The organism is Thermostichus sp. OS-CIW-29 (assembly GCF_054058195.1).
Genome location: NZ_JBSSAB010000004.1, coordinates 55,464 through 112,373, shown reverse-complemented (window position 1 = coordinate 112,373; position 56,910 = coordinate 55,464). Strand labels below are relative to the sequence as shown.

Annotated in this window: 48 protein-coding genes and 2 tRNA genes (2 of these 50 running past the window's edge); 29 read left to right on the top strand and 21 right to left on the bottom strand. The window is 60.0% G+C overall.

The annotated features are described in order from the left end of the window. From ACVWZJ_RS02855 to queA, 3 genes are all read left to right on the top strand, one after another. Window positions 1-381 carry the 3' portion of a cob(I)yrinic acid a,c-diamide adenosyltransferase gene (locus ACVWZJ_RS02855; RefSeq protein ID WP_148202730.1) on the top strand. The gene continues 327 nt to the left of window position 1, outside the view, so only the last 381 of its 708 coding nucleotides appear in the window; the start codon falls outside the window, past its left edge; the stop codon is at window positions 379-381. Window positions 382-504: 123 nt separating this feature from the next. Next, window positions 505-1,086: a dCTP deaminase gene (dcd, locus tag ACVWZJ_RS02850; RefSeq protein WP_011433274.1), complete on the top strand. Its 582-nt coding sequence runs from the start codon at window positions 505-507 to the stop codon at window positions 1,084-1,086. An 83-nt stretch (window positions 1,087-1,169) separates the two neighbouring features. Beyond that, a complete protein-coding gene (gene queA / locus ACVWZJ_RS02845; RefSeq protein ID WP_457394468.1) occupies window positions 1,170-2,348 on the top strand; it encodes a tRNA preQ1(34) S-adenosylmethionine ribosyltransferase-isomerase QueA in 1,179 nt (392 codons plus the stop codon). Here the strand turns inward: queA and ACVWZJ_RS02840 are convergent. From ACVWZJ_RS02840 to ACVWZJ_RS02825, 4 genes are all read right to left on the bottom strand, one after another. Next, window positions 2,345-3,166 carry an HAD family hydrolase gene (locus tag ACVWZJ_RS02840; protein WP_457394465.1) on the bottom strand — a complete coding sequence of 274 codons (822 nt, stop codon included), beginning with the start codon at window positions 3,164-3,166 and terminating at the stop codon, window positions 2,345-2,347. The two genes, queA and ACVWZJ_RS02840, sit on opposite strands and share 4 nt — an antisense overlap. A 77-nt stretch (window positions 3,167-3,243) precedes the next feature. Beyond that, complete coding sequence (locus ACVWZJ_RS02835; protein WP_414343277.1) at window positions 3,244-3,513, bottom strand: hypothetical protein; 270 nt, start codon at window positions 3,511-3,513, stop codon at window positions 3,244-3,246. Window positions 3,514-3,525: 12 nt separating this feature from the next. Then, window positions 3,526-4,806, bottom strand: a complete 1,281-nt coding sequence (gene fabF / locus ACVWZJ_RS02830; RefSeq protein WP_457394462.1) for a beta-ketoacyl-ACP synthase II — start codon at window positions 4,804-4,806, stop codon at window positions 3,526-3,528. Window positions 4,807-4,839: 33 nt separating this feature from the next. Next, a complete protein-coding gene (locus ACVWZJ_RS02825; RefSeq protein ID WP_414343279.1) occupies window positions 4,840-5,085 on the bottom strand; it encodes an acyl carrier protein in 246 nt (81 codons plus the stop codon). Window positions 5,086-5,317: 232 nt separating this feature from the next. On the opposite strand from ACVWZJ_RS02825, the gene rpsF reads away from it, so the two are divergent. From rpsF to ACVWZJ_RS02805, 4 genes are all read left to right on the top strand, one after another. Next, entirely contained in the window at window positions 5,318-5,608 is a 291-nt protein-coding gene (rpsF, locus tag ACVWZJ_RS02820; protein ID WP_011433268.1) for a 30S ribosomal protein S6, read from the top strand. A 73-nt stretch (window positions 5,609-5,681) separates the two neighbouring features. Next, window positions 5,682-6,080, top strand: coding sequence for a single-stranded DNA-binding protein (locus ACVWZJ_RS02815; protein ID WP_457394459.1), 399 nt, complete (start codon window positions 5,682-5,684; stop codon window positions 6,078-6,080). A gap of 27 nt (window positions 6,081-6,107) precedes the next feature. Next, window positions 6,108-6,812: a M14 family zinc carboxypeptidase gene (locus ACVWZJ_RS02810; RefSeq protein WP_457394456.1), complete on the top strand. Its 705-nt coding sequence runs from the start codon at window positions 6,108-6,110 to the stop codon at window positions 6,810-6,812. 209 nt (window positions 6,813-7,021) lie between these two features. After that, window positions 7,022-7,555: a universal stress protein gene (locus ACVWZJ_RS02805; RefSeq protein ID WP_457394453.1), complete on the top strand. Its 534-nt coding sequence runs from the start codon at window positions 7,022-7,024 to the stop codon at window positions 7,553-7,555. 4 nt (window positions 7,556-7,559) lie between these two features. Here ACVWZJ_RS02805 and ACVWZJ_RS02800 read toward each other — a convergent pair whose 3' ends face one another. From ACVWZJ_RS02800 to purM, 5 genes are all read right to left on the bottom strand, one after another. Further along, entirely contained in the window at window positions 7,560-9,044 is a 1,485-nt protein-coding gene (locus ACVWZJ_RS02800; protein ID WP_457394451.1) for a DUF4340 domain-containing protein, read from the bottom strand. An 18-nt stretch (window positions 9,045-9,062) separates the two neighbouring features. Next, window positions 9,063-10,625 (bottom strand): GldG family protein, encoded by a 1,563-nt coding sequence (locus tag ACVWZJ_RS02795; RefSeq protein ID WP_457394448.1) that lies wholly within the window; start codon window positions 10,623-10,625, stop codon window positions 9,063-9,065. Between the two features lie 47 nt (window positions 10,626-10,672). Next, the gene (locus ACVWZJ_RS02790) at window positions 10,673-11,458 is read right to left on the bottom strand and encodes an ABC transporter permease (protein WP_011433262.1); all 786 of its coding nucleotides are present in this window, start codon (window positions 11,456-11,458) and stop codon (window positions 10,673-10,675) included. Further along, complete coding sequence (locus tag ACVWZJ_RS02785) at window positions 11,455-12,465, bottom strand: ABC transporter ATP-binding protein (RefSeq protein WP_011433261.1); 1,011 nt, start codon at window positions 12,463-12,465, stop codon at window positions 11,455-11,457. The genes ACVWZJ_RS02790 and ACVWZJ_RS02785 overlap by 4 nt, the downstream gene beginning before the upstream one ends. A gap of 215 nt (window positions 12,466-12,680) precedes the next feature. Further along, window positions 12,681-13,745, bottom strand: a complete 1,065-nt coding sequence (gene purM, locus ACVWZJ_RS02780; protein WP_011433260.1) for a phosphoribosylformylglycinamidine cyclo-ligase — start codon at window positions 13,743-13,745, stop codon at window positions 12,681-12,683. 144 nt (window positions 13,746-13,889) lie between these two features. Here purM and ACVWZJ_RS02775 point away from each other — a divergent pair, with 144 nt between their 5' ends. Further along, entirely contained in the window at window positions 13,890-15,056 is a 1,167-nt protein-coding gene (locus ACVWZJ_RS02775; RefSeq protein WP_011433259.1) for a septal ring lytic transglycosylase RlpA family protein, read from the top strand. Here ACVWZJ_RS02775 and ACVWZJ_RS02770 read toward each other — a convergent pair whose 3' ends face one another. The 3 genes from ACVWZJ_RS02770 to ACVWZJ_RS02760 all read right to left on the bottom strand — a co-directional run bounded on the left by ACVWZJ_RS02770 (window position 15,057) and on the right by ACVWZJ_RS02760 (window position 20,289). Then, the gene (locus ACVWZJ_RS02770) at window positions 15,057-16,067 is read right to left on the bottom strand and encodes a response regulator (protein ID WP_011433258.1); all 1,011 of its coding nucleotides are present in this window, start codon (window positions 16,065-16,067) and stop codon (window positions 15,057-15,059) included. Then, complete coding sequence (locus ACVWZJ_RS02765; RefSeq protein WP_457394442.1) at window positions 16,064-18,991, bottom strand: PAS domain S-box protein; 2,928 nt, start codon at window positions 18,989-18,991, stop codon at window positions 16,064-16,066. The genes ACVWZJ_RS02770 and ACVWZJ_RS02765 overlap by 4 nt, the downstream gene beginning before the upstream one ends. A 299-nt stretch (window positions 18,992-19,290) precedes the next feature. Continuing rightward, on the bottom strand, window positions 19,291-20,289 hold the full coding sequence (locus ACVWZJ_RS02760; protein WP_011433256.1) for a ribose-phosphate pyrophosphokinase: 999 nt from the start codon (window positions 20,287-20,289) through the stop codon (window positions 19,291-19,293). 119 nt (window positions 20,290-20,408) lie between these two features. On the opposite strand from ACVWZJ_RS02760, the gene ACVWZJ_RS02755 reads away from it, so the two are divergent. From ACVWZJ_RS02755 to ACVWZJ_RS02735, 5 genes are all read left to right on the top strand, one after another. Next, window positions 20,409-21,932, top strand: coding sequence for an ABC transporter ATP-binding protein (locus ACVWZJ_RS02755; protein ID WP_457394439.1), 1,524 nt, complete (start codon window positions 20,409-20,411; stop codon window positions 21,930-21,932). Window positions 21,933-22,063: 131 nt separating this feature from the next. After that, window positions 22,064-26,773 (top strand): NINE protein, encoded by a 4,710-nt coding sequence (locus ACVWZJ_RS02750; RefSeq protein ID WP_011433254.1) that lies wholly within the window; start codon window positions 22,064-22,066, stop codon window positions 26,771-26,773. 90 nt (window positions 26,774-26,863) lie between these two features. Further along, window positions 26,864-28,174, top strand: a complete 1,311-nt coding sequence (rodA, locus tag ACVWZJ_RS02745) for a rod shape-determining protein RodA (protein ID WP_011433253.1) — start codon at window positions 26,864-26,866, stop codon at window positions 28,172-28,174. Between the two features lie 120 nt (window positions 28,175-28,294). Next, window positions 28,295-29,500: a cysteine desulfurase family protein gene (locus tag ACVWZJ_RS02740; RefSeq protein WP_041436530.1), complete on the top strand. Its 1,206-nt coding sequence runs from the start codon at window positions 28,295-28,297 to the stop codon at window positions 29,498-29,500. 68 nt (window positions 29,501-29,568) lie between these two features. After that, window positions 29,569-30,168, top strand: a complete 600-nt coding sequence (locus ACVWZJ_RS02735) for a CPP1-like family protein (RefSeq protein ID WP_011433251.1) — start codon at window positions 29,569-29,571, stop codon at window positions 30,166-30,168. Between the two features lie 38 nt (window positions 30,169-30,206). On the opposite strand, the gene ACVWZJ_RS02730 is transcribed toward ACVWZJ_RS02735, so the two are convergent. From ACVWZJ_RS02730 to lysA, 3 genes are all read right to left on the bottom strand, one after another. Continuing rightward, window positions 30,207-30,953: an isoprenyl transferase gene (locus ACVWZJ_RS02730; protein ID WP_011433250.1), complete on the bottom strand. Its 747-nt coding sequence runs from the start codon at window positions 30,951-30,953 to the stop codon at window positions 30,207-30,209. Window positions 30,954-30,958: 5 nt separating this feature from the next. Continuing rightward, window positions 30,959-31,882, bottom strand: coding sequence for a diadenylate cyclase CdaA (gene cdaA / locus ACVWZJ_RS02725; protein WP_011433249.1), 924 nt, complete (start codon window positions 31,880-31,882; stop codon window positions 30,959-30,961). A 218-nt stretch (window positions 31,883-32,100) separates the two neighbouring features. Then, window positions 32,101-33,480, bottom strand: a complete 1,380-nt coding sequence (gene lysA / locus ACVWZJ_RS02720) for a diaminopimelate decarboxylase (RefSeq protein ID WP_011433248.1) — start codon at window positions 33,478-33,480, stop codon at window positions 32,101-32,103. Window positions 33,481-33,701: 221 nt separating this feature from the next. On the opposite strand from lysA, the gene ACVWZJ_RS02715 reads away from it, so the two are divergent. The 5 genes from ACVWZJ_RS02715 to ACVWZJ_RS02695 all read left to right on the top strand — a co-directional run bounded on the left by ACVWZJ_RS02715 (window position 33,702) and on the right by ACVWZJ_RS02695 (window position 42,622). Then, window positions 33,702-33,787 (top strand) — tRNA-Tyr (locus ACVWZJ_RS02715). An 8-nt stretch (window positions 33,788-33,795) separates the two neighbouring features. Continuing rightward, window positions 33,796-33,867 (top strand) — tRNA-Thr (locus tag ACVWZJ_RS02710). Between the two features lie 134 nt (window positions 33,868-34,001). Beyond that, window positions 34,002-36,791, top strand: a complete 2,790-nt coding sequence (locus ACVWZJ_RS02705; protein ID WP_011433247.1) for a cation-translocating P-type ATPase — start codon at window positions 34,002-34,004, stop codon at window positions 36,789-36,791. A gap of 241 nt (window positions 36,792-37,032) precedes the next feature. Next, window positions 37,033-41,355: a PAS domain S-box protein gene (locus ACVWZJ_RS02700; RefSeq protein ID WP_457394435.1), complete on the top strand. Its 4,323-nt coding sequence runs from the start codon at window positions 37,033-37,035 to the stop codon at window positions 41,353-41,355. A 34-nt stretch (window positions 41,356-41,389) separates the two neighbouring features. Then, window positions 41,390-42,622, top strand: a complete 1,233-nt coding sequence (locus ACVWZJ_RS02695; RefSeq protein WP_457394432.1) for a hybrid sensor histidine kinase/response regulator — start codon at window positions 41,390-41,392, stop codon at window positions 42,620-42,622. 35 nt (window positions 42,623-42,657) lie between these two features. On the opposite strand, the gene ACVWZJ_RS02690 is transcribed toward ACVWZJ_RS02695, so the two are convergent. Continuing rightward, the gene (locus ACVWZJ_RS02690; RefSeq protein WP_457394480.1) at window positions 42,658-43,014 is read right to left on the bottom strand and encodes a HesB/IscA family protein; all 357 of its coding nucleotides are present in this window, start codon (window positions 43,012-43,014) and stop codon (window positions 42,658-42,660) included. A 110-nt stretch (window positions 43,015-43,124) separates the two neighbouring features. Between ACVWZJ_RS02690 and rnz the strand changes: the two genes are divergently transcribed. From rnz to dusB, 5 genes are all read left to right on the top strand, one after another. Next, window positions 43,125-44,111 (top strand): ribonuclease Z, encoded by a 987-nt coding sequence (rnz, locus tag ACVWZJ_RS02685; RefSeq protein WP_457385202.1) that lies wholly within the window; start codon window positions 43,125-43,127, stop codon window positions 44,109-44,111. 29 nt (window positions 44,112-44,140) lie between these two features. Beyond that, window positions 44,141-45,004, top strand: a complete 864-nt coding sequence (locus tag ACVWZJ_RS02680; RefSeq protein WP_414375156.1) for an RDD family protein — start codon at window positions 44,141-44,143, stop codon at window positions 45,002-45,004. Window positions 45,005-45,095: 91 nt separating this feature from the next. Next, window positions 45,096-45,290 (top strand): 50S ribosomal protein L33, encoded by a 195-nt coding sequence (rpmG, locus tag ACVWZJ_RS02675; RefSeq protein ID WP_011433240.1) that lies wholly within the window; start codon window positions 45,096-45,098, stop codon window positions 45,288-45,290. A gap of 29 nt (window positions 45,291-45,319) precedes the next feature. Continuing rightward, window positions 45,320-45,535 carry a 30S ribosomal protein S18 gene (rpsR, locus tag ACVWZJ_RS02670; RefSeq protein WP_011433239.1) on the top strand — a complete coding sequence of 72 codons (216 nt, stop codon included), beginning with the start codon at window positions 45,320-45,322 and terminating at the stop codon, window positions 45,533-45,535. Between the two features lie 16 nt (window positions 45,536-45,551). Next, window positions 45,552-46,637 carry a tRNA dihydrouridine synthase DusB gene (dusB, locus tag ACVWZJ_RS02665; RefSeq protein WP_414417759.1) on the top strand — a complete coding sequence of 362 codons (1,086 nt, stop codon included), beginning with the start codon at window positions 45,552-45,554 and terminating at the stop codon, window positions 46,635-46,637. Between the two features lie 81 nt (window positions 46,638-46,718). Here the strand turns inward: dusB and leuB are convergent, their stop codons facing one another. From leuB to petB, 3 genes are all read right to left on the bottom strand, one after another. Continuing rightward, a complete protein-coding gene (gene leuB, locus ACVWZJ_RS02660; protein ID WP_457394427.1) occupies window positions 46,719-47,834 on the bottom strand; it encodes a 3-isopropylmalate dehydrogenase in 1,116 nt (371 codons plus the stop codon). A gap of 185 nt (window positions 47,835-48,019) precedes the next feature. Then, on the bottom strand, window positions 48,020-48,532 hold the full coding sequence (petD, locus tag ACVWZJ_RS02655; protein WP_011433236.1) for a cytochrome b6-f complex subunit IV: 513 nt from the start codon (window positions 48,530-48,532) through the stop codon (window positions 48,020-48,022). A 98-nt stretch (window positions 48,533-48,630) separates the two neighbouring features. Next, window positions 48,631-49,278 carry a cytochrome b6 gene (gene petB / locus ACVWZJ_RS02650; protein ID WP_041436518.1) on the bottom strand — a complete coding sequence of 216 codons (648 nt, stop codon included), beginning with the start codon at window positions 49,276-49,278 and terminating at the stop codon, window positions 48,631-48,633. 188 nt (window positions 49,279-49,466) lie between these two features. On the opposite strand from petB, the gene ACVWZJ_RS02645 reads away from it, so the two are divergent. From ACVWZJ_RS02645 to ACVWZJ_RS02630, 4 genes are all read left to right on the top strand, one after another. Then, a complete protein-coding gene (locus ACVWZJ_RS02645; protein WP_457394425.1) occupies window positions 49,467-50,744 on the top strand; it encodes a S41 family peptidase in 1,278 nt (425 codons plus the stop codon). 154 nt (window positions 50,745-50,898) lie between these two features. After that, the gene (locus tag ACVWZJ_RS02640; RefSeq protein WP_414522112.1) at window positions 50,899-51,453 is read left to right on the top strand and encodes a phycobiliprotein lyase; all 555 of its coding nucleotides are present in this window, start codon (window positions 50,899-50,901) and stop codon (window positions 51,451-51,453) included. A 74-nt stretch (window positions 51,454-51,527) separates the two neighbouring features. After that, on the top strand, window positions 51,528-52,040 hold the full coding sequence (locus ACVWZJ_RS02635; protein ID WP_457385195.1) for a hypothetical protein: 513 nt from the start codon (window positions 51,528-51,530) through the stop codon (window positions 52,038-52,040). Window positions 52,041-52,477: 437 nt separating this feature from the next. Next, complete coding sequence (locus ACVWZJ_RS02630; protein ID WP_457394421.1) at window positions 52,478-53,818, top strand: hypothetical protein; 1,341 nt, start codon at window positions 52,478-52,480, stop codon at window positions 53,816-53,818. 123 nt (window positions 53,819-53,941) lie between these two features. Here the strand turns inward: ACVWZJ_RS02630 and ACVWZJ_RS02625 are convergent, their stop codons facing one another. After that, window positions 53,942-54,259 carry a DUF3067 family protein gene (locus ACVWZJ_RS02625; protein ID WP_011433229.1) on the bottom strand — a complete coding sequence of 106 codons (318 nt, stop codon included), beginning with the start codon at window positions 54,257-54,259 and terminating at the stop codon, window positions 53,942-53,944. Window positions 54,260-54,442: 183 nt separating this feature from the next. On the opposite strand from ACVWZJ_RS02625, the gene ACVWZJ_RS02620 reads away from it, so the two are divergent. Beyond that, complete coding sequence (locus tag ACVWZJ_RS02620; protein ID WP_011433228.1) at window positions 54,443-54,961, top strand: cytochrome b6-f complex iron-sulfur subunit; 519 nt, start codon at window positions 54,443-54,445, stop codon at window positions 54,959-54,961. A 122-nt stretch (window positions 54,962-55,083) separates the two neighbouring features. Then, a complete protein-coding gene (locus ACVWZJ_RS02615) occupies window positions 55,084-56,067 on the top strand; it encodes an apocytochrome f (protein ID WP_011433227.1) in 984 nt (327 codons plus the stop codon). A gap of 13 nt (window positions 56,068-56,080) precedes the next feature. On the opposite strand, the gene ACVWZJ_RS02610 is transcribed toward ACVWZJ_RS02615, so the two are convergent. Continuing rightward, a protein-coding gene (locus ACVWZJ_RS02610; protein WP_457394477.1) for a PhzF family phenazine biosynthesis protein crosses the window boundary here: on the bottom strand, window positions 56,081-56,910 show its 3' portion. Its footprint extends 34 nt past the window's final position; 830 of the gene's 864 nt are visible here — the last part of the coding sequence; the start codon falls outside the window, past its right edge; it ends in the stop codon at window positions 56,081-56,083.

Here is a 56,910-nt window from a genome sequence, read left to right as displayed (position 1 = left end):
ACACCTCACCTAGAGCCTGAGGAGCGGGTGGCATTGGATGAGCTGTGGCAATTTACCCAGGAGGCTGTCAGGAGTGGCCGCTATGACTTGGTGGTGTTGGATGAGCTGAGCTTGGCTGTGAAGTTGGGCCTGATCCCAGAAGCGGAAGTGCTGAGCTTAATCGACCAGCGCCCCATCTCCATGGACATGGTGATCACCGGGCCGGAGATGCCAGATTCGTTTCTGGAGCGGGCCGACTTGATCACGCAGCTGCGCCTACGTGGCATCCCAGGCCCAGGGCTCCGCACTGCCGATGGGAATGTTGCCTGTTCTCTGGATCCCCCTCAAGTCAGCGGCACAGGTGCTATGCCTACAGCAGCCCATGTTGCTCCGCACCGCTAGCGCAAACAGTTTCCGCTCCGAAAGACCTAGGCAACACGGGTCGCGTCAGGGGGGCGGAGTCCCAATAAGACTGGAGCTTGTCCACCAGATGTGCCCTCACTCTCCAGGAAGCCGGCTGTAGCCATGTTGAAAAACGACCGCTGGATCTGTGAGCAAGCGCGGCGAGGGATGATTGAGCCCTTCTGTCCTGAGCTGGTGCGCGCTGTTGAGTCTCGGCCTGTTTTGAGTTACGGGCTGTCCTCCTATGGCTACGACATCCGCCTGTCGCCGGTGGAGTTCAAGATCTTTCGCCATGTGCCCGGCACGGTGGTGGATCCCAAGCGGTTTAACCCCAAGAATCTGGAAGCGGTGGAGCTGCACCACGACGAGATGGGGGATTACTTTATCATCCCGGCCCACTCCTATGGGTTGGGGGTGTCTTTGGAGCGGCTGCAAGTTCCGGATAACATTACCGTGATCTGCATTGGCAAATCTTCCTATGCCAGGGTGGGCCTGATTGCCAACCTGACGCCCGCTGAGGCGGGATGGCGGGGTTATCTCACCCTGGAGTTTTCCAACGCCTCCAGCGCTGACTGCCGTGTGTACGCTAACGAAGGGGTGGTCCAGCTTCTTTTTCTGGAAGGGGATCCCTGCCAAGTGACCTACGCCGACCGCGCTGGCAAGTATCAGGATCAGCCGCAGCAGGTGGTGGTGGCCAAGGTTTAGCTGCTTCCCTCAAAAGGGAGAGGGTTGGCGGGATCCGGTTGGCTATGCTGGATCCACGTAGAACCCCATCTTGATTCATCTCCATGCCTGACTCTTTTTCGCCTGCTGCTGCTCCCCCCGGTGAGGCTGAGCCTTTGGGCGATAGGGAGTCCAATCCCGATCTGCTTACAGCTTCCTACGATTACACTCTCCCTCCAGACCAGATTGCGCAAACGCCGGTGGAGCCCAGGGATCAGGCGCGGATGCTGGTGGTGTACCCGGATAGGCACGAGCATCGCCGCTTCTGCCATCTGCCCGACTACCTGCGGGAGGGGGATCTGCTGGTTCTCAACGATACCAAGGTGATCCCGGCCCGCCTGTTCGGGGCCAAGGAACCCTCCGGGGCGCGGGTCGAAGTGTTGCTGCTGGAGCCTTGTCTGGAAGGGATCCCTGCCGCTGCGCAACCTCTGCCGGATCAGGCGTGGAGCTGGCGGGTTTTGGTCAGGCCGGGCAAACGGGTGAAGGTGGGGGATCGGATTGGTTTTTGGAGCAAGCAGGGATCCCCCTCTGGGCTGAGGGCCACTGTCCTGGATTTGGATCCGGAGACCGGTGGGCGAGTGGTGCAGTTTGAGTGGGAGGGGGCACAGCCTTTTGAGGAAATCCTGGAACAGGTGGGCCGGATCCCGCTTCCTCCCTACATCAAGGCTTCCGGATCCCCGGGCTCAGGACAAGTTCGCCCTGAAGACTACCAAACCCTCTGGGCCAAGCACCCCGGCTCGGTGGCTGCTCCCACGGCAGGGCTGCACTTTACCCAGGAGCTGCTGGAGCGGCTGGCCCAAAAAGGGATCCAAACCGCCTACATCACCCTGAACATCGGCCTGGGTACCTTCCGACCGGTGGAAGCGGAGCGGGTAACCGAGCATCGTCTCCACAGCGAGTGGCTCAAGGTGCCGGCAACAACGGTAGCAGCCATCCAAAAAGCCCAAGCCCGCGGGGGGCGGGTGATCGCGGTGGGAACAACCGTGGTGCGCTCTTTGGAAACCGCGGCAGCCTCTGGCACCTTGCAGCCTTGGCAGGGGAAAAGCGATCTCTTCATCTACCCCGGCTACTCCTGGCGGGTGGTTCAGGGACTGGTCACCAATTTTCACCTGCCCCGCTCCAGCTTGATGATGCTGGTGGCTGCGCTGATCGGGCGGCAAAGGCTGCTGGATCTCTACCGAGAGGCCATCGAGCAGGGATATCGCTTCTATTCCTTTGGGGATGGCATGCTGATCCTGCCCTAGGGCTGGGGCTGACCTCCCTGGGATCCCTTGAAGGAACCGGCCTCCGCTTCTGCTTCAACTGGGGTCGAAGGACGGTCTTGCCCGCCGGCAAACCAGTTTCGGATGCGATCCCATTCCACCTGGTGGTAGCCGTCCACCGCCCAATTGGCCCGCCGCTGCAGCATGTGCAGAGGAAAGAAGGTAGCCAGCGCCAGGACTGGGATCCCTGCCGAACGGGCTGCCTGAATGCCGGGGTAGGTGGCCTCAATGCTCAAGCACTCCTGGGCAGGCAATTCCATCCGCTGCAAAAGCAGGCGGTGCAAGTGTCCTGGGGAAAGCATTGGGCCTGCATCATCCCCCGTCACTCGGTAGGATCCCCCATCGGTCAACCGCATCAGGGCCGGGCAGCATGGCTGGAAGCGCTCTAGAAAAGCGGCCACCTCGGCTGCCGATTGGCCGCACAGCAGGCCGACCTTCAGTTGCAGCCGCTCCAGCGTCTCCAAAGTTTCCCTCAGGCCGGGAATGAGAGGCAATTCCCTCTGCCCCTGCAAAGCCTGTCGGTAGTATAGGGCCTTGCGTTTCAGCAGCTCTTCCAGTTGTTTGGGGCTGAGCACCCGCCCTTGATCCCCCCACAGAGCCGGCAGGCGCTCTCGATCCGGTCGGCCCAGGTATTGCAGCCGATAGAGCTCCCGCTGCCCAGGGGATCCCGACTTCGGCCAGCACAGGTTCCAGGGGCGCAGGTTCTCTTCCACCAGCAGTTGGTTGATGGCCTGTAGGTGCAAGTTCTCGTCATCGGCCACCACCCCACTCCAGCTCAAGATCACCCCTTGCAGCCCCATATGGGCGACATCACCCTCTGCTAACGACCGCAACCCAACTGCCGGATCCCTGCTTCAGATCACAGCAGATGGCTTGTCTATCCATTTTGAACGCGACGCTCGAACTCTTCCCGAGTGGCGTCCACCAATTGCACTGCCTCTGGATAGAGCTGAGGATGGTTTTGCTTCAGCCAACTGAGCACCCGCGCCAATTGAGCTGCACACAGATCCAAATCCGCTTGAAAAATAACCGCCGCCGCCATGTGCTGGGCATATTCGGGCGGGTGACCCTGCTGCGCCAGCTCCGCTGTCAAAGCGGCCAAGGCCTGTTGGCGAACTGAGGGCAGTGAACTTTCGGGAGAAGACATAGGCCAAGCCCTTCAAGCGGGAGAGTAGCGGCGCAAGGCCAGCGTGACGTTGTGCCCACCAAACCCAAAGGCATTCACCAAAGCGGCCTCAACGGCCATCTGCCGCCCCTTGTGGGGGACAAAATCCAGCCCTTCGCACTCGGGATCGGGGTTGTCCAAGTTGAGGGTAGGAGGAACCCAGCCGTGGTGGATGGCCAAAGCTGTGGCCACCGTGGCAATGCCGCCCGCTCCCCCCAACAGGTGGCCGGTCATGGACTTGGTGGCGCTGATGGCCAAACGGGGGGCATGTTCGCCAAAGACCGACTTGATGGCCTGGACCTCGGCGATATCCCCTACAGGGGTGCTGGTGGCATGGGCATTGATGTGTTGCACATCCCCAGGCTGAAGCCCGGCATCCTTGAGGGCCAGCCGCATCGCCCGAGCTGCTCCCTCACCACCAGGGGCAGGGTTGGTCATGTGGTGGGCATCGCAGGTGAGGCCATAGCCGACTATCTCCGCATAGATCTTGGCCCCGCGGGCGCGGGCGTGCTCCAACTCCTCCAGCACCAGGATCCCTGCTCCTTCCCCCATGACAAAGCCATCCCGATCCCGATCAAAGGGCCTACAGGCTTGCTCCGGGGTGTCGTTGCGGGTGGAAAGGGCCTTCATGGCACTGAACCCCGCCATGGACAAAGGGGTAACCGCCGCTTCCGTGCCACCTGTAATCGCCACTTGCACCTCTCCCCTCTGGATGAGCCGAAAGGCATCGCCAATGGCGTTGGAGCCAGAGGCACAGGCCGTAACTGTGCAGGAATTGGGGCCTTTGGCGCCAAAATGAATGGCCAGGTGACCCGCAGCCATATTGGCGATCATCATGGGCACCATGAAGGGGCTACAGCGATCCGGCCCTTTCTGCAGATAGATGGTCTGCTGCTCTTCCAAGACGCGGATGCCGCCGATGCCGGTGCCCAAGATCACCCCCACTTGCTCAGCGTTGAGATCGGTGATGTGAAAGTCGGCGTCCTCCAAGGCTTGCCGGGTGGCCGCCATCGCCAGGTGCACAAAGCGGTCGGTGCGCTTGACATCCTTGCGATCCAAGTAGTCGAGGGGATCAAATCCCTTCACCTCTCCGGCAATACGGCAATCGTGGCGGGAGGCATCAAAATGGGTAATCGGCCCAATGCCGCAGCGCCCTGCCAGTAGGCTCTGCCAAAACTCGGCAGGAGAGTTGCCGATGGGGGTGACCGCGCCCAGCCCCGTAATCACAACGCGGCGGGTTGGCCTGAGAGCAGTGGCGGGATCCAGAGTAGCCATCGTCCGGTGTTAGCCCAGGGGTATGGAGGCAGATTAGGCAGCTTTCTTCGAGAGGATGTAGTTGACAGCGTCTTGCACGGTGGCGATCCTTTCTGCATCTTCATCGGGGATCTCCAGATCGAATTCCTCTTCAAAAGCCATGACCAGCTCCACCGTATCGAGGCTATCGGCCCCCAGGTCGTTCTGGAAATTGGCTTCCGGGGTCACTTTGTCGTCTTCCACGCCCAGTTGATCGGACACGATCTTGCGAACACGGCTGTAAACTTCGTCTGCGCTCATGCTTGGAATCCCAACTCTCGATTCAGCGTGTCTTGGCCGGGCCAACCAGCGGCCAATGAAGCAATCCCTATTGTATCGGACAATGGATCCCCTCTTGTGAGCAGCCTCACCTGCATTGGCTGCTGCGGCCAGGGTATGGGAATTGGGCGGCAGCCTTTTCGGTTGCAGGAAAGAAAAGCTAGTATAGTCCACTGCGTCTCTACAACTGGATCCTCAAGGAGAACTCGCTTCCATGCCCCGCGCTTACGAAACGATGCTGATTGTGCGTCCTGATCTGTCAGATGAACCCCTCGAACAACTGCTCAGCAGTCAGGAGGCGATCCTGCGAGAGAACGGAGTAACCCACGTGGAGATTACCAATAGGGGCAAGCGCCGCTTTGCCGGGTTTGAGATGAAAAAGTTCAAGGAGGGTCTGTACATCCAGTTCAACTACGAAGCCGAACCCAATGCGGTGGCTGCCTGGGAGAAAAACCTGCGCATCAACGAGAGTGTGCTGCGCCACATGACTCTCCGCGTCGGCTAGGTTTGACGGGATCCCCGCCTGCGGGCATGATGGAAGTGCGCTGAGCTGCCCCTTATCCCTGGATGGCTCCGTTATGAACTCGATTGTGTTGATGGGCGAGGTTCTGTCTGAGCCAGAGCTGCGCTACACCCCTGATAACTTAGCTGTTGCGTCCTTGGTGATTGGCTTTCCCAGCTTGCGCCCGGATGAGCCGCCCTACCGGGTGCGCGTTTCCTCTTTTGGAGAACTGGCCAAAAGGGTGGTGGGCACCTGCCATGTGGGCGACCAAATCACAGTGGAAGGCCAACTGCACATGAATGTGGTGGAGCGAGATGGGCGCAAGGAAAAGCTGGCCGAGATCACCGCGCGCCGTGTCCATCAGCTGGGATCCGCTCGCGTCCTCTCTCTGACGGGGATGGGTGAACCGGCGATTGTGGAATCCTCTGAGGGGGATGTGGTTTCCCCACCGGAGCCGGACGATCTCCCGTTCTAACGGTTGCGAGACTTGCCGGGATCCCCCATGTCTCAGGAACTTGCTGCGGGTGAACCTTTGAGATCCCTGCAGGTCATCGGCTACTCGGTGCAGGGACGTCCTATTCACCTTTGGCAGCTCACCCAAGGGAGCCGCTCCTTGCTGCTGATCGGCGGAGTACACGGGGACGAGGTGGAAGGATACACTCTGATCGAGCGCTATGTGGCCTCGGGGAGATGGGGATCCCTGGCCGGGAAAGCGACCCTATGGGCGATCCCTCGCTTGAACCCGGATGGCTGTGCCTTGGGGCAACGTCTCAATGCCAACGGCGTCGATCTCAACCGCAATCTGCCCACCCAAGATTGGATCCCGGCCTCTCTGGAAGCTCGTTATCCGCCCGGATCGGCCCCAGGCTCCGAGCCCGAAACGCAAGTGTTGTTGACGAGTTTGGCCCGGATTCAGCCCCAGTTTATCCTTTCTGCCCACTCCTGCCAGGCACACCCCTGTGTGAACTACAACGGCCCTGCCCTTGAGCTGGCCCAGGTGATGGCCGCTTGCAACGGCTTGCCCGTCGCCGCCGACATTGGCTATCCCACCCCCGGTTCTCTGGGCACTTGGGCGGGGCAGGAACGGCACATCCCAACCCTAACGCTGGAAATCCTGCGGGGCACTCCCCTCGATCAAGTCTGGCAAGAGCAGGCCGAGGCGCTGCAGGCGGTGTTGGAGTGGGCAGCCCAAGGCGATGCCTTCTGACCGGTGTCAAGATCTCTGAACTTTCGTTGCCAATCTGCCTAGTTCGTTCAAGATATCTGGGGTTTTCTCACCCAAATCTTCTACAACACAGATAGGTGGGGCAGAGCAGAGGGGAGCTTGGAGTCGAGGGAAAAGGGGTCAGAGGTCAACCCCGAAGTCACGCTGCTTCTGCCTTGTGCCCCGCTGTTAGCCATCTGGAGGAAGCCAATATGTTCAGCAGGATTTTGGTGGCAGTGGATCGGTCGGAGCTGAGCCAGGGAGTATTTCAAAAGGCCGTCCAAGTGGCCAAGGCCATGCAGGCCCAGATGATGATTCTCCATGTTCTGTCTCAGGAAGAGCCGGGCGCCCCAGAGCCGCCGATGATCCTGGGGGTAGATTACAGCTCCACCATCAGCGCCGAGCTGTGGCAGTCCTACCGGGAGCAATGTGCCATCTTCGAGCAAAACCAGATCGACTACCTGCGCTCGCTGGTGGAGAAAGCGGCTGAGCACGGGATCCGCGCCGAGTACACCCTCAACTACGGCAACCCCGGTCGAGTCATCTGCGATCTGGCCCGCTCTTGGGATGCGGACTTGGTGGTGGTGGGCCGCCGCGGCCACTCCGGCCTGAGCGAGCTGTTTCTGGGCAGCGTCAGCAACTACGTGCTGCACCGCGCCCCCTGCTCGGTGTTGACGATACAAGGGGAAGCCCTGAAAAAAGAAGCCCAAACTGCGGAAGAGAAGACAGCTACCCCTGCTGGCTAAGGCTCTAGGAACTCGGGGGCGAGGGAGTGGGATCTGGTCGCGTGAGTGGGGCAGAGTCCTTGCTCTCCGGCTGGCCTTCCAAGAGGCGATTCACTTCGGTTTCCAGGCTGTTGAAGGTGCTCAGCTCGATCACGGCAATGTCCGGCTGGCGGCTGCTTTGCACATAGGCCCGCAAGCCAGAGGAGGCCAAGCTCAGGGCCAAGGGATCCTGCTCGGCGTCGGGTTTGGGCTCAAAGGTCAGCCGTAGGTCGGGCTCAGACAACACCCTTTGGGCTTCCGCGTCGGCCTGTTCCACAAACTCCTTGGCGCGGGCAGCATTTAGGCTGGAGAACAGAGAGCCGAGATCCACAGGCTGGCCCGGTCGCTCCGGGTTTTCCCAGCGCAGCTCCAAGGATCCCTTCTCTGAAGGCCGAGGGGTGAGGGTGACCTTTTCCCCTTGGGATTCTAAGGTGACTTGGCCCACTTGGTTGGCGTTGAGGCGGGCAATGCGGTGATCCCGCAGCTCTTCCAAGTCGGAGCGGAGAATATCGGCGGTGCTGGTGAGCAGGGTGGCCACTGCCGGGTGCTCAGAGGTGATGACGTACACCTGGCCATCTTTCTCCGATCCCAAAGCGACCTTCAGGGTTTTGCCGCCCTCCAGCTCTACCGTCAGCCGGGCGGAAGGCTGCTCCAAGCCATAGGGGGCTAGATCCGTCTGGGTCTCGGCGGGGAACTCCACGGCCTGCAGGCGGGCCAGAGTATTGAGCAAGCGGTTGACGTTGATCTCATCGGCAGGCAGCTCGCGGGGCTGGACAATCTGCCAAGTAAAGTGCTCCGCACCGCTGGCGCGAACGTCTTGCCGCTGCAGGCGAACAACTTCCGGCTCCGCCTCTGCCAACTGCACTTGCAGGGCTTTCACCTCGGCTGTATCAAACTGAAGCAAAGTCTTGTCCCGCAAAGCCAAGAGAGAGGGCAACAGGGATCCCTTCTGGGCACTGCTTAGAAGCACCACCTGTCCCCCTTCGGGCTGGGCGTAGAAGCCAGAGCCGTCGAAGTTGTCGTTGCCGATGGCTAGGCGGTAGGGATCCCCTTCTTTGGGGAAAAGGGCAATTTGGTGTCGCGGCTGATCCAGGCCAAAAGCGGCTAGGTCGGTGGCCCCCTCTAGGGTGATTTGGGGAGTGAGGCGGGAGAAGGTGTTGAGCAACTGCTCAATGGGGAAGTCCAGCGCCGCTGACTGAATGGGACTGACAATCCGCCAGCGGGATCCCTCTTCTTCTGGATTGCGCTCCAAAAGGATTTCCAAGTGCTCCGCACCGCTGCCGCGAACGGGTTCCCCCTCTTTCTGTTGGCGGATTTCAATGCGGGCAATGGTATCGGTGGCAAAATGGAACAGCCGCGCTCGCTCCGCCTGTTGCTCCTGACGCAGTTGCTGGATGTTGTCCAAGAGGAAGTAGCCCAGCAAACAGGCCACCGCCAAACCCAGGAGAATCCAGGTGGTTCGCTTGAACATGCCTGCTTTCCTCCAGCTCTACCGTCTTTGCCACCACAGGGCAGCTCCGGAACCCAGGGCCGCCAAGGGCAAAAGGACCGTCGATCCCAGCACCAGCCAGCGGAAGTTTTGACCGGTCAGGGTGAGACGGCGATCCGTGAGGGATTTGGGGCGGATGGAGATCTGCTCCGTTTGCTCAGTCAGCCAGTTGAGGGTGTTCAAGAAGAGATCCCGGTTGCCCTGCTGCCGCAAGTTGCCGTTGAGGGCAAAGTTGACATTGCCGATCACCACCAGGCGGGCCTCCTGCCGGGATCCCGAGCCCTGTTCTGGGTCGGTGTCCAGACGGCGGGTTAAAGCAACGCCCAGGGTAAGGGGGCCGGGCTTGTCCTGATCCGGATCGAATTGCAAGGGGCCACGTTCCAGCTCAGGACTGGTCTCCCCCCAGCTTTGCGGGCCGGTGCGCAGCAAGGGCGTGGCTTGGATCCCTTCGCGGGCTTCGGTTTCCACAGAGCGGGCCAGGGGGAACAGGGTCATTAGCCGCTGGGCCGCCAAGGGGGCGGTGATGGGGTGATCCCCGTAGGTAGTAACCAGGGCAACCGCCGGCCCTGTCCCCAACAGTTGGCTGACGCTGCTCACCTCAATGAGGATGTCATCCCCCAAGACCACGCCCCACTCTTCCAGCAAGGGATCCAGGCCGGCATCCACCCGCGGCCCGATCAGCAACAGCAGCCGTCCTCCCTCGGCCAGATAATCCTGCAGTTTCTCCACCTCGCCGGGGAACAAAGCCCGCTGTGGCCCCGCCAGCACCAGGACATCCGCCTCTTCTGGGATCCCCGATTGCACCAAGTTGAGGGGCTCTACCCGATAGCCTTCCTGACCCAGGGCTGCCGCCGCCTGGGCCAGAGTTGGAGTACCTTCCCTCGCTTCCAGCCCCACTTCCCCGTGCCCTTGCACGAAATAGGCCAGCAACTCCCCTCGGTTGACCACTTTGGACAGGACGGGGGTCAGTTTGCTCTCCAGATCAGGGGCAGGGGGCTGAGGCAGTTGTTGCCGGCTTTCTCCGGCCTCCACCACCAGGGTGTTGTTCTGGGTCACCTGCAGCCGCTGAATGGTCAAGGGATCCCGGTTGGGATCCACAAACTCAAACTGGAAGCGGTTGGGGTTGAGGCGGCGATAGCGCTCCAGTTGTTCCCGCAAGTTGGGATCCGGCGCCGTGGTGACCACCCAAACTTTGACCGGCTGCGCCAATCCCTGCACCAATTGCCGGGTTTGGGGCGACAGGGTAAACAGGCCCTCCTCGGTGAGATCCAGCCGCAGGTCGTAGCGCACCGCCACCACATTCACCAGCACCAGAATGACGGCCATCGCCGCCGCCGCCACCAGGATGTTGGCGTTGGTCTGGGTGGAACGCAAACCGAGGAAGACCCCCACCTCCTGCCGGTGGGTGATGCCCCAAGCCACCAGCAGGGCCAAACCTGTTGCCAGCATGCTCAGGGGCACAGCCGTCCAACCGGTAAAGGCGGATCCCACCACCAGGCCGATGGCGATGACGCCAATGCCCAGGATCCCTGTCCAGTCCTTTAACGCGCGCCAGTCCTTCATAATGCTCCGCACCGCTGCCGCGAACACCGCACTCCTCCCATCTGACCTCAGCTCTGTTGCCAGCGCAGGCTTTCCACCGATTGCACCGTGGCAAACAGCCCCAGGACGATGATGCTCAAGAAAAGAATGAGGCTGCTGCTGCTGAGGATCCCTTGCACCCAGTTGCTATATTGCTGCAGCAAAGACACATGCCGCAGCGTTGCAGCAATCCAGTTTTCCTCCTGGCCGGCTGCCGCGTCGATCACCCAGAGCAACAAAATCAAGCCAAAGGTGGCCACTGCTGCGATGAGGGTGCTGTCTGTCAGAGAAGAGATAAACAACCCCAAGGCCATAACGCTACCCGCCAGCAGGGTTAGGCCCACATAACCCATCAGGGTCAGGCGGTAGTCCACTGCCGGGTTGGCGCTGCTCAGCACCAGCACATGGTAGACCAGCGGCGGCAGCAGCAGCGTGATGAAAAACACCCAGACCGCCAACCATTTGCCCAGGGCCACCTCCAAGTTGGTGATGGGAGAAGTAGCCAGCAGCTCCATCGTGCCTCGCCGCCGCTCCTCGGCATAGGAGCTCATGGTGAAGATGGGCAATAGAAATAAGGAGAGGGTGCCCAAGAGGTTGAGAAACTGCTGCGACAGGATGGTGGCCGCGTCGAAATTGTTCTCCTGGCCGAACTGGGCGAAAAGATCCACCTGCTGAGAAAAGCTGATCACCCGCACCAGAATATTAAAGAAGAAAAACCCCGCCAGTCCCCAAAACACCGCGGCCACCACATAGGCAATGGGGGAGGTGAAGTAGCCGCGCAGCTCTTTGCGAAAAATGGCAACCACTCCGTTCATGCCGCTTCCTCCAGTAGGCCCTCGGATCCCTCTTGCGTAGTGAGCTGCAGGAAAATCTCTTCCAAAGAAGCCTGCGGGCGGCCTATCTCGTAGAGGTCGATCCCTGCCTGCACCAGCACCCTGGCCACCTCCGGGATCCAGCCGTCCGCGGCAGCGTTGCTCTTGAGCTGCACCTGCCAGCGGGAGAGATCCGCCGCCAAGGGCTGTAGGCTCACCACCTCCACTTGGGGCAAAGGCTGCAGGGCCGTCCGGATGGCCATTGCCTCGGTTGCCCCCACCACCAGCTTTGCCTGCTGCCGATCCTGGAGCTGGGCTGTCAGCTCGGCAGGCGTGCCAATGGCCGCCACCTGGCCGCGGTTGATGATCACCACTCGGTCGCAGGTCATGCTCACCTCGGGCAGGATGTGGGTGGAGAGGATGATGGTGTGCTCCCCCGCCAGGCTCTTGATGAGCTTGCGCACCTCGATAATCTGCTTGGGATCCAGCCCAATGGTGGGCTCATCCAGGATGATCACCGGCGGGTCGTGAACCAGAGCTTGGGCGATGCCCACCCGCTGCTTAAACCCCTTGGAGAGCTTGCGGATGAGGGTGTGGCGCTTTTCTTCCAGGCTGCACCGCCGGATCGCCTCGTCCACCCGCCTGGGCCGATCGCCAGCGCTGACCCGCTTGATCTGGGCCACAAAGTGCAGGTACGCCTCCACCGTCATGTCGGGGTAGAGGGGTGGGTTTTCCGGCAGATAGCCAATGCGCTGCCGCACCGCCATCGAGTTTTCGTGAACATCAAACCCGGCCACCCGCGCCGTCCCCTCGCTGGCAGGCAGATACCCCGCCAAAATGCGCATGGATGTGGTCTTGCCGGCTCCGTTCGGCCCCAAAAAACCCATGATCTCGCCGGCGTTCACCTGGAAGGAAACATCGCGGATGGCAGTGAAGCTGCCGTAGGTTTTGCTCAGATGCTCAACTTCGATGGCACCCGCGGTTGCACGAGCAGTGGGTAAACCTGTCATCAGCAACTCCTAACCTAGAGGGTCAGCAGCGATTAGCAAACGGTCCAAGGCCGAGTTACCCCTATTCCCAAAGAGGACAAATGTCGGGAAGCAGGCTCGGGCAAGAAGGCGGGCAACAGCGCTGAGGCCACATGCCAACTTAGCATAGCGACGGCGAGGATGAGTCGAGGGAACTGGGATCCCTTTCCCCCTTTTGGTGGGGATCCATCGGTTGGCTAGTCGGCAGGGCTTGTGAGGGATCCCCACTGTTCCAGTCCCAGAACGCGGCTTTCCCCTGGACAGGCCGCCACCACCTCCCCAATGGGGAAGGCTTCGGGGAGCAGGGATCTCACCTGATTTTCTGCCTCAGGGGGGATCACCAGCACATAGCCCACCCCCAGGTTGAAGGTGCGGAACATCTCCAAGGTCTCCACCTGGCCCTGTTCTTGGAGCCAGAGAAACTCCTGTGGGATGGGCCAGCTATGGGGCTGCAGCCGCGCCGCTTGGTTCGGGGCCAAACAGCGGGGCAAGTTTTCCGGGATCCCGCCGCCAGTGATGTGGGCCATGCCGTGGATGGCGATCCCTGCTGCCTGCAGCCGCTGCACCGCCTGCACGTAGATGCGGGTGGGGGTGAGGAATACTTCCGCCAAAGGCCGATCCCAGCCGGGTGGCCGGTGATCCCAGCGCCAACCCCGGTCGGCCACAATCCGCCGCACCAAGCTGTAGCCGTTGCTGTGTAGGCCGCTGCTGGGCAAAGCCAACAACCGATCCCCAAGCTGTACCCGCGACCCATCCAGAATGGCCGTTTTTTCCACAATTCCGATACAAAACCCGGCCAGGTCGTACTTCCCAGGGGGATAAAACCCCGGCATCTCCGCCGTTTCCCCGCCCAGCAGTTGGCAGCCCGCTTCCTGGCAGCCCGCCAAGATGCCATCGATCACCTGCCACAGGGCTTCTGGCTCCAGCTTGCCAGTGGCCACATAGTCCAAGAAAAACAGCGGCCGGGCCCCCACCGTCAGCACATCGTTGGCACACATCGCCACCAGATCGACGCCCACCCCCTGGTGCTGACCCCACTGCTGGGCAATGTCCAGCTTTGTCCCCACCCCATCGGTGCCCGCCACCAACACCGGCGCTTGATACCCTGTCGGCAGCTCAAACAGGCCGGCAAAGCCGCCGATGCCACCCAAGGTTTCTGAAGAACCTGAAGACGGAACTTGAATCCGTTCAACGCGCTCGCGGATCCCCCTGACAAAGGCCTGGCCCAGATCGATGTCAACCCCTGCTGAGCGGTAGTCCAAGATGCCGAAACCCCTTATGCTATCAAGACTTGAGCTCCTGTGTCCGACCGTACAAACGGGTCAACTCAGAAACCTATGGTACATTAACTTCTGTTTTAACCGTCGCCTTGGAAGTTGTACAGGATTGGAGAGGAGCGCGGCCTCATGCGAAATTGGAAACAGCTTGGACAGGGACTGGATCCCGCCCGCAAAATGGGCTTGGTCAGCTGTCTCTGTGTCACGGCTTTGGGCTTGCCGGCAGGCATGTTGGGCGGCTTGACTTCGCGAGCACAAGCCTCGACGCGAACCGGATCCCCCAACACCCGAGCAGCAGAGCTGTCACCTGCATCCAAATTGCCCCCCCCGGCCACCCCTTCCCAACCCCTCCCTGCTGCCGCAGCCCCAGTCAGAACGCTGCCGAGAATTCCCCAAACCCCTATCTCCGGCCACGAGGGTCTTGCCCCTGCCAAACTGGGTACCCTGAACTTGGATCCTTCTTTGAACCGAACTCGCCAGGCAATCCCGCACCGCCTGGAAGAGGATCCCATTCTCAAGATCGGCGAGCAACGGCAGCAAACCAGCCAGCCCATCTCCACCCTCTACGACTATCAGATGGACGGGCAACAGGTGGTTACTGTCTATGTGCGGGATCTGCCCATTGTCAGTTTTGTCGAGCACCCTGGGCTAGAACCACCGCTGATGCGGGCCAGCACCCTTGTGGCCCAGCTCAACCAAATGGCCCAGGGATCCCTGAAAGACACCACCATCACCTTAGGTTGGGCAGATCTGGAATTGGCCGAACAAGGCCTGGGTGTTCCTCTCTATACCATTCGGGCCAACAGCGAGGAATTGCTGCGCATCGACGCTGGAGTGCTGTTGATCGATAACCAGCGCCCGGTGGATGTGGCTGTTTTGGCTGCCAATCGTCTGCGCCGTCTGCTGCTCGATGCCCCGCCCATTTCAGCTCCGGCCCTGCCTCAACCGGCTGCTCTGACCGCCAAAGCCGCTGTTGCAGGTTCCAAGCCGAAAACAGCCCCTCAACAGGAACCCGCCCCTGTCCGCGTGGTTGGGCCTGTGCAAGAGGGCATTGCTTCTTGGTATGACCTGCACCCAACCCGCCATGAGATGACGGCTGCCCACCCCACCCTGCCCTTTGGCACCGAGGTACGGGTGACCAACCTGAAAAACGGACGCCAGGCTGTCGTGCGCATCAACGATCGCGGCCCTTTTATCCCCGGTCGGATCATCGACCTCTCCCTGCGAGCGGCAGAGGTGTTGGGGATGGTGCGCTCAGGGCTGGCGCCTGTGCGGGTGGAAGTGGTGCAACGCTAGCTAGGGCACGGGTGAAAAGCGCTTGGAATCGGGGGAATAGCGCCAAGAAATGCCCTCGGGATCCCGGCTGCGGCTCCACTCCGGAAACCCGGTTTTGAATTTCCAATAGGTAATGGCGGAAACCACCACCCCCAACCGTTCCGCCAACTGAGTCTGGTTGAGGGGGCGCAGCGGTGCCCGTGGCGCTGTGGCGGCAGTGGGGCTGGGTGCGGGGGCAGAGCCTGCCGACTCCTGGGAGGGCGTGGTTGCAGGGGTGGGTGCTTCCTGCTCCAACCGGTGACTACGGCTGGGCTCCTGGGGACGCAGCAGGCTGAACTGGCTCAACAGGCCAACATTTTCCAGGTTTAAAAGATTTTCCAGGTTAGAGGTTTGGTGGATCAGCTCCAGCTCACGGCGAAACTCATCCTCCAGCACCTGCAGATAGTGCTCCCGCTTCTGCTCCGACTCGGCATCCTTGAGCAGACCCAAGGCAAAGCTGAGGTTCGAGAGGGGCTCGCTCAGATCCTGCAAGAATTTCTTGAACAGAGTGCCCTTCACGTCCGTGAACTGCTGCAACTGCTGCAGTTTTTGCCGCAGCTCCTCGATTCTTTTCTCTTCCAGCTTGCGGTTCTCAAGGCTCTGGCGGTGGTTGTGCAGGGCAATTTCAATGGTGGTGTAGAGTTCCCGCTCTTTGAAAGGCTTGATGATGTAGCCGAAGGGCCGGGTCTCCTTGACGCGGGAGAGCGTGTCCTCATCGGCGTAGGCCGTCAGATGCACCACCGGAATGTTGAAGCGCTCGGTGATCCGCTTGGCGGCTTCTATGCCATCGATATCGCCTTTTAGGACGATATCCATCAAGACCAAGTCCACCGGCATCTCTTCCAGCCTTCGGATCGCTTCTTCCCCGGAAGAAGCAATGGCGGGCACAGCGTAGCCGAATTTTTTCAGAACGTTGGCAATGTCCTTGGCGATGATCTTCTCGTCTTCGACGACCAGGATACTGCCTTTGACAAGGGGTGGAACTCTCTTCAAGGCTCGCTCCTCGGAAAGGTAATGATGAAGGTGGTACCCGGTTTGCTTCTCAATTGTATCTTGCCCTGTAGCTGATCGGTGAGGGTTGCAACCAGTTGTAAACCCAGAGATTGAGTTTCCTTGAAGTCAAAGTTCGGGGGCAAGCCAACGCCATTGTCGGAGACTCGCAACTGAGTATATTTGCGGGTTTGGCTGAAATGAATCTCTATCTCCCCGCTGCGGCCCTTCGGGAAGGCATACTTGAGGCTGTTGGTCACCAACTCGTTGATGATCAGGCCACACAAGACCGCATCGTCCAGGTTGAGGCGGATCCCTTCGGCGCGGATGTTGGCGCGAATGCTCTCGGGGTTTACCCCGTAAGAGTGAAAGAGGTTGGAGATCAAATTGTGTAGGTACTGCTTGAGATCCACAGCGGCCAGATTGTTGGATTGGTACAAACCTTCGTGGATCAAAGACATGGCTTGAATACGGCTGCCGGCATCCTTAAAAACGCGGGCGTACTTGCGGCTTTTGATTTGGTCAGCTTGGAGCCGCAGCAGGCTGGAGATGATTTGCAGGTTGTTTTTGACGCGGTGGTGAATCTCCCGCAGCAGGACTTCTTTTTCCTGAAGGGCAGCTTGGATCTGCAGCTTTGCCCGTTTTTCTTCGGTAATGTCTTCGCAAATGCCGATGATGAAGAGGTTTTTGCCCTCGGGATCCCGGACTGCAGAGACTGCCAGGCGGCACCAAACCACCTTTCCGCTGCGGTGGATGTAGCGTTTTTCCAGGTGGTAGCGATCCCGTTGGCCGTTCAAAACCTCCTGGAAGAGTTGCCAATCTTCCTGAATGTCCTCGGGATGGGTGAGGTCGCAGAAGCTCATGTGGGTCAGTTCGGCAGCGCTATAGCCCAAGATCTCTTCCAGAGCGGGGTTCACTTTTAGGTAATGGCCCCGATGATCGACGATGGAAATGCCCAGGGCTGACTGCTGGAAGATGCCCCGTAAACTCAGCTCACTTTGGCGAAGGGCTGCCTCGGCTTGCTTGCGCTCGGTAATGTCCAAAATCTGGCTTAGAAAGTAGCTGGGATCCCCTTGGGCCGTGCGCACCAGGGTGATGCGAAGAATGGCATAGACTATTTGGCCGTTCTTGTGGATGTAGCGTTGTTCCTGTTCGCACTGATGCACCTGGCCGGCCAGCAGGCGGTTGCTGTTTTCCAGAGTGGTGGCGATGTCGTCGGGATGGGTGATGTCGAGGACGGTTTTCCCTTTGAGATCCTCCAGGGTGTAGCCCAGGGTTTCGGTAAAAGCGGCGTTGATTTGCAAATAGGTGCCATCCACGTGGGTCATGGCCTTGGCAATGGGGGCCCATTCAAAGGATTGGCGGAAGCGTTCTTCACTTTCTTTGAGGGCAATTTCTGCCTCCACGCGGGCGCTGATGTCGATCACCTGGTTGAGAAACTGGGTGGGCTGTCCTTCCTCGTCGGTGAGCAGGGTGGCCTGAAACAGCACATGAACAACCTGGCCGGAACGGTGGGTGTAGCGAATCTGGCGCTGGCTGACAGAGACCTTCCCTGCCAGCAAAGCCTCATTGGCCCCCAGCAGTGGGTTGACATCTTCGGGGTGGAGAATGTCCAGTTGTTGCCGATGCTTCAATTCTTCGGGGGTGTAGCCGACAATCTGGGCAAAGGCATCGTTGACCTGGATAAATCGCCCCTGCAAGTCCACAAGGGCAATTCCATTGGGGGCCAGCTCAAAAATCTGCCGAAAATGGTTGGCGCTTTGTTGCCAGGCTTGCTCTATACGACGCCGTTCGGCTTCCAGTTGCTTGGACTCAGTGATGTCTTCGACGATCCCTGCCACCCGATAGATTTTGCCCTCTTTGTCGGCGATGGGAAAGGTGCGTTCCCGCAACCAAATCAGGCGGCCATCGGTGCGATAAATGCGGAAGACGACATCGGTGGATTTGCCCTCCGATTGGGCTTTGAGGATGGTGGGGAACAACCAGCGGTCGTCGGGGTGGATTTGGCGCATCCAGGCTTGGGGGTTGGCGTAGGCCTCTTCGGCGGAAAGGCCCCAAATGGCTTCACAGGCTGGGCTGACGTAGATCAGCTCTTTGCTGTAGAGTGTTGTGATCCAAAACAGTTGTTGCGTATTCTCTGCCAGTTGCAGAAAACGATGCTCGCTCTCTCGGCGGGCTTCTTCCAATTGTTGTTGTCGTTCTTTCAGTTGACGGGATGCTGTGATGTCAGTAACAAATCCTTCAAAATAGAGGGGATCCCCCTGGTCGTTGTAGATGGTACGGGCATTTAAAGAAATCCAAATTAGCCTGCCATCTTTGCAGCAGACTTGGTGTTCAAAATTCACAACTTGACCTTCTCTCAGCATGCGCTGAATGAATTCGGCTCGTTGCTCCGGATCGCTATAGATTTGGGTGCCAATATCGGAGACGTTGTGCATCAAATCCTCAGGGGATTCGTAGCCGAAAATATGGGCCAAGGCCGGGTTGGCAACCAGATATTTGCCCTCTAGGGTGGTTTGAAAAATGCCTTCGACGGCGTTCTCGAAGATCTGCTGGTAGCGGGCAGCAGTGCTGCGGCTGTCCTGCAGTTGGGATTGGAGCTGCTCGAGGGTTTGCCGATGCTCCTGGGCCTGGAGAAGGATTTGCTTCAGGCTGAGGCCAACGAGGTCAATCTGTTCCCGTTCAGAGGAGCTCAATTGGCGAGGGTGGCAGTCGAGCAGGTGCAGATCGGCCAACCGGATCCCCTGCTCAGTCTGCAAGAGGAAGGATTCATGAAAAGGCCATTGCTCAGCCCCAGGACTGGCATTGAGGTTGAAGGGTTCGCCGGCTGGGATCCCTTGCGGATCCCGGTAGAGGATCCCTTTTGAAGGCGAGTGGGGATCGGATCCCGGCTGGGCCAGTTCTAGATAGACCAAAGGTACTTTCAACAGTTGACCCAACAATTGCAACAGCGGGTACAGCGCTGTACCCAGTTCGGTTTGAAGGGACTGCCCTTCCCTGGGAGCAGTCCGCGGGAAAGCAAAACCGTGCACAACGGATCTTGGCGAGCGAGAAATGGGAGGTGACATGGGAAAACCTGGCCAAGGAGCTGGCTCAACCTAGTCCATCACGACAGATCGGGGGTGCCTGGTTGGGCTGATCTCCACAGGGAAAAGGAGCAGGCGCACCCATTCTGCACCCACTCTACTCTAGCGATACTCTGGAGAAACTTACTTTGAAACTTACTTTAGTGAAACATGCTGCTGACGGAGCTATCTTCATGGATACGCCAGATCGCTTCCCCCAGCACATTGGCTACCGAGAGAACGGTTAATTCGGGAAAGTGCTGCTCTGGAGGGATGGGGATGGTGTTGGTGACGATCACCTCTTCAAACAGACCACCCCGCAGGCGTTGAATGGCCGGCTCAGAAAAAACAGGATGAATGGCGCAGGCATAAACCGCTTTGGCTCCCAGCTTGCGCAGCAATTTTGCCCCTTCCGAGATGGTGCCTGCGGTATCGATCATGTCATCCACAAGGATGGCAGTTTTCCCCCGCACATCCCCAATCAGATTCATGACTTCCACATCGTTGTGGGCTTGACGGCGCTTGTCGATGATTGCCAGAGGGGCTTCCTTGAGCTTTTTGGCAAAGGCACGGGCACGAGCCACACCCCCCACATCGGGAGAGACGACCACAATGTCTTCGTCGAGCAAGCCCTTTTCCTTGAGGTAAGCCTGTAATACCGGCTGGGCGTAGACGTGGTCGAGGGGAATGTCGAAGTAGCCTTGAATCTGGGCCGAGTGCAGATCCATGGCCAGCACGCGATGGGCCCCTGCCTGGGTGATCATGTTGGCCACCAGCTTGGCGGTGATCGCTTCTCGTCCTGCCGTTTTGCGGTCGGCACGAGCGTAGCCGTAGTAGGGCAAGACAGCGGTGATCTGCCGGGCAGAGGCGCGGCGACAGGCGTCAATAATGACCAGCAGTTCCATCAGGTGGTCGTTGACGGGGCGGCAAGTGGGCTGCACCAAGTAGACATCGGCACCCCGAATCGACTCCTGAATTTGGATGTACAGCTCGCCATCGGCAAAGCGCTTGCGCAACATCGGGCCCAGATCCATGCCCAAGTAACGCGCCACCTCTTGAGCCAGAGCCGGGTTAGCGCTGCCTGAGAAGATTTTGAGGCGGTTGCTATCCGAGATGGGTGGCAGGGGGGAAGGGCGGAGAAGAGGGGCAGGGCGAACCACAGATCGATGCTGAACTCGTCCGCAGCCAACGCCTAACGGCGAGCTGTCGCTATCGTAGCACCAGCACTTGCAACCTCAGCAACTGTATTCTTGGGGATTTTCTGGGGAGGCAGGTTACTATGAGCAGAATGAAGGTCGAGCTGCTGCACATCCACAAGCGTTTTGGGGCGGTACAGGCGAACCGCGATGTGTCCTTGCGGGTGGAGGCGGGCACAATCCACGGCCTGCTTGGGGAGAATGGGGCCGGCAAAAGTACCTTGGTCAAGATCCTGAGCGGCTTTCTGCGCTGCGATCAGGGGGAGACTTGGATCGATGGGCAACCGGTTCGCATCGACAGCCCTGCAGCAGCCATTCGCCTGGGCATTGGCATGTTGCACCAGGATCCCTTGGATTTTCCTTCTCTGACGGTGCTGGAAAACTTTATTGCCGGGCAGCGGGGGCGCTTGGGTTTGGGGCTGCGAGAAAGCCGGAAACGTCTTGAGAAAGCCTGTGAAGAGTTTGGTTTCAATCTCAACCCCGATGGAGCCATCGGCAGTTTGACGGTGGGGGAACGGCAACAACTGGAAATGCTGCGGTTGCTTTCCCTGGGGATCAACACCTTGATTTTGGATGAGCCAACGACGGGCATTTCTGCAGCGCAAAAAGATCTTCTGTTCGCGGCTCTGAGAAGGTTGGCGGAGCAGGGCAAATCGGTGATCTTCGTCTCCCACAAGCTGGCCGATGTGGAGTGCCTTTGCGATCGGGTGACGGTGATGCGGCAGGGGGAGGTGGTGGGGGAGCTGCCTGTTAGAGGTGAGGACATTGCCCTGCTGGAACAGCGGTTGATCGATTGGATGTTCGGGCGGGAGTTGGCACCCCCAGCTCGACCCCATTCTCCGCAAAGGAGGGCGGATCCCCTGTTGGAGTTGCGCTCCCTGGTGGTGCGGCATGAGCCGTTTGCCTTGGCTTTGCCAGATCTGGCGGTGCAGCCGGGGGAAGTGATTGGGTTGGCCGGTTTGGAAGGCAGTGGGCAACGCTCTTTCCTGCTCACCTGTGCAGGGTTGTTGCCGCCCAGGCGTGGCCAGATCTTGTTGAGGGGGCAGGAGATGACAGGCCGTCCTTACGGCGACTATCTGCGCTGTGGGGTGGGGTTTTCTCCGGCGGATCGGCTGCGGGAAGGGCTGATCCCCGGCTTAACCTTGCAGGAGCATTTTGCCCTCCAGCAGCAGGATCCCTGGATCAACTGGGCTCTGGCCCGTCAGCAGGCCCAAGCGGCCATTGAACACTTCAGCATTCGCGGTCACCCCTACAGCCGGGTGGAGCAACTCTCGGGGGGCAACCAGCAGCGCAGCCAGTTGGCTCTCTTGCCCACACCCCTGAGTCTTTTGCTGATGGAGCACCCAACGCGAGGGTTGGACATTGAGTCGGCGCTGTGGGTCTGGGGGCAATTGCTGGAACGCACCCAAGCGGGTACGGTTATTCTTTTTGCCTCGGCGGATTTGGACGAGATCCTGCAGTACAGCGACCGAGTGATGGTGTTCAGCGGCGGACAGGTCTCGGAGCCCATTCCGGCGGCGGAGCTCACCGTTTCACGCCTGGGGCAGATGATGACACTCCCCGTCACCAACAGCAGCGAGATTCCAGGGATCCCAACTGAGGTTTAGAGGGCTGGTCGCATCAGCAGGAACTGACACTCTGCCGCAGCAGGAGAAGGATTTGAGAACGGCATGGCAACCGGCTAGAGCAAGGCTTAGAGTAGCAGTAGCCCCAAGCCTTTTGCTCAAGGAATCTGGCCATGGGATCCCAGGATCACCTCTTGCCTCCAGGAGCAGAGGAGCTGCAATCTGACCGCTCGCCCTCCTCGGAGCAAGTCCTTTTGGAGCTCACCGTTCGGGGATCCCGGCAGCAGGTGTTGCGAGGTTTGCGAGCTTGGCTGGAGCTGGGCTTACTGACCCCAGAGCACTTTCGCCTGCTGGTGGAGCAGTATCGGCTGGAGGCGGAGGAGAGAGAAGCAAGGCCAGGGGCAGTTTCCCCTGGCGACGAGATCCCGGCCCGTCTTGGCTCGGCCTACGTGCTGTGGCTTTTAGGTTTACTTGGCATTTGTGGCTTGCACCGTTTTTATCTGGGCCGCTGGGGCACGGGGCTGCTCTGGCTGCTTACTTTTGGGCTGCTGGGGATCGGACAGCTCCTGGATTTGATTTGGATCCCAGGGATGGTGCGAGAAAGAAATGCTCGCCTGGCCGGATCTGGGGTTGAGGAACCTGCGGTCGAGGGGGGAGAAGAGCCCCAAGCTGCCCCTCAACCTGTTCGCGCCAGCGGTGCGGAGCACTATCGCGCTACTCGGACGGAGTCCTTGTCCCCCTCTCCCCCGGCACTGGCTGTTTTGCTGCGGAACTTGCTGTCCGAGCTAAGCGTGACTTGGCTGTTGCTGCTGGGCCTGTTTTTGGTGGTGGTGTCCTCGGGGGTGCTGGCGGCCAGCCACTGGGAGCAATTTTCTCCAACTGCTCAGTATGGGGTGCTCTTGGCCTATACGGCGGCTTTTGGGGTAGGTGCTGGATGGATCCAACGGCAGGAAGGGCTGCGTCTAACCGGTCAAACCTTGGAGGCTATTGCCCTGCTGCTGGTGCCGGTGAACGTGTGGGCCCTGGATGGGCTGGGGATCCTTTGGGGGATCCGCATCCTGGCGCTGGGCTTGCTGCTGGGGATCCCGTTGACGGCTGAGGGTCGGGTGCGCTCGCTGGGTTCAGGTGCCGGCTTTCGCGACAGCGGTGTGGAGCCCAATGCCTTTTCCAATGCCTTTTACGGAACCTTGGTGAACTTTTTGGCCCTCTCTGGCTTGCACGCTTTCTGGAGCTTGGGGCCGCAGGAGCTTCGCCCTGCTTTTGTCCTGGGGATCCTGTATCTGGGGATCCTCAGCACCGTGATTTACACCTGGAGCCGCCGGTCTCGGGAATTACGGGGCTCCAGGCTCTGGCTAATCGGGGCTGCCGGATCCCTGTTGATCCTGCGGGGGCTGCTGTCTGGGCATGTCCAAGTGCCGCAGTTGGGGTTGGCGGTGGCCCTGTTGGGTTGGCTAGCAGCGGAATGGCCCCAGGGATCCCCGGACGTCGTAGCAGAAGGCGCTCAGGAGGGGACGCTCTCCCGCTGGTGGGAGGGGAGCTGGGTGCTGTTGGTGGTGGGCTGGCTGCTGGCTGCCATTGGCTTGGCGGAGAGCCCTTTCAGCGGCTGGCAGTTGCTGGGGATTAGCCTGCTGGGGATCCATGTCTTAATCGGGCGCTTGCGCCGACACACCCAGTCGCCCCAGCGGGACGAAGTCCTTAGGGTGCATTTGACGTTGCTGTTCTTGCTGGGCCTGGAAACTTGCTGGGCTTTTTGGCAGGTGTGGCCAGCAAGCTGGCGGCAAGAGGTTGTAGCTACAGTAACCAACTGGTTTCAGCCCCTTGATTCCCCTTGGGGCTTGCTGGGGTTGGCGCTGCTGCCCTACGAGGTGCTGTGGCTGGGGTTGGCGGCCCGCTGGCAGAGGAGCGGTCCAGAAGCCGGTGAGACAGGCTTTTCTAGGCTGGTAGAACCAACAGAGCGCTTGGTTTTGGGGCTAGGGGGATCCCTGCTGCTCTTGAGCCTTCCCTATCCGGCCATTCGCTTTTGGCACTTGCTTTTGAGCGCCGGGATCCTGGCCTGGTGGCTACAACAAAAGTCCAGATCAGGAGAAACTCCCAACTTTCTTTGGGTACTCCTGACCCACGCCTACGGAGTGGGGGCACTGCTGGCCGGGATCCGCTGGCTTTTGCCCGACTTGTTCGCGCCAGCGGTGCGGAGCACTAGCCTGTCCAGTTGGGGAGTGGTTCTGCTGCTGGTGGGCCTATTGGAATGGGCAGGGCGGGTGGCTCTGGGTGGGTCAGGGCGCTTTTGGGGATTGCCCGTGGGGCTGTGGCAGCGAAGTGCAGATGGCATAGGGTCGGTGTTGGTGGGATCCAGCTACTTGGCGTTTTTGCTGCAACGGCTCCCCGAGTTGTCTGCGACGGGTGAACAATCCTTTGGCTGGCTGTGGCTGCTGGTGCCTCTTGTTTTGACGGCAGCTCAGGTATTGGCCCTGCCTCCCCTGGAGTTCATGCCCCGCTGGCTGCAGAGCCCAGAGCAAGGGGGATTGGGATCCCTTTCCTGGCAGCAGGGGATCCCGGAGCGCGGGTCTTTGCGTTTCCCGGCAGTTCTCTCCCTTTTGCTGGCCCAGTTACTCACCTTTGGAAGGCCGGGGGTTGAGTTTCTGGGTCTGGGCTTGGGGTTGCTGCTGATGGCCACTCAGGTGTGGGTGTGGGCCTCTTTCCCCTCCGCCGACCATGAGCTCCACACCGCCAACGCAGTTGTTCCAGCAGAGGTGCTGTTGACAGTGACGTTTGGCTGGGGGTTCGGTCTGGTGGGAATCCATCGGCTGTTCCCCGCTTTAACGGAGTCAGAATGGCTGACGGCCTTGGGGGTGCTGCTGTTGTTCGCGACAGCGGTGCGGAGCACTAGCGGCTGTCGCTACAGCCTAGGGACTCCGTTCCACTACCTCTCTCCCCGCCTTCGGGCAGCTTACCGACCGGTGCTGGATGGCTTTGGCTTTCTGCTGGGGATCGTACTTTTACTTTCCCTAACGTTGCAGACATTGCAGCCAGAAGCAGGTCGCATCGGTGGTGGAAAGTACCTGGATTCCCCAGTGGCTCTGACCCTGGCCTCTGGGACTGTCCTGGTGGCCATTGTTTTGCGGCTTTGGGTGGAAGTGGCTCCCGCTTTTTATCGCGACGGCGGTGTCCATCCTGCTGGCTTGGAGAGCGAAAGCCCGTCTCCTTCCAGGGCGGAGGATGTCTCAACTGGCGGCAGCGGTCAGGAGGCTTCGTCGGCCATCTCATGGTCTGTAATGGAGAGGCTGTCCTATGGGCTGATCTGGGCTTTGGAGCTGTTGGTGGCCAGCAGCCTCTTGTGGGTGGTGCAGGGATCCCGTCCTGTTGCCCCTCTGCTTGCCGTCATCAATCTGAGCCTGGGGATCCTCTTTTGGATTGGGCCGGAGAAACTCCTCTTTGAGCGGCCCGATCGCGCTGGTGGGACGGAGTCCTCAGGGGGACAACTCCTGCAGCGGGTCAAGGCTCTGAGTTGCTGGGGGACAGCGCCGCTGATCTATGCCGGCTTGGGCTGGCTGGGATCCCATGCCCAGTGGAGTGAGGTAACGGGCTTGGGCAGCTTAGGTCTCTCCATCGTGTTGCTGGGCCTGGGGCGTCGACAGGCGGTCCAACGGGCGCAAGAGCAAGGCCGGGAAGACCTCCGTCCTGCCAACTGGAAAGGGCTCCTGGGCGCTTGGGGCGTGTCTGTGGCCGCCTACGAGAGCTGGGTTTACTTCCTCAGCCAGCGAACTGGGGGATCCCTGGCAAATGGGTTGGTGTTGATCGCTCTGTTAGGGCTGAGCTTGGCCTGGGGCTACGGCTTTTGTCCCCCTTGGCTGGCGGCGACCCTGCAGCTTAAAAGAGCTGGGTTGCGCTGGATGGCCTTGGCCAACTGGGCTCTGGCCAGCCTTGTCCTCTGGTCTGCCCTTTTCGATCCTCGCCTCAGCCGTTGGGGACAGCTCCTCTGGGTGCTGACGGGATCCGGCCTGGTGGCCTATGCCGCCGGACAGGCGAGAACCTCAACTCTAGAATCTCCAACAGAGCAAAATTGGGTGCCAACGGTCTGGGGTTACCTCAGTGCATGGCAAGGAGCTGGGGTTCTGCTGGGCGGTGTGTTCCTGGGGCTGCCGCAGCTATCCATAGCGCGATGGGCCGGATCCCTGCTCTGTGGGCTGGGGCTGGTTTACCACGGCTTGCCCTGGCGACGGTGGGGCTGGCCGGCGGCTCCTTGGCAGAATACAGCCCTGGTGCTGCCCCTGGCCGCTTTTCTGGTAACCGCGGGAGGAAATAACACCCTTAATCTGCTGCTGGGGGCAACCTACTATGCCCTGCTGGCTATCTGGAGATCCCAAGTGCGCCTGGGCTATGTCAGCCTGTTCTTGAGCAACTGGATCCTGTGGAATTACGGCTGGCATCAGGATTGGGCTTCCCTGACGTTCTATGCCCTGCCCCTGGTGGGATCCCTGCTCTATGTGGCCCAGGTGGATCCGGGATTACAGGAAACCAACGGACGGCGGGGGCGGCATTGGCTGCGGCTGGTTTCCTTGGGCACATGGCTGCTGGTGGTGCTGGTGGAAACTCACGGGCAACGGTGGACGGGCTTTTGGCCGGTAGGGTTGGGTTTGGCCTTGGGTCTGCTGGGCTTGGCCTTGCGGGTAAGAGCCTATCTCTTCGTGGGCACGCTGGCCTTTGGGCTGGGGATCCTGCGGCAGGGATGGCTGTTGGTAACAACTGATGCGCTGCTGCTCTGGGCCACTGGGATCCTGCTGGGCCTGCTTCTGATTTGGACGGCAGCCAATCTTGAAAGGCGTCGAGAAGAGGTGGGATCCCGCCTCTCCGCTTGGCTAGGGCAACTGCAGAGCTGGGAATAGCTCCCCCAGTGGGAGAGGGGTCGAGAGTGAGCCAGTGGGGCAAGGGGCATGTCAAACTGGTGCTGGCCTTGCTTTGGAGGATGGGGTCTATTGCTGGGCAACGTTGACCCAAAGGTGTCTTCTCAGCCTAGGTGGAAAAAGCTTCTGCGGCAGATCTTGGCTCCTTGGCGCGAGTTCGATGGCATGTTGCTGGCCACGGTGCTGGCCTTGACAGGCATCGGCATTCTTGCCATCCGCAGCGCAGTCTGGGAGCGGCCCATCAGCCACTATTGGCTGCAGCAGTTGATCATGGCCGGGATCAGCCTGGTGTTTTTGGGAATGGTAGCCCGGATCCCGTATGAGCGGCTTTTGCGCTGGCACTGGTTCACCTACTTCCTGACCTTGGCAGGTTTAATTGCAGTGCTCTTTTTCGGCACGGCGGGGGGAGGGGCGGAGCGCTGGCTCTCCATCGCTGGCTTTCAGGTGCAGCCTTCTGAGTTTGCCAAGCTGGGGGTAATTGTTACCCTGGCTGCTCTCCTGCACCACTGGCCGATCAAGTACTTCAGCCAGATTTGGGTGGCCGTTGCCGTCATTGCTCCTCCCTGGATCTTGATTTTCCTGCAGCCCAACCTGGGCACTGCCCTGGTGTTTGTGGTGATTGTGCTGGTCATGCTCTACTGGGCCGGAGCCAAGGGCAGTTGGATCCTCTTGCTTTTGTCGCCGGGGGTGGGAGCCATTCTCTATGGCTTACACACTCGCCCAGAGCTGAGCTGGATGCTTTGGGTTTGGCTGCTCTGGTGTCTGGGAATGGCGGGGTTGGCTGCTTGGCGTCTCCCCTGGCAGTGGACGGGGGCCGTAACTTTTGGGGTAATCAACCTGCTCTCGGGGCAGTTGGGTCAGCTAGCTTGGCACCTTCTCAAGCCCTATCAGCGGCGGCGGCTGGAGATTTTTATCGATCCCATGCAAGAGCCCTGGGGAGCCGGCTATCACCTCATTCAATCCCGCATTGCCATCGGAGCCGGCGGCCTCTGGGGCCGCGGTATCCAGCAGGGCACCCAAACCCAGCTGGACTTCATCCCCGAACAGCACACGGATTTTATTTTCTCCGCCATTGGGGAAGAGATGGGCTTTGTGGGCACCCTGACGGTGCTGATCCTGTTCTGGATCCTGTGTGCGCGGCTGATCTGGATTGCCCAAGGGGCCAAGGACAATTTTGGATCCCTGATTGCCATTGGGGTGCTGGCGATGATCCTCTTTCAGGCGGTGGTGAACATCAGCATGACCATCGGCCTGGCCCCGATTACCGGCTTGCCTTTGCCTTTTCTAAGTTATGGCCGCTCGGCTCTACTGACCAATTTTCTGGCCATTGGCTTGGTGGAATCGGTGGTGATGCACCGCCAGCGTACTAGTCTTTTCAAGTAGGCAGGCTCAATTTGCCTCCAGCGGGTTTGGCCTCAACAAGGGGAAGCTGCTGCCAGCGTTGGGCAACACTGGCCAAGGATCTTAAGATAGGAACACGGAGCCCCGGCTGGTCGAGCTGGCATGTTGCGTTTGGATCCTGCCCTCTACTTTGACCACAGCGCCACCACTCCGCCTCGGCCTGAGGTGATCGAGGCCATGCAGATGGCGATGCAGGAAAGCTGGGGCAACCCCTCCAGCTTGCACGGGTGGGGAGAACGGGCCGCCATGGCCATGGAGCGGGCGCGGCAGCAGGTGGCCGAGCTGCTTAACTGTGAGCCGGAGGCGCTGCTGTTTACCTCAGGCGGGACGGAGTCCAACAACCTGGCCCTGTTTGGGGTGGCCCAGCGCTACTCTACTCCCCAACATCTCATCATCTCCAGCGTCGAGCACGCCTCGGTGGAGAATGCTGCCCGCCAGTTGCAGTCCCAAGGCTGGCAGGTCACCCGTCTGCTGGTGAACGCCGCCGGCCAGGTGGATCCCCAGACTTTGATCCAGGCGCTGCAACCCAATACCGTTTTGGTCTCCATCGTCCACGGCCAAAATGAGGTGGGATCCCTGCAGCCCATTGCAGAGCTGGGTCAGATCTGTCGCCAGGCGGGGGTGCTCTTCCACACCGACGCTGTGCAGACGGTGGGGCGGATCCCGCTGGATCTGGCGCAACTGCCGGTGGATCTGCTCTCCCTTTCCGGGCATAAACTCTACGGGCCCCAGGGGGTGGGGGCGCTGTACGTGCGCCCAGGGGTGGAGCTGCGACCGCTGCTGCGGGGGGGCGGGCAAGAACGGCGGCTGCGGGCTGGCACCCAAGGGATCCCGGGCATTGTCGGCTTGGGAGTGGCGGCAGCTTTGGCGGCCCAAGAGCTATCTCAAGAAACGGCCCGCCTGCGGCAATTGCAACGGCATTTGGCCCAGTTGCTAGCGGAGGTGCCCGGTTTGCGGCTGACCGGCCCCGTCCGTTTGGAGCAGCGCTTGCCCCACCACCTCAGCTACTGCGCCGCAGGGATCCCGGGGAATGTGCTGGTCAGGGCCCTAAGCCGCCAGGGGATCGCCATTAGCGCCGGCTCCGCCTGTAGCAGCGGCCAACTGATCCCCAGCCGCATCCTCTTGGCCATGGGCCACTCAGAAGCCGAGGCGCTGGGATCCATTCGCCTTAGCCTTGGCAAAGCCACCACCTACGCTGCGGTTGAGTATGTGGCCCGATGTCTACAAACGGAGCTTGCCTCCATCTCCAAATCCGTAGCCTTGGGGAATGCGGCAACTCAATCCCCGTTGTCGATCCCCGTCACGTAGCCGGATCGAAGGTCGGGCAGGCTGGGTTAAGGTGATAAAGAGTTACAGGGCTGGTCGCTATGGCTGAGATGAGTCCGTATCAGGTGTTGGGAATTAGCGAAGAAGCCTCTTTTGAAGAGATTCAATCGGCGCGGGCTCGGCTCCTGGCCAGCTTGGGCGCCGATGAACAGCAGCAAGAGCGGGTGGAGCAAGCCTACGATGCCATCCTGATGCAGCGCCTGCGCCTGCGCAAAGAGGGCAAAATCGCCGTTCCCGATCGCATTCGCTACGCCGAACAACGGGCTGCCCATCCTGAGCCGGAGCTGAGTTTGCCTCGCCCTGCTGCCCAAAATCCCCCCTGGGTCAGCCGCTGGTTGGATACCCCCTCTACCGCCGATGCCCTCTGGCCTGCGGCGCTGCTGGGTGGGCTGGGGGGTTGGGTTATCCTGGCTCCCGATGAGTACCCCTCGCTGCAACTGGCCTTGGGGCTGATGGCTTGTATCTATTTCCTGTACCGCAAAGAGCGCCGCTTCATTCGCGCTTTTCTCTTGGCCCTGGCGGGCCTGAGCCTGGGGCTGATGTTGGCCTACGGCATTGCCCTTCCTCTCACCGGTGGCGATGCTCCTGGTGCGCTGTTGGTGGGGATCACGTTTACGGTGATGTGGTTGGTGACCAGCTTTCTGCGCTAGCTGCCGGTTGGCAACGGATATCCAACCAGGGATCATCCTCACCTGCCAAACCGCCGCTGCCGCGACTGATAGCTAAGCAAGGCTTGGTGAAAAGCGGCTCGGTCGAAATCCGGCCAGAGGATGGGGGTGAAATACTGCTCGGTGTAGGCCATCTGCCAGAGCAGGAAGTTGCTGATGCGCATCTCGCCGCTGGTACGGATCAGCAGATCAGGATCCGATAAGCCGGTGGTGTAGAGAAATTGGGAAAAGAGGGCCTCGTCAATCTGATCCGGCTGCAGCAGCCCCTGCTGCACCAAGGTGGCAATGGAGCGGCAGGCTTGTAGGATCTCCTGTCGTCCCCCGTAGTTGAGGGCCACCGTCAGGCAAATGCCCTTGTTGTGCTGGGTGCAGGCCACCGCATGCACGATGGTTTCCTGCAGAGAGTGGGGCAGAGCCGACAACTGGCCGGCAAACTGGATGCGCACCCCCTGCTGCACCATTTCCCCCAATTCCTGCCACAGCACCTGCTCGAACAAAGTCATGAGAAAATCCACCTCCTCGCGGGCCCGGCCCCAGTTCTCGGTGGAGAAGGCATAGGCGGTAAGGGCTGGGATCCCCCAGTCATCACAACAGCGCAGCAGCTCCTTCAGGGCCGCTACCCCTCGCTGATGCCCAACACTGCGGGGTAAGCCCCGTTTTTGCGCCCAACGCCCGTTGCCATCCATCACCACCGCCACATGGCGGGGCAACAACTGCGGATCTAGGTCGGCAGGCAACTGCAGAAGATGGGCAGGAGAAAGGGTCATGGGGATCAGTCTTTCGGGAGGGTTTTCTCAGGTTTGCGAAAGAGTTTAGTCAGATCGGCAAGGGATCCCCACCAGCGCAGCGGCCCATTGCGAAACCAGGGGTGGGCCCACAATCCCTTTAGCGGAGCATCTCGTTTTTTGGCATCGCGGGGATTGCGCAACCGCTGTACCAGCAGTTCGTGTAACTTGGCACTGGTCAGAGGCCGCTCGATGCGCCCACCCTCCGCCAGGGAAATGGATCCCGTTTCTTCTGAGACCACAATACACAAGCAATTGGTCTGCTCTGTGATCCCCATCGCAGCGCGGTGCCGTGTGCCCAGCTGTCGGGAGGCGGCCCGCTCCGAAACCGGCAGGATGACCCCCGCTGCGCGAATGCGATTCCGATGGATGACCACAGCCCCATCATGCAACAAAGTTGAAGTCTGGAAAATGGTCTGCAAGATCTCCCGCGACACCCGCGCCTGGAGAGGTACTCCTTTGTCGGTAAACACCCGCGAGTCAATTGGTTGCTCCGGCTCAATCACAATCAGCGCTCCTGTGCGGTTTTGGGAAAGTTCTCGCACTGCTTGCACCAGTTCTTCCACCAAATCTTCCTCAGGATCCTCCTCGTCATCGCCTGCGTTGCTCGGCCACTCCATGCGGATGGCTCTTGCCAACTGCTCCAGCAGCCGGCGAAACTCCGGTTGAAAGAGCACGCCCATGGCTACAGCTGCGCCCAGGAGCAGGCGATCCAAGATCAGGTGAACCAAGGGGAGAGAGGCTGTGGCCAGGTACAGCACCAGCAGCACTATAAATCCCCTCACCAGCACCCCAGCACGACTTTCGCGGGTGTAGTAGAGAGCCAAAGCCAACAGAAAGACAGCCAGAGCCCAGTCCAAGAGGCTGAGAAAGTTAAACTGCTGTAGCCAAGCCCATAAGGCCGCCAGCATGGCGAAAAACCCCGTTCACGCTCCCCTCATTGCGGACCTTCTGCCTGGTGCCGTTCTGCACCTCAGAACCCCTGTTGGACTGCGGCCCCCAGACCAGCCTACCACTCACCTCCTGGCTGTCTTCCAGTCTTTCTCGCATGAGGTGCGTTGGCTGCGGTCGGCGCTGCCAGGAAAGGCTGTGCCTCTACTGACCAGATGGGTATGGGCAAACTTCCCCTTCAACGCAGCAACCGCTCTGGCAAGACATCTTGACGGATTAAGTCGGCATAAGTTTCTCGCCGCACAATCAACTGGGCCTCTCCCTCGTTGACCAGCACCGCGGCTGGCCGAGGGAAGCGATTGTAATTGGAAGCCATGCTGTAGTTGTAGGCCCCCGTCGCCAAAACCACCAACACTTCTCCTGCCATTGGGGCGGGCAGAAGCACATCCTTCAACAGCACATCCCCCGACTCGCAGTGCTTGCCGGCCACCGTTACCCGCTGCGTGGCCTCTGCCTCTGGTCGGTTGGCCAGAAGGGCGGTATAGCGGGCTTGATAGGTGATCGGGCGGGGGTTGTCGGACATACCACCGTCGATGGTGATGTAGGTGCGTCCTTGGGGCAGGTCATCGCTGGGAGGGATCCGCTTTTGCCCTCCCAGGGTGTAGGCGGTCACGGCAGCCGGCCCAATCACAGATCGTCCGGGCTCGCAGAGCACCTTGGGCAAAGGGATCCCGGACTGGGCAAAGGCTTGTTGCACCGCCGTTGCCACAGTTTCCACCCACTCCGGGATGGAGGGGGGATCATCGGATTCGATATAGCGGATCCCCAGGCCCCCACCCACATTCAGCTCTTGTAGGGGCAACCCTCTGCCCAGCCCTTGCCGCCAGATCTGGGCCAGCACCCCCGCCAGGTCGCGGTGGCCCTGTAGATCAAAAATCTGTGACCCAATGTGGGCATGGAGCCCAACGCACTGCAGTTGGGGATGGGCTGCCAAAAAGTCAAACACTTCCGGCAGTTGCCATTGGCCGATGCCGAATTTGCTGTCGGTTTGTCCGGTGCGGATGTACTCGTGGGTGTGGACGTCAATACCAGGGTTAACCCGCAGGAGCAGCCGCGCTGGCCGTGCGGGCGTGGTCAGGGCCGACACCTGCTGCAGTTCGTACAGGCTATCGACCACCAAAGTACAGCCCGTCTCCAGGGCCAAGTTCAGCTCGTCGAGAGACTTGGCGTTGCCGTGCAGATAGAGATCTTCACCTTTGGCCCCCGCCTGCAGGGCCGTGTACAGCTCCCCGCCAGAAGCCACATCCAACCCCAGCCCTTCTTGCAGCGCCAATGCACAGATGGCCAGGCAATTCCAGGCTTTCGTGGCGTACAAAACCCGGGATCCCCCGGCGTAGCAGCGGGCCCAGGTGTCACGGTAAAGCTGGCAGGCGCGGCGCAGCGTCCATTCGTCCAGGATGTAGAGAGGGGATCCAAACTGGCGCACCAGCTCCACCACGTCGCACCCCCCAATTTCCAAGTGCCCCCGGCTGTTGATACGGCTGGTCAAGGGGCGCAAAGACTGGTTGGGGGAAAGGGTCTGCTCTGGATGGGTGGGAGTGCCGAGGGTCGAAATCATGGTCAGGAGTCAGAAAACTGTCTTAAACGATATCAAGTTCCTTATTCAGTTTGTCTTGAAAAGTGCCCAGCTCTAACCCGATCCCTTTATACCCAGCTCTGGGGCTGCCTCGTTCCGCTTCGACTCTGACTCCTCGGTTTTGAGATGGCTGACAATTGGCACAGTGGGAGTGTGTCTGACTTACGCAACACCTTCTGCTATGATGAAAGACCGGTGTCAACGGGTCGATGCCCGAGGGGTTAAAGGGGGCGGACTGTAAATCCGCTGGCTTACGCCTACGTTGGTTCGAATCCAACTCGGCCCACCATCGGCTTTGCCCACGTGGCTCAGTGGTAGAGCACCCCCTTGGTAAGGGGGAGGTCACGAGTTCGATCCTCGTCGTGGGCTTGGCGCTCTGAAGATGATCCCAGCCGCTGGCGCTAGAAGAGCTATGGCCCGAACAACTGGGGAGATGACAAGAATCCTCCCCCTCGAGGGCGGGGAGTATGTCAAAATGCGGCAAGAACCCTCGAGTGGTCGCGATGATCCCACCGGATGGATCCCCCCTTGCTTCTGTTCCTGCCTGGCATAGCCTCACCCTCGCCGCTGCCATCCAGAAGTTGCAGACCGATCCCGATCGTGGCCTCACCACTCAGCAGGTGATCCAGAGGCAGCGGCAATATGGCCCCAATGAGCTGATCACCACTTCTGGCCGTAGCTCCTGGCAAGTCCTGCTGGATCAATTCCGCAACATCATGCTGCTGATGCTGATCGCCGTAGCGGCGATCTCAGCCACTTTGGACTTGCAAGAAGGCGAGTTTCCCAAAGATGCCCTGGCCATTTTGTTGATCGTTGGCCTTAACGGTGGCCTGGGCTATTTGCAAGAAAGTCGGGCGGAAAAAGCGCTGGCGGCCCTGAAAAAACTGGCCTCCCCTACTGTGCGGGTGGAGCGGGATGGCCTGTGGCAAGAAGTTCCAGCCAGCCAACTGGTGCCGGGGGATCGCGTGCTGCTGGAAGCCGGGGTACAGATCCCAGCCGATGGGCGCTTGGCCGAGGCCGTGAACCTGCAGGTGCGGGAAGCAGCTTTGACCGGAGAAGCCACCCCTGTAACCAAACAGGCAGATTGCGTACTCCCGCCGGACATCGAGCTGGGGGAACGGCGCAACATGGCCTTCATGGGCACCGAAGTGATTCAGGGGCGAGGGATCCTCTTGGTTACTGCCACCGGCATGAACACGGAGCTGGGCAAGGTGGCGAAGCTGCTACAAACGGTGGAAAACGAGCCCACTCCCCTGCAGCGGCGCATGAGCCAACTGGGCAATGTGCTGGTGTCGGGATCCCTGGCTTTGGTGGCCTTGGTGGTGGGGATAGGGCTGCTGCAAGCCGGGAGCATGGCCCCTTTCACCTCGCTTCTGGAAACCTCCTTGAGCATGGCCGTGGCCGTGGTACCAGAGGGGCTGCCCGCGGTTATCACTGTCACCCTGGCCATTGGCACCCAACGCATGGTGCGCCGCCATGCCCTCATCCGCCGCCTGCCGGCAGTGGAGACCCTGGGATCCGTGACCACCATCTGCTCCGACAAAACCGGCACCCTCACGGAAAACAAAATGGTGGTGACCGACATCGTTACCCCCGACCGCCATTACCACGTCAGCGGCAGCGGTTACATTCCCAAGGGATCCTTCTACTGCGGCGGCCAGCCCATAGATCCCGGGAGCGCCCCGGATCTGCAGGCCATCTTGCGGGCCGTGGTGTTCTGCAACGATGCCCTGTTGCAGGCCAGTCTCCAACCTGTTGCCGGGCGTAACCCTCGGTCTGCAGTTTCTTCCCCCCCTTCAACGCCCACCTGGTCCATCCTGGGGGATCCCACCGAGGCCGCCCTGCTGGTGGCAGCCGCCAAGGCCAACCTCCACAAAGGCTCTTTACAGGAGCGCTACCCACGGGTGCAGGAGCTCCCCTTCAGCTCGGAACGAAAACGCATGAGCGTGGTGATCCAAGAAAACGGCGGCTACTGCGTCTACACCAAGGGATCCCCAGAGCTGGTGCTAGAGCGGTGTGATCGCATCCAGAAAGGGGGCACTTGGCAGGAGCTGTCGGAAACCGATCGCCAAGCCATCCTCGGCACCAACAACCGCCTGGCCGCCCAAGGTATCCGGGTTCTGGGGGTAGCCACCCAGAGGCTAGAGCGGATCCCGGACAACGGGGAAGAGGTGGAGCACAACCTGGTTTGGCTGGGCTTGGTGGGGATGCACGATGCTCCGCGACCAGAGGCGCGAGAGGCCGTGGCCCGCTGCCGAGAAGCCGGGATCCGCACGTTGATGATTACCGGCGACCACCAACTGACAGCTGTTGCCATTGCCCGCCAGCTGGGCATTCTCGAGTCGGAGGATCAGGCGATTGACGGGCGTACCCTCTCCCGCTTGAGTTTCGAGGAGCTGCTGCAAACGGTACAAACCGTCAGGGTCTATGCCCGCGTCGCCCCCGAGCACAAGCTGCGCATTGTCCAGGCCTTGCAAAAGCAAAACGAGTTCGTGGCCATGACCGGGGATGGGGTCAACGACGCCCCTGCCCTGCGCCAAGCGGATATCGGCATTGCCATGGGCATCACGGGCACCGATGTGAGCAAAGAGGCCAGCGATATGGTGCTGCTGGACGACAACTTCGCCACCATCGTGGCAGCCATTGAAGAAGGGCGAGTGGTTTACAGCAACATCCGCCGCTTTGTGAAGTACATTTTGGGCAGCAACATCGGTGAGGTGCTGACAGTGGCTGCTGCCCCCATCCTGGGCTTGGGGGATGTGCCGCTGACGCCCCTACAGATCCTGTGGATGAACCTGGTGACCGATGGCCTGCCCGCTCTGGCCTTGGCTTTGGAACCGGCGGAGCCAGGGGTGATGCAGCGCCCCCCCTTCAACCCCAAAGAGAGCATCTTCGCCCAGGGGCTGGGAGCCTACATGGTGCGCATCGGCGTGGTTTTTGCCATCTCCACAATCCTCATGATGGCCATTGTGGAAGCCTACATCCCCCACTGGCGCACGATGGTCCTCACCACCCTGTGTATCGCCCAGATGGGCCATGCGCTGGCCGTGCGCTCCAACGAGAAGCTCACCATCGAGACCAACCCTTTTTCCAACCCCTACCTGCTGGGCGCGGTCCTGACCACTCTGCTCTTGCAATTGGCTCTGCTCTATGTGCCTTTCTTGCGCAGCTTCTTTGGCACAGAGGAGCTAACCCGCACTGAACTTTTGATCTGCTTGGGCTCTAGCACCGTGGTTATGGTCTGGGTGGAGTTGGAAAAACTCTATTGCCGCTGGCGCAAGGGATCCCGCTGAATCTTCACAATTATTTTTCACAATAAAGCATCTTCACAATAAAGAGTCTCTCTCCCTACTGCACCCAGAAACAAAGCTTTGAGCCAAGACTCATTTCCCCAAAAAGCCACTCTTGAGGAATCCTGCCCATTGCATAGAGGCCATTTCCGCAAGTTAGCTGAGCTTCCCCTTTTGACCTCCAAGATAAGCTGGAAAGACTTGCTGGGATACTGTGGAAAGGGGGCAGGAATCTCTGGGTTCTATGCACAGAGAGCTATGGGCGGTAGGGAAAACGGTGGGCCTGGTGGATCCCTCTGGCCTTGCCTTTTGGCTGCTGGGATCCCTCTTCTTGGCTCTCCTGCTGCTTGGCGTCAGCCTGGGGGAAAGTCAGCCGCTTTCTGTCTTCAGAGGGATCCTGGGATCCCTTTCTCGAAGATTTCCCTTCCAACCTCCTAGAGGCACCCCCAGCCCAGAGGCTCGTTTTCGGGCAGCCTTGGAAGCCAGCTTGGATGCTATTTACCTGCTGGAGGCGGTGCGGGATCCCGTTACCCGCGAGATCCGCGACTTTGTCTTTGTGGATGTCAACGCCAAGGGGGAAGAGCTCATTTCCCTCCAGCGCCGGCAGATCATCGGCCAGCGGCTGTGCGAGCTGCTGCCCATCAACCGCTGGGGGGGCTTTTTTGAGAAATACAAGCGAGTGGTGGAAACCGGCATTCCTCTGGAAGAGGAGTTCCCCATTTCGGGGCAGCCGGGCTTGAAGGCCAGTTGGATCCATCACCAAGTGGTGCCGGTGGGCGATGGGATCCTCATCACCAGCCGCGACATCAGCGAGCGGGTCAAGATGGAGCGGGCTCTACAGGAAAGCGAGTCTCGCTACCGCGCCCTCTACGAGGCCATTCCCGACTTGATTTTTGAGCTCAGCGCCGAGGGAGTCATTCTTCATTGCAAGCCTTCCCCTTACGTTCCCACCCGACATCCGCCTGAGTTTTACGTGGGTTGCCGCGCCCAAGACGTGTTTACTGGCTCGCTGAAAGAGCAGTATCCATCTCTGGCGGAGGGGGCCTTGGTCAGCCAGACGCCGCAGTACCTAGAGTACGAAGTTGAGATTGAGCCGGGGATCCGCTGCTATCGGAGAGCCTGCGTTGTCGCTCACGGGAGAGACAAAGTTTACATCCTGGTGCGAGATATCACCGAGCGGAAACAGGCGGAGTTGGCCCTTAGAGAAATGGAAGCCACCCAGCGGGCCATTCTCCAAGCCATCCCCGACCTTATTGTTCGCCTGAATCGCCAGGGCATCTGCCTGAGTTTTATTTCCGGCGGCGATGTCCATCTTGACTGCCCAGCAGAGCGCCACTTAGGTCGATCCCTCCAGGAGATTCTGCCGCCAGCGCTGGCCGAGCAGCGGCTTTTCTATGTTCAGCAAGCCCTGGCCACCCAAACCCAACAGCGCTACGAGTACAGCATTGAAGTTCAAGGGGAGGTACGCTACGAAGAGGCCCGCATTGTCCCTCTCAACAGCCAGGAAGTCCTGGCAATCGTGCGGGATATTACAGAAGCCAAGCAGGCGGAGCTGGCCTTGAAAGCCGCTGAACAAGTGCAGCGAGCCATTCTAGAAGCCATTCCCGACTTGATCTTCCGCCTGGATAGCCAGGGCATTTGCTTGAGCTTTGTCTGGGGGGGCGAGGTTGTTCCCTATAGCTCACCCGACACCTACGTGGGCCGATCCCTGCAGGAGCTTTTGCCACCGGAGTTGGCCGAGCGGCGGCTTTTCTTTGTTCAGCAGGCTATAGCTACCCAGACGCGGCAGCGCTACGACCAAAGCATTGAGATTCAAGGAGAGACCCGCCACGAAGAGGTGCGCATTGTGCCCCTCAACCCCCAAGAGGTGGTGGTGATCGTCCGCGATGTAACCGACAGGGTGCGATCCCAGCAGGCCGTCCAGGAAAGCGAGCAGAAGTTCCGGGCGCTGTTCGAGAATGCCGCTGTGGCCATCCTCATCCGCCATGCCGAGACCGGCGAGATCCTGGAGGCCAACTCCCAAGCCATTTCGGCCTATGGCTTCTCCAGCCTGGAGGAGCTGCGGGCCTTCGACGCTTCCGAGCAGTCTCCCTATCGCCAGGCTCTTCGGGGCGGGGAGTTCTCGCTGCAGTCCTACTTGGAGCAAGCCCGCCAGCAGGGATCCGCCCGCTTTGAGTGGCACTGGCAGCGGCAGGATGGCCGAGTTGTCTGGGAAGACGTGTTTGTGCAGCCCCTTGTCTTGCGCGGGATCCCGTGTTGGGTGTTTACCGCGGTGGACATCACTGCCCGCAAGTCGGCAGAAGCGGAGCTGGAGCAGTTTTTCTCGGTGGCTCTGGATTTGCTTTGCATTGCCGATGCCCAAGGGTACTTTCGCCGTCTCAACCGAGCCTGGGAGACCACCCTGGGCTATTCTTTGCAGGAGCTGCAGAGCCGACCCTTTTTGGAGTGGGTTCACCCGGAAGATGTCCCCGCCACGCAGGCGGCCATGCAGCAGCTTATCGAAGAGAAACGGCTGGATCACTTTGTCAACCGCTACCGCACCCAGGACGGCAGCTATCGTTTCATCGAGTGGCGAGCCTCTTTGGCCGGATCCCTGTTCTACGCCGCCGGACGGGATATCACCGTAGCCAAGCTGGCAGAAGAGCAGATGAAAGCAGCCAAGGAAGCTGCCGAAGCCGCCAGCCGCGCCAAGAGCGAGTTCCTGGCCACCATCAGCCACGAGATCCGCACCCCCATCAACGCCATTTTGGGGATGACCAGTCTACTCCTGGACACCTCCTTGGATCCGCAGCAGCAGGATTGGGTACAGACCATCCGCTATGGAGGCGAGGTGCTGCTGAACCTAATCAACGACATCCTCGATTTCTCCAAGATCGAGTCCCAAAAACTGGAACTGGAGGAAATACCCTTTTCCTTGCCGCAGTTGGTGGAAGAGCTGCTGGATTTGATGGCCGCCCAAGCCCAGAGCAAGGATCTGGAACTGGTGGCTTGGGTGGATCCCAGCCTGCCGCCAACCTTGATAGGGGATCCCAACCGGCTGCGCCAAATCCTGGCCAATCTGCTCAGCAACGCCATCAAGTTCACCCCCCAGGGAGAGGTGGTGGTGACCGTCGAGGCCGGGGAGAGGGATCCTGAAAAGCAATGGGTCAACGTTCAGGTGCGGGATACAGGCATTGGCATTCCCCCCGAAAAATTGGATCGCCTCTTCAAGCCCTTCAGCCAGGTGGATAGCTCCATCAGCCGCCAGTTTGGGGGCACCGGCCTGGGCTTGGCCATCAGCCAGCGTCTCTGCCAGCTCATGGGGGGAGCAATCGGGGTGGAAAGTCAGCCGGGCCAGGGATCCACTTTTCGCTTTCGCATCCCCCTAAAGAGGCCAGACCAGGAGCTGTTGCCAACCGCCGCACCGGATCCGTGCTTGGCCGGCAAGCGGGTTTTGCTGGTGGAAGATAACGCCAGCCAACGGCAGTTGCTATCCCGACTGCTGAGCGCTTGGGGCATGGAGGTAACCTGTTGCGCCTTGGCAGCAGAAGCCCAGGCTGCAGCTAGAACCCATTCTTTTGACCTAGCCCTGCTGGATGCCACTCTGCCAGGCCAGGATGGCCTAACCTTGGCGGCTAACCTGCGGAAAGCGCAACCCCACCTGTTGCCCATGGTGCTGACGGGGCGCAACTTCATCTCCACAGCAGACCCTCTCCCCACTTTGGCCAAGCCGGTCAAAGCCTCCCAACTGCGGAAGCTGCTGCTGGGGCTTGTGGGAGAAAAAGCTCCTTCCTCCTTATCTTCCTCTCCCGCCGCTCCTCCCTCCATTTGGGACGCGACCCTGGCCAGCCGCTACCCACTGCAGATCCTGGTGGCAGAGGATAACCCGGTTAACCAGAAGGTGATTCGCCTCATGCTGGAGCGATTGGGCTACCGGCCCGACATAGTCGGCAACGGTCTGGAAGCCGTCCAAGCTCTGCGCCTGCGACCCTACGATCTGGTGTTGATGGATATGCAAATGCCGGAGCTGGATGGTCTTGCGGCCACCCGTCGCATCCGCGCTGAACTGCCTCCTGAGCGCCAGCCTCGCATTGTTGTCCTCACGGCCAATGTGTTTTCGGAAGGCCGTGCTGCCGCCGAAGCTGCCGGGGTGGATGGCTACCTCACCAAACCCTTGGAGCCAGCCGCCCTAGTCCGGGTTCTTCAGGGATCCCTTCCCCTTCCCATCCCGGCCAGCCAAGAAGAGGATCCGCCCCTCGACCCCGTTATCCTCGCCCAGATGCGGGCAGTCTTCAGCTCTCCAGAAGCCTGGCAGGAGATGATCCAAACCTACCGGCAGGACAGCGAAGCTCTATTGGGATCCCTGCGGCAGGCCCTAGAGCAGCGGGATCCCCAAGCCATTGCTCGGTTGGCCCACCGCCTCAAAGGCGGCAGCAGCACCCTGGGCGCCAAACGTCTGGCCGAGCTGTGTCAGCAGTTGGAAAAGCTGGTTCATGCCGAGCCAGCCAGTTCTGTAAAATGGGACACTATAGAGCAAGCCGTGCAGAAGCTGGAAGTGGCATATCGGCAAGTTATCCTTAGTCTCTGAGTGCAGAGCCTTTCTCCCTCTCCTCTCAATGCCTATGCTGAGGCCCAATCCCCACCCTCCGCCCAGCTCGCCGGCGGTTCCTGAGGCCCAGGCGGGATCCCCCTCGCCTGAAAAGAAGCCGTTGTTGTTGATCGCGGACGATGAGCCCAGCCAGCGACTCTTGATTCGCTACGCCCTTGAGCGAGAAGGCTACCAAGTCCTGGAAGCCAGCAGCGGCGAAGTCTGTCTGCAGCTAGCCGCTCAACACCCAGTGGATATGGTCTTGCTGGATGCGGTCATGCCGGATGTGGATGGGTTTGAGTGCTGTCGCCGCCTCCATGCTCAAAACTCGGATCTGCCCATTCTCATCGTCACGGCGCTGGAAGATGAGTCCTGCGTGGATGAAGCCTTTGCTGCCGGGGCCAGCGATTACATTTCCAAACCCATTCGCTGGTCGGTTTTGAAGCGGCGCATCCGCCACCTGATCCAGGCCAGCCAAGCCCAACGCCACCTGCGGGAACTTAACCAAGCCCTAGAAGCCAAAGTGCAGGAACGTACCGCCCAGCTGGCCTGCCAGGTGCAGGATCTGCAGCAGCTCAACCGCCTTAAGGATAGCTTTCTGGCCAGCGTTTCCCACGAGCTGCGCACCCCCCTCACCAAGATCAAGCTGGCCCTGGAACTGTTGGGCCGCACTTCTCTCAACGAGAAGCAGTGCCAATACCACCGCATCGCTTTGGAAGAGTGTCAGGCTGAAATTGAGCTGATCAACAAGTTGCTGGATCTGCAGGGCCTGGAAGCCAAAGAGTTGAGCTCTGCGGCTGCCGCCATCGATCTCCACAGCCTTTGCACAAGCCTGCTCGACGGGGTGCGAGAACGGGCTCAGGCTCGGCAACTGAAGCTGGAGATGGCAGAGCCGACCTCATTCCCGGCAGTGCTCTACAGCTACCCGCAGCGGCTAACCCTGATCCTGAAGGAACTGCTGGAAAATGCCTGCAAGTTCACCCAGCCGGGCGGAACCCTCCGCTTAGAGGGGCAAGCCTTTCCCGGTGGGGTTGAGTTAAGAGTCGGCAATACCGCCCAAATCGAGCCTGAACACCTGCCCCACCTTTTCGAACGCTTTTACCGTGTGCCTTCTGAGGATCCCTGGGCGCAACCGGGCAGCGGCCTTGGACTGGCCTTGGTGAAGCAGTGGGTGAAGTATCTGCAGGGCCAAATCCGGGTCACCAGCCAGAAGGGATGGACTTGGTTTGTCCTTTGGCTGCCCAGCCTAGAGCCCTCCAACCGTTGACGCCCAAAGGCGGGTGGGAGGCAGCGATTGAGACTTTAGTGACCAACGACAGCAGCAGTCTCAGCAGTGGCAAAGGAGGTGCCACACCCACAACTGGCGACTGCGTTGGGGTTCTTGAAGCGGAAGCCACCGCCCAGCAGATCCTCGGAAAAGTCGACGGTGGTGCCGCTGATCAAGGTCATACTCAAGGGATCCACCGCCACCTGGATATCCCCAAAGTCGAAGGTATGATCGTCAGGGTTGGCCCGAGACTCGAAGTTCATTACGTAAGAGAGGCCAGAGCAGCCGCTCGGCTTGACCCCTAGACGCAGGATGGGCTGGGATCCCTCTTTTTCGTACTTGCTGCGCAGGCGCTTCAACTCTTGGATGGCGCTGTCGGTCAGGGTGATCATGACGAGAAGGCTCAAGGGTACGTTCTACTCCCCATCCTATCAAGGGTTTTTTCTCGGCCAGCGAGAGCAATTGGTAAGCTAGGGATCCCAATCCTTGAGGTCTTGCCCCTGTGACAGATCCCAACGCCATTCGGATCACCTTTTTGGGCACCAGCTCCGGCATGCCCACCCGCCAGCGCAACGTCTCCGGGGTGGCGGTGCAGTTTCCCCAGCGGTCGGAATGGTGGCTGTTCGATTGCGGCGAGGGCACCCAGCACCAGTTGCTGCGCCTAGACGAGCTGCGCCCCAGCCAGTTGCGCCGCATTTTTATCACCCACATGCACGGGGATCACATCTACGGCCTGCCGGGGCTGTTGGCCTCCTGTGGCTTGGGCAGCACCCCTGAGCACATCGATATCTACGGCCCGCCGGGCCTGGAAGAGTACCTGAAGGCCGTGTTGCGCTACAGCGAGACGCGCATCCCCTACGGCTTCCGCGTTCACACCGTCGAAACCGGTCTCATCCTGCAAGAGCCGGAATACTCCGTCTTCTGCGCGCCCTTGGATCACCGGGTGCCCGCCTTCGGCTACCGCGTGGTGGAACAGGATCGGCCAGGCAGCTTCAATGCAGCCAAAGCCCAAGCCGATGGGATCCCCTTTGGCCCTCTGTATGGGCAGCTCAAGGCCGGCCAATCCATCATCTGGCAGGGCCGCTGCTTTCACGGACGGGATTATGTCGGGGATCCCATTCCGGGCCGCAAATTCTCCTACTGCACCGACACGATTTTCTGCCGCAATGCTGTTGATCTCTCCCGGGCTGCGGATCTGGTCATCCACGAGGCTACCTACGCTCAGGCTGACTTGGAGCTGGCCCGCCGCTCTAAGCATTCCACCGCCGCCATGGCCGCCCAAGTGGCCGCCGAAGCCAAAGCTCAAGCCCTAATCCTCACCCACTTCAGCCCCCGCTACACCCCAGAGGCCCCCATTACCTTGGAAGACCTGCTGGCAGAAGCTCAGGCCATTTTTCCCAATACCCTGCTGGCCCGCGATCGGCTGACCTACGAGATCCCCCGTCGCAGCCCGTCCCCTCTGCCGGTGGGTGTGGGCTTGCCTCGCTAGAATGGTAGAACTGACTGTCTCAACCGGCAATGACGGATCCCAGACCTTACCCCGAACGCCCCCAATTTCCAGAGCGGCCCAAAACCGAACAACTGGATCAAAGTGCTGGCGAGTGGCGAACCTTCAGCGCTTTGCCCCCTGCCACTTCTCTGCCCCCGGTTCAAGCCGAGCGGCCAGCCCCGCAAACGGCTGCTGAGGGAGAACCCCTGCCAAAATTGGCTCCCTGGAGCAAACGAATTGGGGCCTTTGCCCTCGACTTTGGGCTGGGGCTGGGGATCTCCTACCTAGCCCAAGGCTTGGCTGCTCTGGTAGGGGCCAATGCAGGCGCCGTGGACATGACCGGCTATCTCGCCTTCTTCGCCACCTGGCTGGTGAACCGCGGCTATTTCCAGTCCCGCCCTGAGGGCCAAAGCCTCGGCAAATGGCTGCTGAACATCAAAACCCTGGATCCCGAAACCGAAGCCTCGCCGCACCTGGTTCGCTCTCTGGCTCGAGAGGGAGTGCTCTCCCTCTTTGTGCTCACGGAGGCCCTGCTGGTGCCTCTGGCTGCGGATGGGCTGTTTGCCGTCTTCGACAAGGAAAAACGCCAAACCATTCACGACCGGGCTGGACGCACCCTGGTCGTGGAAGCGGAGCGGGGCTATCACCTGGATGAAAAAGTCCTGCAGTTTTTGCAGGACATCCTAGAGGGGGACGCTGCTGACGACGTCAAATCGGCTGCTCGCGACCTGCTGCGCCAAGCCCAGCGCAATGACACCGTGCGGGATCTGTCCAAGCAGTTGCAGCGCCTGAGCAAAGATGTGGATCGCAACGCCCGTAGCCTACGGCAACAAACGGGCAAGCAAGTGAAAACTTGGGTTGATTCCGTCAAGGAAAAGTTGGATAATTGGTGATCGCGCTTATCGAGGTAAACCCCCATCTCCAGCCTCAGGATCTGGGATTGCAGTTTCCTCATTGCCGTTTACCTTCGTCTTGGGATCCGTCATGGCCAAAGCAAAGGGTGCCCGCATCATCATTACTCTGGAGTGTACGGAGTGCCGCACCAACGTCAACAAGCGCTCTCCAGGCGTGAACCGCTACACCACCACCAAAAACCGCCGCAACACAACAGCCCGCTTAGAGCTGAAGAAATTCTGCCCCCACTGCAACCGCCACACCGTCCACAAAGAGATTAAGTAGTTCAAGCCGTTTCGCCGTTCTCCTACTCTATGGTTTACGCTCGCCGCCGCCTGTCTCCCATTAAGCCGGGAGAGCCCATTAGGTACACCGATGTGGAGCTGCTCAAGAAATTTGTTACCGAGCGAGGCAAGATCTTGCCCCGCCGCATCACCGGCCTGACTGCCAAACAACAGCGGGAGCTCACCGCCGCGATCAAACGAGCGCGCATCATGGGTCTTCTTTACTTTGTCAACAAAGAGGGATAGCCTTCTCCGGATCCCGATGGGCCTGCAGCTTTCGCCGGAACTCCAAGCCCGCTTGTCCCAGCCCCTCAATATCGGCGGGGTAAAAGTTTTGAGCCGCGTCTTTCAGGCGCCACTGTCAGGGGTAACCGACCAGGTCTTTCGAGGGCTGGTACGCCGTTTTGCCCCCCACAGCTTGGTCTACACGGAAATGGTCAGCGCGACCGGCTTGCGCTATGCCCGCCAGTTGCCCCGCATCATGGAGGTTGGCGAGGGAGAGCAGCCTATTGGCATCCAACTGTTTGATTGTCGGCCCGACTTTCTGGCGGAAGCAGCCCGCATGGCTGTGGACGAAGGGGCGACCTTGGTGGACATCAACATGGGCTGCCCGGTGAACAAGATTACCAAAAACGGCGGCGGCTCTTCTCTGCTTCGCGATCCCGACACGGCAGCGCGAATTGTGGAGGCGGTGGCCAACGCAGTGGAGGTGCCCGTAACCGTGAAAACGCGCCTGGGCTGGTCAGATCAGGAGATCAACATTTTGGATTTTGCCCACCGTCTGCAGGAGGCAGGGGCGCAACTGCTCACCCTGCATGCCCGAACACGCGCCCAAGGCTTCAACGGCAAAGCCCGCTGGGACTGGATCCGCCGCGTCAAACAGCACCTGCGCATTCCCGTCATCGCCAATGGGGATATTTTCTCGACAGCCGCAGCGGTGAAGTGTTTGGAGGAAACCGGAGCCGATGGGGTGATGTGCTCCCGCGGCACCATGGGCTATCCCTTTCTGGTGGGGGAAATCGATCACTTCCTGAAAACCGGTCAAGAAAGACCGGCCCCCACTCCCCTGGAGCGGATTCAAATGGCCTTAGAGCATCTGCGCGGTCTCTGGGAGTACAAGGGAGAACGTGGCATCCGTCAGGCCCGCAAGCACATGACTTGGTACATCAAAGACTTTGCCGGAGCCTCTCAATTCCGTGCTCTCCTCTGTCGCATTGAGACGGTGCAGGAAGGGGAAGCCCTGCTTCTTCAAGCCATGGAGCGCTGCCAAGAAGCCACACCTCGACCGGAAGAGGCCATTAAAACCACCGAGGAGGTCGACCTTCTCCCTGAAGCCGGTTGGGCGTAGCTCCAAGGATCCCCACAATTGGAAATTGCTTGGAAATCGCCGCACGTCTGCCTTGGCTGTAGCCTGTGGCCCCGAAAAAGGCTATTGCGCCTGCTGCTGGGACAGGGCTGCCACCAACTTTTCTCCCATTTCCTGGCAACCCACTAAAGTCATTCCCTCAGAGTAGAGGTCTGGGGTGCGGTACCCTTGCGCCAAAACGGCTTCTACCGCCTGTTCGATGCGGTCGGCAGCTTGCGGCTGATCCAGGGAGTAGCGGAGCATCAGGGCGCCGGAGAGCACCTGGGCAATGGGGTTGGCTTTGTCTTGTCCGGCAATGTCGGGGGCCGACCCATGTACCGGCTCGTATAGGCCGGGGCCAGAGGATCCCAGAGAGGCAGAGGGCAGCATACCAATAGAGCCGGTCAGCATGGCCGCTTCATCGGAGAGGATATCGCCGAAGAGATTGCCCGTGAGGATGACGTCGAACTGCTTGGGCCAGCGCACCAACTGCATGGCGGCATTGTCGATGTACAGGTGGGAAAGTTCCACCTCCGGGTACTCAGCCGCAATGACATTGACCCGCTCCCGCCACAGTTGCGACACCTCGAGAACGTTGGCTTTGTCCACCGAGCAGAGCTTGCGCCGGCGTTTGCGGGCCAGCTCAAAGGCAACTCGGGCAATCCGATCCACCTCAGCTTCGCTATAGACCATGGTGTTCACGCCGCGCCGGGATCCTTGGGCATCCGTGAAGATTCCCTTAGGTTGGCCGAAGTAAATGCCCCCCGTCAGCTCCCGCACTACCACCAGGTCGATCCCCGAGATCACCTCTGGCTTCAGGGAGGAAGCCCCCACCAGTTGAGGGAAGACTTTTACCGGGCGCAAGTTGGCAAACAGCCCCAGCCCCGCCCTCAAGCCCAACAAGGCCCGCTCCGGGCGTTTCTCAGGAGGCAGAGCGTCATACTTGAAGTCGCCGACAGCAGCCAGATAAACGGCATCGCTCTCTTGAGCCATTTTCAGGGTTTCTGCCGGCAAGGGATCCCCGGTCTGGTCGTAGGCAGCCCCGCCGATTAGGCCCTCTTGCCACTGGAGAGCAAATCCCATCTGCCGGGCAACTGCATCCAAAACGGCTCGTCCCACCCGCATGATTTCGGGGCCGATGCCATCTCCGGCAAGGGCTGTGATCCGATAGGTTCGAGCAGTGGGAGAAGGAGCGCTCATGGGCAGTCAAGCTGAAAACGCGGGCGTAGAGATACTACCACTTCGGCGGGCTGGCCCATCCCTTGGCACACAGGTTTGCAGACAACTTCTCCAAAAAGCTCTCCAAAAGAGAAAGTGCAGCCCGGCCACCGACCTGCTGCACTCTCGAGCGAGCAACCCACCAAGCTGCAGTCCCAGATGTTCCTCTAGAACAAGCCCAAGGTGACCCACTTATCCAAGGGCAAGGTGGCACCTATGCCCAGGTAGAGGGTGACCAAGGTGCCGATCAGGAACACCGTTGTCGCCACTGGGCGGCGCAAGGGGTTTTGGAACTTGTTGACGTTTTCGATGAAGGGCACAAACAAGAGACCCACAGGAATGGCAGACATCAGAGCAATTCCCAACAGCTTGTTGGGAGCAATCCGCAGGATGTGGAAGGCGGGGTAGAGATACCATTCCGGCAGAATTTCCAGAGGCGTAGCAAAGGGATCCGCCGGCTCACCCACGCCTGCAGGATCCATAACCGACAGGCCGACAATCACCCCAATAGTGCCCAAGATCACCACCGGAAACATAAAGAGCAAGTCGTTGGGCCAAGCGGGCTCACCATAGGTCATGTGGCCCATGTTTTTCTTCAGCTTGGCTACAACTTTGGGGTTGTCTAGATCAACCTTGCGGGTAATGGCCTCGGTCGCTATCACCTGTTTTGAGACAGCCATGGGAGTTCTCCTTATCTAGGGACAAAAGTTCTGAAAAAGGGGCAGGTAAAGATCCCAGTTACCAGGAAAGTCAAAGGCGTCTGGGAGTCAAACCTTGCTCACAAAGGCCCAGAAATGCCTTGGCGGCGGATCATCAAAAAGTGCATGGTCATAAAGACTGCGGTCAGCCAGGGTAGCACGAAAGTGTGCAAGCTGTAGAAGCGAGTCAGGGTAGCTTGACCAACCGCTTCGCCACCCCGGATCAGTTGCACCAACAAGTCGCCCACCACCGGAATGGCACTGGGCACACCGGAGACGATCTTGACTGCCCAGTAGCCCACCTGATCCCAGGGCAGGGAGTAGCCGGTAACGCCAAAGGAGACGGTCAGCACCGCCAAGATCACGCCGGTTACCCAGGTCAGCTCACGGGGCTTTTTGAATCCCCCTGTCAGATAGACCCGGAAGGTGTGTAGGATCATCATCAGCACCATCATGGAGGCGCTCCAACGGTGGATGGAGCGCAACAGCCAGCCGAAGTTCACCTGGGTCATGATGTAGTTCACCGATTCAAAGGCCTCAGCCACCGTCGGACGATAGTAAAACGTCATGGCGAAGCCGGTGGCAAACTGAATTAAGAAGCACACCAGCGTCACCCCGCCGAGGCAGTAGAAGATGTTAACGTGAGGCGGAATGAATTTCCCTGTTGCGTCGTCGACGAAAGGCGTAATCTCCAGCCGCTCGTCCAACCAGTCGTAAACTTTGCTCATAATGCCTGCAATTCTTGAAATTGGATCTCGAGGGCGGGGCAAGCCCACTCCACTCAGCAATGTAACACAATCTTTTAACACCATCCTGGCGTCGGGCTCAGCTTGGGGACGAAGATCTCGATCCCAGGAGGCCAGGCAAGTTTTCGATATTGCGTTTTGTTCATGTTTCTTAATGTTTTTTGGGATCGATGGTTGTGCAGAAGCCGAGATACACAGGGATCCGCTGGAGAGGGTGGGGGATCCGCATTGTCTTGCTTGGGTGTTTGCTCTGGGCGAGTTTGGGCATTGGCGCCTGTCCGGTGCAGGCCAGCCGTTGGGGAGAAGAGCAGCAACTGCTGGCGCAGGCTTGGGCCTATGTGGATCGGGCCTATGTGGATCCGGGGTTTAACGGGCAAAACTGGTGGCAGGTGCGGCAGCGGTTTCTCTCCCGGCCCTTAAAGGAGCGCAAGCAGACCTATCAGGCCATTGAGGAGATGTTGGCCACTCTGGGGGATCCCTTTACTCGCTTTCTGGATAAAGAGCACTACCTCAGCCTGCAGACCTCCACAGCCGGCGAGCTGAGCGGTGTCGGCTTGCAGATTGCTATCGATGAGCAGGGGGCGGTGCGGGTGATTGCCCCCATGGAGGGCACTCCTGCCGAGCAGGCCGGGATCCAACCTCAGGATGAGATTTTGGCGGTGGATCGGGTGCCGGTGGCGGGGCTGAGCCTGGACGAAGTGGCCGAGCGGATGCGGGGGCGCAGCGGCACGCCGGTTACTTTGAAGCTGAGGCGGCAGGATCGCATTTGGGAGGTGGAGCTGGTACGCCAATCGATCACCATCAACCCCGTGCGCACCCGTTTTTTTGAGCTGCCTCAGGGATCGGTGGCCTACATTCGCCTCAGCCAGTTCAACGGCAATGCTGCCGCTCAAGTCCGCCAAGCCATTCAGGCCGCAGAAGCTCAAGGGGTGCGGGGCTACATTCTCGATTTGCGCAACAATCCGGGGGGACTCTTGCAGGCGGCCATTGAGATCGCCCGCTTCTGGATCCCCAAGGGTGACATTGTGCTGGTGACGGATCGCCACGGCATTCAAGACAGCATTCCCGCCACCGGCGAGGTGCTCACAGAGGCGCCGCTGGTGGTCTTGGTAAATCAGGGCAGCGCCAGTGCCAGTGAAGTGTTGGCCGGGGCACTTCAGGATAGTGGGCGAGCCCAACTGGTGGGAACGCGCACCTTTGGCAAGGGTCTGATTCAATCCCTGCTGGAGCTGGCGGATGGCTCGGGGCTGGCGGTGACCACGGCCAAGTACCTTACCCCCAGCGGCCACGACATCCATCGCCAGGGGATCCAGCCCGATGTGGTGGTGGCGGAGGGATCCGCTCCTCTGACGGCGGAAACCTTGGCCGGGCCGGAGGACATCCAGCTGCAGCGAGCCTTGGAGTTGTTGGGGCAGACCCAAGGGATCCCGGTGGCCAAAAGCGGGTGAGGGAGGAGATCCCGCTCCAGACCCAGATCTCAATCGTTGGCATTAGGATTTGGATTCCTGTTTGTTTTCAATTCGTTTTAGGATCAGAGGCAGGGTTTTCTGGGCCACTTCTCGGCTCCAGCGCCGGTTTCTGACTCTGTCCGCTCCCGCCCGCATGAACGCTATCCAGCAATTTCACCACTTTTTCAACTGCTGCATTGGAGCTTGGCGCACAGAGCGCACCTACCATTACCTAGACCGTGGCGAGGTGGAGCGCTCCCGCACCGAGTTCACCATTCGCACTCTCACCCCTGAGCTCAAGCACAAGGTGCTCACCGACAACAACTACCCCAACCACAACGTGGATGGTTTTTTGGGCTTTCACTTGGCTTTCGAGACGGTTTCCGAAAAGGGGGAGGAGGCCGGGCAAGAGCTGAACATGCTGTTTGTCCCTCGGCAGGAAACCCCCCTGGGGCTGCAGGGAGACTACCTGCGGGATCGGGCCTACGAGGAAGATCGCCCGATGGTGGCGGCTTTCCGGTTTGATCCCGGATCCCTGCAACTGGTGATGACCACCACCTACACTCGTGTGGTTGCTGTAGATACCATCACTCTACTGAATCCGCGCCTGCGCCTGCGGCAGATCCTTACCTACCAACGTCCCCCTCAGGGTCAGCCTTTGCAGGAGCTGTTGCTGGTGGGGTTTGGGGTAGAACAGAAGCTGACGTGACCTACTCCCGCACTCATGCTGATGCATAGAGGACGGGGCTTCCCGGCGGTCTAGCTAACCTGCGGATCCTGAGCATGACGCTTCCCGAAGACTTGAGATTGTCTCAGCACTTGGCTCTGATCCAGTTGAGGTTCGAGCGAGGACAATACCGGCAGGCGCTAGAGGAGGTTAAGCAGGCCCAAAGCCGCTATCCGCAGTCGGGTAAGCTACGGCTCTGGCAGGCCCTGGCCCAAGAAGCCCTTGGCGAAACGCAGGAGGCCATCCTGTTGGCCCAAACCTTGCTGCGCAACCCAGATCCAGAAGTTGCCCAGCAGGCTCGCTATGTCTTGGGTATCTGGCAAGCCCCTCGTCTGCGGCGTCCAGCGGAGTGGTTGAGCGAAATTCCCGATCTCAGCCGGCTGGAGGAAGCTGATCCCCCAGAGTACCGCTTGGCCTATGGGCGCTCCCAACGCAAAGGCCCTTCCCCAAGATCTGGGGATCCCCTCAGCCGCCGGGCAGCGGATCCCCCGTTGGACACTAAGCCCCTCATCTGGGTGTTGATCGGGATCCTCTCGACCCTGCTGGCCGTGATGGCTTGGCTGCCCTAGAGGGGGGTATAACCCTCGCCGCTGCTGGGTTAGTGGGGAGCATGCGTCTAACCCCCGAAACCCTGAACTTTGCTGAATTTACTGAGCTTTAGGCGGTTTGGCAAAAGTCATTGAGAGGGATATAGTAGACCAAGTTTCCCCCTGATCCTTGAGTCCACCGCAACGGTTGCCGGGAAGTGAAGGGGGAAAGCGCTCGGGGGGTATTCCTCAGGGCTTTGCGGGATACCGCCTTCCTGTTTGGACTCCGTCCCGCTGACGCGAACAGAGATAGGCAGGATGCGATCGCTTCTTTCCTGAACCATGTTCAGGAGAGTTCAGCGTGAATGTATCAGATACTGGGAATAGAGGAGACGCTAGGTCTAGCTCAGGGGAGCGGATCTGCGTCCAGGGATCCCGACAGGCTCCTCGGCAATTGGGGCAGAAAGCGGAGGTTAAGAGTGGCTACACAAACATTGGTGATGGAGGCAGTGGAGCAGTTGGGCCTGCGGGTCACGCTGGGAGATATTGCATCCAGCACGGGCTTGGCTCTACACGAGGCCAAACAAGAGCTGCTGAATTTGGCCCAAAAGGCGGAGGGGCATCTCCAGGTTTCCCGGCAGGGGGAGATTACCTACGTTTTTCCACCGGATTTTCGCAGCATTCTCAAGCGCAAGGAGCAGCAGGATCAGCTGGCGGCCCTGCGGCGCAAACTGTGGGGGGGCTTCCTCTATGGGCTGCGCATCTCCTTCGGCATCCTGCTGGTGGTGTCGATTGTCTTGATCGTCCTGGCGTTGATTGCCTTGCAAATGGCCAGCAGCCGCGAGCAGGACAATCGCAGCCGGTCGCGGGGGATAGGGTTTTACTACTTCCCCAACCTTTGGATCGGCAACCCCTTCTGGGATCCCTATCCCTACTATGGCAGCTACTCCGGTCGGACGCGCCCCCGCCAGCCGCAAAAATCCGAGCTGAACTTCCTGGAAGCGGTGTACAGCTTCCTCTTTGGGGACGGGGATCCCAATGCCAACCTGGAGGAGGAGCGCTATGCCCTCATTGGCCAACTGATTCGTGCCAATGGGGGGGTGATCGCAGCGGAACAGGTGTTGCCCTACCTGGATGTGGAGCCGGGATCCCCGGCCTTGGAATACGAAGATTACATGCTGCCCATTTTGCTCAAGTTCGACGGTCAGCCGGAGGTCAGCGAGGACGGGGACATTGTCTACCGCTTTCCGGAACTGCAGGTGGCCGCCTCAGAGCGTGAGCCCAAGAGGATCCCCGAAGTGTTGCAGGAGAAACCTTGGGTGTTCAGCCGGGCCACGCCTGGTCAACTGACCCTGGCAGGGGGTTTGGGAGTTCTCAATTTCTTTCTGGCCGCCATTCTCTATGGGGCACGGGAAGAGGTGGCAGCGGCAGCCGGCAGCAATGCTTTTTTAGCCTTCATCTACCCGTTGATCGGCTTCCTCTTCCTCTACGGCACGCTGTTTTTGGCGGTGCCCGCCGTTCGCTGGCTAGCCTTGCAAATCCGCAACCAGGGGGTGGAGCGTCGCAATCGTGTCCGGCAGCTTTGGCGAGAGCATCTGCAGCATCCCACAGAGGCGCTGCTGCGCAAACTCAACTTTGCCCGCCGCTTCCGCCGTCAAGAAGTTGTGCCAGAGTCGGACACCATTTACTCAACCGATCGGGATTTGATCGAGCAGCGGGACTACCGTCTGGACGAGCCGGCATTCCGCCAACTTTTGGAATCCGAAGCTCAGCAGGATCGCCCCGAAACCGAACAAGTGCGCAAGCCGCGTCCCCTCTAGAGAGGTCATGGCCGTTGGGCAAACTCCCGGTCTGCCGTTTGAGCTGAGACCCATTCGAGTTTCTTGCCCAGCCGGAGAATCCGGCGCTTGGGTTTGCTTGGACTTTTTTCTCCCCCGGAGAACTTACAGCAACCACTCCGAGACCCGCTCCCCCACCTTCTGCAAATCCAGAGGAATGGCCACCGCCTTGCCCATACGGGGTCTCTGACGGGTGGCTTCGATTTCCCGACGCACCGCTTCCCACACCCCCCAAGCCTGCAAATGGGCCAGCACGTTCTCCAAGTGGGCCAAATACTCGGCCTCGCTCAAGGGGAAGGAGGGCTGCTCCAGATAGCGCCACATCACCAGCAGCACCACCTTCTGCTGGATACGCCGCAGCTGCACGTCGTAGGAATAGCCCCACTTCTCGCGCAACAAAGCTTGAAAGTCGGATCCCTTCATCAGACTTGTCTGAGGCTGGCTTGGATCTGGCTCCAATCGCGCTGGGTGGGCCGCTCACCTTGGGAAGGAAGGCCACGGCCTCTTACAGCGTTGCATTTCTTAACGATATTGGCCAGAGGGGTCGGTTAGGATGATGTCGCTTGTCAACGAACGTTAAAACTTCTCAGGTCTGCATTTGCCATTATGACGGAAGCGGTTAGCAACTTTGAAGCGCCCCCCATGAGCCGGCGGGTTCTTCTCAATGCCCTGCTCAGCGGCTCTGTGGGAGTCGTGGTGGTGGGCGCCCTCTACCCGGTGGTGAAGTACTTTATTCCGCCCTCTGCCGGTGGAGGGGGGGAAGGCCTCATCGCTCAGGACGCCCTCGGCAAGCCCATCAGCGTCAGTGAACTGTTGGCCACCCATGCCGCTACGGATCGGGTGCTGGCCCAAGGTTTGAAGGGGGATCCCACCTACATCGTGATCGACAACGGGGCGGTGGCCAACTATGGCCTCAACGCGGTTTGTACCCACCTCGGTTGCGTGGTGCCCTGGAATGTGGGGGAAAACTTGTTTAAGTGCCCTTGCCACGGATCCCAGTATGCGGCCAATGGCAAGGTGATCCGGGGACCGGCTCCCCGCTCGCTGGAGCTGGTGAGCGCCACTGTGGATGGCGACAACGTCCGCTTCAGCCCTTGGCAAGGCCCCGATTTCCGGGAAACCTAAAGGGCAAGGGATCCCGCTGGCTGTGCCGGCTTTTGCCGAACGATTTGGGGCAAATTGTCGAGATGGCTGTTCCAAGACTGTGTCCTAAACCTGTGATGGAAATTCATTCTGAGCTGAGAGTTATGAAGCGAATTGGCTTGGTCTTCTGCGCGCTGCTGCTGCTGCTGGGGATGGGGGCACGTCCGGCGGCAGCCTACCCCTACTATGCCCAGATGGCCTACGACAACCCCCGCGAGGCGACTGGAAAAATTGTCTGTGCCAACTGCCACCTGAACGCCATGCCCACTCGCGCCGAGGTGCCCCAGGCCGTCACCCCCGGCCAGGTGTTCACCATCAAAGTTGGGATCCCTTATGACCTGAGCAAGCAGCAGGTGCTGGCAGACGGCAGCAAGGGTGGGTTGAATGTGGGCGCGGTGGTGGTCTTGCCGGAGGGCTTCCGTTTAGCCACCGAAGCCGAGATGACCGAGGAACAACGGCAAGAAACTGCCGAGACCTACATCACCCCCTACAGCGACGCGAAGCCCAATATCCTCTTGGTCGGGCCTTTGCCGGGCGAGCAGCATCAAGAAATCGTCTTCCCGGTGGTGGCCCCTGACCCGAAAGAGGATCCCTCGGTGGCCTTCATGAAGTATCGCGTTTACATTGGGGCCAACCGGGGTCGCGGTCAGCTCAACCCCGACGGCAGCCTCAGCAACAACAACGTCTTCCGCGCCCCAGCCACGGGGCGTCTGGTCAACATTGCCACCCTCGACTCCGATATCAGCGATCTGCCGGCTGAATTGGCCAGCCTGGTGCCCCCGGAATATGAGCTGCCAGGCACGCGGGTTCTCAGCTTCGAGAGCGAAAGTGGGATCCACAACCTGGTGGTGCCACCTGGGCCGGAGCTGGTGGTTGCCGTTGGCGACAGCGTCAAAGAAGGGGATCCCGTCACCAACAATCCCAATGTGGGCGGCTTTGGCCAGGTGGAGCGGGATCTGGTGCTGCAAAGCCCGGATCGGGTGAAATGGCTGGTGGCCTTCCTGGCAGCCATTACCATTACCCAGGTGCTGTTGGTGCTGAAGAAAAAGCAGGTGGAGCTCATTCAAGCCGCCGAAATCCTCGGCTAGCTCAAGCTCTTTCCTAGCCTGCACCTCGGAAGCATATCCGGGGTGTTTTTTGTTCGGTAGGGTTCCAAGGTAGCCTCAGCTCTCCTCTGATCACCTGCACAGCCTGCCCGGCAATCTCCACGCGAGAGCCGAGATCGCGACACCAGAGCTCCCCGCCGCGGCTGGATAGCTGGTGGGCCTGTAACTCAGAGCGACCCAGGCGTTTGGCCCAATAGGGCATCAAAAGACACTGGGCGGATCCCGTCACCGGATCCTCCGGGATCCCCAGCCGAGGAGCGAAAACGCGGCAGACGAAATCCGGCCCATTCCCCAGAGCCGCCCCAGAGGCTGTGACGATCAACCCCGGAACGGGGAGTGCTTGAACCTGGGCCAGATCCGGTTGCACCTGCTGCACTTGTTCCGCCGAAGCCAGCACCGCTACCCCCATGTCCCCCCGGTATAGCTCCACAGGTGGGATTCCTAAAGCTGCTGCTACTTGCTCTTTGGCTTCTGGCCAAGGTTCCGGACTGCGAGCAGGAAAATCCATGGCCAGGCGATCCCCTTGCCGCCGCACCTGCAACAGGCCACTGCGGGTGGAAAAGGCTACCCTCTCCGCCTCAGGATGCACCTCGGTGAACAGCACATGGGCACCAGCCAAGGTGGCGTGGCCACAGAGATCCACCTCGGTGGTGGGAGTAAACCAGCGCAGACCATAGTGGGGAACCTCGCCCTGGGATCCCTGAGGCAGTAAAAAAGCCGTCTCCGACAAATTGTTCTCTGCGGCAATGGCCTGCATCAGCGCCTCTGGCAGCTCCTGAGGCAGCAAACACACCGCCGCGGGGTTACCTGCAAAAGGCACTGCCG

Bases quoted from the DNA above. Each gene is read 5' to 3' on its own strand.
- ACVWZJ_RS02695 (WP_457394432.1), top strand. From the start codon at position 41,390: ATGCTGAGGCCCAATCCCCACCCTCCGCCCAGCTCGCCGGCGGTTCCT.
- ACVWZJ_RS02815 (WP_457394459.1), top strand. From the start codon at position 5,682: ATGAACTCGATTGTGTTGATGGGCGAGGTTCTGTCTGAGCCAGAGCTG.
- ACVWZJ_RS02615 (WP_011433227.1), top strand. From the start codon at position 55,084: ATGAAGCGAATTGGCTTGGTCTTCTGCGCGCTGCTGCTGCTGCTGGGG.
- rpmG (WP_011433240.1), top strand. From the start codon at position 45,096: ATGGCCAAAGCAAAGGGTGCCCGCATCATCATTACTCTGGAGTGTACG.
- ACVWZJ_RS02750 (WP_011433254.1), top strand. From the start codon at position 22,064: ATGGGATCCCAGGATCACCTCTTGCCTCCAGGAGCAGAGGAGCTGCAA.
- ACVWZJ_RS02795 (WP_457394448.1), bottom strand. From the start codon at position 10,625: ATGAAGGACTGGCGCGCGTTAAAGGACTGGACAGGGATCCTGGGCATT.
- leuB (WP_457394427.1), bottom strand. From the start codon at position 47,834: ATGAGCGCTCCTTCTCCCACTGCTCGAACCTATCGGATCACAGCCCTT.
- ACVWZJ_RS02625 (WP_011433229.1), bottom strand. From the start codon at position 54,259: ATGAAGGGATCCGACTTTCAAGCTTTGTTGCGCGAGAAGTGGGGCTAT.
- ACVWZJ_RS02775 (WP_011433259.1), top strand. From the start codon at position 13,890: ATGCGAAATTGGAAACAGCTTGGACAGGGACTGGATCCCGCCCGCAAA.
- ACVWZJ_RS02635 (WP_457385195.1), top strand. From the start codon at position 51,528: ATGACGCTTCCCGAAGACTTGAGATTGTCTCAGCACTTGGCTCTGATC.
- ACVWZJ_RS02785 (WP_011433261.1), bottom strand. From the start codon at position 12,465: ATGACAGGTTTACCCACTGCTCGTGCAACCGCGGGTGCCATCGAAGTT.
- petB (WP_041436518.1), bottom strand. From the start codon at position 49,278: ATGAGCAAAGTTTACGACTGGTTGGACGAGCGGCTGGAGATTACGCCT.
- ACVWZJ_RS02810 (WP_457394456.1), top strand. From the start codon at position 6,108: ATGTCTCAGGAACTTGCTGCGGGTGAACCTTTGAGATCCCTGCAGGTC.
- ACVWZJ_RS02640 (WP_414522112.1), top strand. From the start codon at position 50,899: ATGAACGCTATCCAGCAATTTCACCACTTTTTCAACTGCTGCATTGGA.
- ACVWZJ_RS02620 (WP_011433228.1), top strand. From the start codon at position 54,443: ATGACGGAAGCGGTTAGCAACTTTGAAGCGCCCCCCATGAGCCGGCGG.
- ACVWZJ_RS02705 (WP_011433247.1), top strand. From the start codon at position 34,002: ATGATCCCACCGGATGGATCCCCCCTTGCTTCTGTTCCTGCCTGGCAT.
- ACVWZJ_RS02800 (WP_457394451.1), bottom strand. From the start codon at position 9,044: ATGTTCAAGCGAACCACCTGGATTCTCCTGGGTTTGGCGGTGGCCTGT.
- ACVWZJ_RS02700 (WP_457394435.1), top strand. From the start codon at position 37,033: ATGCACAGAGAGCTATGGGCGGTAGGGAAAACGGTGGGCCTGGTGGAT.
- ACVWZJ_RS02755 (WP_457394439.1), top strand. From the start codon at position 20,409: ATGAGCAGAATGAAGGTCGAGCTGCTGCACATCCACAAGCGTTTTGGG.
- ACVWZJ_RS02645 (WP_457394425.1), top strand. From the start codon at position 49,467: ATGGTTGTGCAGAAGCCGAGATACACAGGGATCCGCTGGAGAGGGTGG.
- ACVWZJ_RS02840 (WP_457394465.1), bottom strand. From the start codon at position 3,166: ATGGGGCTGCAAGGGGTGATCTTGAGCTGGAGTGGGGTGGTGGCCGAT.
- dcd (WP_011433274.1), top strand. From the start codon at position 505: ATGTTGAAAAACGACCGCTGGATCTGTGAGCAAGCGCGGCGAGGGATG.
- fabF (WP_457394462.1), bottom strand. From the start codon at position 4,806: ATGGCTACTCTGGATCCCGCCACTGCTCTCAGGCCAACCCGCCGCGTT.
- ACVWZJ_RS02730 (WP_011433250.1), bottom strand. From the start codon at position 30,953: ATGACCCTTTCTCCTGCCCATCTTCTGCAGTTGCCTGCCGACCTAGAT.
- petD (WP_011433236.1), bottom strand. From the start codon at position 48,532: ATGGCTGTCTCAAAACAGGTGATAGCGACCGAGGCCATTACCCGCAAG.
- ACVWZJ_RS02805 (WP_457394453.1), top strand. From the start codon at position 7,022: ATGTTCAGCAGGATTTTGGTGGCAGTGGATCGGTCGGAGCTGAGCCAG.
- cdaA (WP_011433249.1), bottom strand. From the start codon at position 31,882: ATGCTGGCGGCCTTATGGGCTTGGCTACAGCAGTTTAACTTTCTCAGC.
- dusB (WP_414417759.1), top strand. From the start codon at position 45,552: ATGGGCCTGCAGCTTTCGCCGGAACTCCAAGCCCGCTTGTCCCAGCCC.
- queA (WP_457394468.1), top strand. From the start codon at position 1,170: ATGCCTGACTCTTTTTCGCCTGCTGCTGCTCCCCCCGGTGAGGCTGAG.
- ACVWZJ_RS02790 (WP_011433262.1), bottom strand. From the start codon at position 11,458: ATGAACGGAGTGGTTGCCATTTTTCGCAAAGAGCTGCGCGGCTACTTC.
- rpsR (WP_011433239.1), top strand. From the start codon at position 45,320: ATGGTTTACGCTCGCCGCCGCCTGTCTCCCATTAAGCCGGGAGAGCCC.
- ACVWZJ_RS02680 (WP_414375156.1), top strand. From the start codon at position 44,141: ATGACGGATCCCAGACCTTACCCCGAACGCCCCCAATTTCCAGAGCGG.
- ACVWZJ_RS02690 (WP_457394480.1), bottom strand. From the start codon at position 43,014: ATGATCACCCTGACCGACAGCGCCATCCAAGAGTTGAAGCGCCTGCGC.
- ACVWZJ_RS02740 (WP_041436530.1), top strand. From the start codon at position 28,295: ATGTTGCGTTTGGATCCTGCCCTCTACTTTGACCACAGCGCCACCACT.
- ACVWZJ_RS02735 (WP_011433251.1), top strand. From the start codon at position 29,569: ATGAGTCCGTATCAGGTGTTGGGAATTAGCGAAGAAGCCTCTTTTGAA.
- ACVWZJ_RS02825 (WP_414343279.1), bottom strand. From the start codon at position 5,085: ATGAGCGCAGACGAAGTTTACAGCCGTGTTCGCAAGATCGTGTCCGAT.
- ACVWZJ_RS02835 (WP_414343277.1), bottom strand. From the start codon at position 3,513: ATGTCTTCTCCCGAAAGTTCACTGCCCTCAGTTCGCCAACAGGCCTTG.
- rpsF (WP_011433268.1), top strand. From the start codon at position 5,318: ATGCCCCGCGCTTACGAAACGATGCTGATTGTGCGTCCTGATCTGTCA.
- lysA (WP_011433248.1), bottom strand. From the start codon at position 33,480: ATGATTTCGACCCTCGGCACTCCCACCCATCCAGAGCAGACCCTTTCC.